This is a genomic window from Ruegeria sp. CH11 (assembly GCF_056537105.1).
This window is the reverse complement of record NZ_JBQFQX010000003.1, coordinates 164,273-219,464: the sequence shown is the minus strand read 5'-3', so window position 1 is coordinate 219,464 and position 55,192 is coordinate 164,273. Positions and strand designations below refer to the sequence as shown.

At 60.2% G+C, this 55,192-nt stretch carries 59 protein-coding genes (2 of these 59 cut by a window edge); 36 read left to right on the top strand and 23 right to left on the bottom strand.

Features of this window, described 5'->3' with window-relative positions:
* From ACR0LX_RS06960 to uvrC, 7 genes are all read left to right on the top strand, one after another.
* On the top strand, positions 1-450 hold the 3' end of the coding sequence (locus ACR0LX_RS06960; RefSeq protein ID WP_480783089.1) for an ABC transporter ATP-binding protein. 480 nt of this gene lie to the left of the window's left edge; the window shows 450 of its 930 coding nt (coding positions 481-930); its start codon lies off the left edge, out of view; the stop codon is at positions 448-450.
* Positions 447-1,208, top strand: coding sequence for an ABC transporter permease (locus ACR0LX_RS06955; protein ID WP_480783088.1), 762 nt, complete (start codon positions 447-449; stop codon positions 1,206-1,208). Before ACR0LX_RS06960 ends, ACR0LX_RS06955 begins: the two co-directional genes overlap by 4 nt.
* Before the next feature lie 104 nt (positions 1,209-1,312).
* Positions 1,313-2,110, top strand: coding sequence for a S49 family peptidase (locus ACR0LX_RS06950; RefSeq protein WP_480783087.1), 798 nt, complete (start codon positions 1,313-1,315; stop codon positions 2,108-2,110).
* Complete coding sequence (locus ACR0LX_RS06945; RefSeq protein WP_480574483.1) at positions 2,091-2,282, top strand: hypothetical protein; 192 nt, start codon at positions 2,091-2,093, stop codon at positions 2,280-2,282. The genes ACR0LX_RS06950 and ACR0LX_RS06945 overlap by 20 nt, the downstream gene beginning before the upstream one ends.
* Positions 2,279-3,241, top strand: a complete 963-nt coding sequence (locus ACR0LX_RS06940; RefSeq protein ID WP_480783086.1) for a calcium/sodium antiporter — start codon at positions 2,279-2,281, stop codon at positions 3,239-3,241. The genes ACR0LX_RS06945 and ACR0LX_RS06940 overlap by 4 nt, the downstream gene beginning before the upstream one ends.
* Before the next feature lie 20 nt (positions 3,242-3,261).
* The gene (locus ACR0LX_RS06935) at positions 3,262-4,041 is read left to right on the top strand and encodes an SDR family oxidoreductase (RefSeq protein ID WP_480783085.1); all 780 of its coding nucleotides are present in this window, start codon (positions 3,262-3,264) and stop codon (positions 4,039-4,041) included.
* A 290-nt stretch (positions 4,042-4,331) separates the two neighbouring features.
* The gene (uvrC, locus tag ACR0LX_RS06930; RefSeq protein ID WP_480783084.1) at positions 4,332-6,206 is read left to right on the top strand and encodes an excinuclease ABC subunit UvrC; all 1,875 of its coding nucleotides are present in this window, start codon (positions 4,332-4,334) and stop codon (positions 6,204-6,206) included.
* Here uvrC and ACR0LX_RS06925 read toward each other — a convergent pair.
* On the bottom strand, positions 6,203-7,087 hold the full coding sequence (locus ACR0LX_RS06925; RefSeq protein ID WP_480783083.1) for a DMT family transporter: 885 nt from the start codon (positions 7,085-7,087) through the stop codon (positions 6,203-6,205). The genes uvrC and ACR0LX_RS06925 overlap by 4 nt on opposite strands.
* A 174-nt stretch (positions 7,088-7,261) precedes the next feature.
* Between ACR0LX_RS06925 and pgsA the strand changes: the two genes are divergently transcribed.
* From pgsA to ACR0LX_RS06910, 3 genes are read left to right on the top strand one after another with little or no spacing between them, the layout of a single operon-like run.
* Positions 7,262-7,930: a CDP-diacylglycerol--glycerol-3-phosphate 3-phosphatidyltransferase gene (pgsA, locus tag ACR0LX_RS06920; protein ID WP_480574498.1), complete on the top strand. Its 669-nt coding sequence runs from the start codon at positions 7,262-7,264 to the stop codon at positions 7,928-7,930.
* Between the two features lie 4 nt (positions 7,931-7,934).
* Complete coding sequence (gene moaD, locus ACR0LX_RS06915) at positions 7,935-8,180, top strand: molybdopterin converting factor subunit 1 (protein WP_039522855.1); 246 nt, start codon at positions 7,935-7,937, stop codon at positions 8,178-8,180.
* Positions 8,181-8,184: 4 nt separating this feature from the next.
* Positions 8,185-8,628 carry a molybdenum cofactor biosynthesis protein MoaE gene (locus ACR0LX_RS06910; protein WP_480783082.1) on the top strand — a complete coding sequence of 148 codons (444 nt, stop codon included), beginning with the start codon at positions 8,185-8,187 and terminating at the stop codon, positions 8,626-8,628.
* A gap of 5 nt (positions 8,629-8,633) precedes the next feature.
* Here the strand turns inward: ACR0LX_RS06910 and ACR0LX_RS06905 are convergent, their stop codons facing one another.
* The 3 genes from ACR0LX_RS06905 to ubiA form a co-directional block, all read right to left on the bottom strand.
* A complete protein-coding gene (locus tag ACR0LX_RS06905) occupies positions 8,634-8,954 on the bottom strand; it encodes a hypothetical protein (RefSeq protein WP_480574504.1) in 321 nt (106 codons plus the stop codon).
* Position 8,955: 1 nt separating this feature from the next.
* Positions 8,956-10,875, bottom strand: a complete 1,920-nt coding sequence (locus ACR0LX_RS06900) for an OmpA family protein (protein WP_480783081.1) — start codon at positions 10,873-10,875, stop codon at positions 8,956-8,958.
* 67 nt (positions 10,876-10,942) lie between these two features.
* A complete protein-coding gene (ubiA, locus tag ACR0LX_RS06895) occupies positions 10,943-11,905 on the bottom strand; it encodes a 4-hydroxybenzoate octaprenyltransferase (RefSeq protein WP_480783080.1) in 963 nt (320 codons plus the stop codon).
* A 12-nt stretch (positions 11,906-11,917) separates the two neighbouring features.
* Here ubiA and ACR0LX_RS06890 point away from each other — a divergent pair, with 12 nt between their 5' ends.
* The 9 genes from ACR0LX_RS06890 (at position 11,918) to ACR0LX_RS06850 (ending at position 21,070) form a co-directional block, all read left to right on the top strand.
* The gene (locus tag ACR0LX_RS06890) at positions 11,918-12,643 is read left to right on the top strand and encodes a 16S rRNA (uracil(1498)-N(3))-methyltransferase (RefSeq protein ID WP_480783079.1); all 726 of its coding nucleotides are present in this window, start codon (positions 11,918-11,920) and stop codon (positions 12,641-12,643) included.
* Positions 12,640-13,488, top strand: a complete 849-nt coding sequence (locus ACR0LX_RS06885) for a GNAT family N-acetyltransferase (protein ID WP_480783078.1) — start codon at positions 12,640-12,642, stop codon at positions 13,486-13,488. Before ACR0LX_RS06890 ends, ACR0LX_RS06885 begins: the two co-directional genes overlap by 4 nt.
* A complete protein-coding gene (locus ACR0LX_RS06880; protein WP_480783077.1) occupies positions 13,485-14,012 on the top strand; it encodes a hypothetical protein in 528 nt (175 codons plus the stop codon). Before ACR0LX_RS06885 ends, ACR0LX_RS06880 begins: the two co-directional genes overlap by 4 nt.
* Positions 14,013-14,079: 67 nt before the next feature.
* The gene (locus ACR0LX_RS06875) at positions 14,080-15,450 is read left to right on the top strand and encodes a glutamate--cysteine ligase (RefSeq protein WP_480783076.1); all 1,371 of its coding nucleotides are present in this window, start codon (positions 14,080-14,082) and stop codon (positions 15,448-15,450) included.
* Between the two features lie 70 nt (positions 15,451-15,520).
* Complete coding sequence (pheS, locus tag ACR0LX_RS06870) at positions 15,521-16,594, top strand: phenylalanine--tRNA ligase subunit alpha (RefSeq protein WP_480783075.1); 1,074 nt, start codon at positions 15,521-15,523, stop codon at positions 16,592-16,594.
* On the top strand, positions 16,591-17,058 hold the full coding sequence (locus ACR0LX_RS06865; protein ID WP_480574529.1) for a hypothetical protein: 468 nt from the start codon (positions 16,591-16,593) through the stop codon (positions 17,056-17,058). Before pheS ends, ACR0LX_RS06865 begins: the two co-directional genes overlap by 4 nt.
* A gap of 213 nt (positions 17,059-17,271) precedes the next feature.
* Complete coding sequence (locus tag ACR0LX_RS06860) at positions 17,272-18,066, top strand: CE1 family esterase (RefSeq protein ID WP_480783074.1); 795 nt, start codon at positions 17,272-17,274, stop codon at positions 18,064-18,066.
* A gap of 78 nt (positions 18,067-18,144) precedes the next feature.
* A complete protein-coding gene (gene pheT, locus ACR0LX_RS06855) occupies positions 18,145-20,541 on the top strand; it encodes a phenylalanine--tRNA ligase subunit beta (protein WP_480783073.1) in 2,397 nt (798 codons plus the stop codon).
* A gap of 82 nt (positions 20,542-20,623) precedes the next feature.
* Positions 20,624-21,070, top strand: coding sequence for a YtoQ family protein (locus ACR0LX_RS06850; protein WP_480783072.1), 447 nt, complete (start codon positions 20,624-20,626; stop codon positions 21,068-21,070).
* 38 nt (positions 21,071-21,108) lie between these two features.
* On the opposite strand, the gene ACR0LX_RS06845 is transcribed toward ACR0LX_RS06850, so the two are convergent.
* Positions 21,109-21,807: a glutathione S-transferase family protein gene (locus ACR0LX_RS06845; protein ID WP_480783071.1), complete on the bottom strand. Its 699-nt coding sequence runs from the start codon at positions 21,805-21,807 to the stop codon at positions 21,109-21,111.
* A 224-nt stretch (positions 21,808-22,031) separates the two neighbouring features.
* On the opposite strand from ACR0LX_RS06845, the gene ACR0LX_RS06840 reads away from it, so the two are divergent.
* Positions 22,032-22,838, top strand: a complete 807-nt coding sequence (locus ACR0LX_RS06840) for a mechanosensitive ion channel family protein (protein ID WP_480574545.1) — start codon at positions 22,032-22,034, stop codon at positions 22,836-22,838.
* Between the two features lie 140 nt (positions 22,839-22,978).
* Here the strand turns inward: ACR0LX_RS06840 and ald are convergent, their stop codons facing one another.
* Positions 22,979-24,097 (bottom strand): alanine dehydrogenase, encoded by a 1,119-nt coding sequence (gene ald / locus ACR0LX_RS06835; RefSeq protein ID WP_480783070.1) that lies wholly within the window; start codon positions 24,095-24,097, stop codon positions 22,979-22,981.
* 136 nt (positions 24,098-24,233) lie between these two features.
* On the opposite strand from ald, the gene ACR0LX_RS06830 reads away from it, so the two are divergent.
* Together ACR0LX_RS06830 and ppk2 are read left to right on the top strand one after the other, a co-directional pair.
* Complete coding sequence (locus tag ACR0LX_RS06830) at positions 24,234-24,692, top strand: Lrp/AsnC family transcriptional regulator (RefSeq protein ID WP_480574551.1); 459 nt, start codon at positions 24,234-24,236, stop codon at positions 24,690-24,692.
* Between the two features lie 212 nt (positions 24,693-24,904).
* Positions 24,905-25,822 carry a polyphosphate kinase 2 gene (gene ppk2, locus ACR0LX_RS06825; RefSeq protein WP_480574554.1) on the top strand — a complete coding sequence of 306 codons (918 nt, stop codon included), beginning with the start codon at positions 24,905-24,907 and terminating at the stop codon, positions 25,820-25,822.
* A gap of 56 nt (positions 25,823-25,878) precedes the next feature.
* Here the strand turns inward: ppk2 and ACR0LX_RS06820 are convergent, their stop codons facing one another.
* The 3 genes from ACR0LX_RS06820 to rpsU form a co-directional block, all read right to left on the bottom strand.
* Positions 25,879-27,126, bottom strand: a complete 1,248-nt coding sequence (locus tag ACR0LX_RS06820) for a CAP domain-containing protein (protein WP_480783069.1) — start codon at positions 27,124-27,126, stop codon at positions 25,879-25,881.
* A 282-nt stretch (positions 27,127-27,408) separates the two neighbouring features.
* Positions 27,409-28,566: a CAP domain-containing protein gene (locus ACR0LX_RS06815; protein ID WP_480783068.1), complete on the bottom strand. Its 1,158-nt coding sequence runs from the start codon at positions 28,564-28,566 to the stop codon at positions 27,409-27,411.
* Between the two features lie 295 nt (positions 28,567-28,861).
* Positions 28,862-29,068: a 30S ribosomal protein S21 gene (gene rpsU, locus ACR0LX_RS06810; protein ID WP_005614280.1), complete on the bottom strand. Its 207-nt coding sequence runs from the start codon at positions 29,066-29,068 to the stop codon at positions 28,862-28,864.
* A gap of 111 nt (positions 29,069-29,179) precedes the next feature.
* Between rpsU and ACR0LX_RS06805 the strand changes: the two genes are divergently transcribed.
* Together ACR0LX_RS06805 and ACR0LX_RS06800 are read left to right on the top strand one after the other, a co-directional pair.
* Positions 29,180-29,872, top strand: a complete 693-nt coding sequence (locus tag ACR0LX_RS06805; RefSeq protein WP_480783067.1) for a COQ9 family protein — start codon at positions 29,180-29,182, stop codon at positions 29,870-29,872.
* Positions 29,873-29,935: 63 nt separating this feature from the next.
* Entirely contained in the window at positions 29,936-30,922 is a 987-nt protein-coding gene (locus ACR0LX_RS06800) for an NAD(P)H-quinone oxidoreductase (RefSeq protein ID WP_480783066.1), read from the top strand.
* 8 nt (positions 30,923-30,930) lie between these two features.
* On the opposite strand, the gene ACR0LX_RS06795 is transcribed toward ACR0LX_RS06800, so the two are convergent.
* Positions 30,931-31,788, bottom strand: coding sequence for a DUF2189 domain-containing protein (locus ACR0LX_RS06795; RefSeq protein WP_480783065.1), 858 nt, complete (start codon positions 31,786-31,788; stop codon positions 30,931-30,933).
* A gap of 196 nt (positions 31,789-31,984) precedes the next feature.
* On the opposite strand from ACR0LX_RS06795, the gene ACR0LX_RS06790 reads away from it, so the two are divergent.
* On the top strand, positions 31,985-32,968 hold the full coding sequence (locus ACR0LX_RS06790; protein WP_480783064.1) for a quinone oxidoreductase family protein: 984 nt from the start codon (positions 31,985-31,987) through the stop codon (positions 32,966-32,968).
* Positions 32,969-33,009: 41 nt separating this feature from the next.
* On the opposite strand, the gene ACR0LX_RS06785 is transcribed toward ACR0LX_RS06790, so the two are convergent.
* The 10 genes from ACR0LX_RS06785 to ACR0LX_RS06740 all read right to left on the bottom strand — a co-directional run bounded on the left by ACR0LX_RS06785 (position 33,010) and on the right by ACR0LX_RS06740 (position 40,450).
* The gene (locus ACR0LX_RS06785; protein WP_480783063.1) at positions 33,010-33,543 is read right to left on the bottom strand and encodes an outer membrane protein; all 534 of its coding nucleotides are present in this window, start codon (positions 33,541-33,543) and stop codon (positions 33,010-33,012) included.
* A 267-nt stretch (positions 33,544-33,810) separates the two neighbouring features.
* The gene (locus tag ACR0LX_RS06780) at positions 33,811-34,287 is read right to left on the bottom strand and encodes a YHS domain-containing (seleno)protein (RefSeq protein WP_480574574.1); all 477 of its coding nucleotides are present in this window, start codon (positions 34,285-34,287) and stop codon (positions 33,811-33,813) included.
* A gap of 211 nt (positions 34,288-34,498) precedes the next feature.
* Entirely contained in the window at positions 34,499-35,335 is an 837-nt protein-coding gene (locus ACR0LX_RS06775; RefSeq protein ID WP_480783062.1) for a fatty acid desaturase, read from the bottom strand.
* Between the two features lie 70 nt (positions 35,336-35,405).
* Positions 35,406-35,948 (bottom strand): GbsR/MarR family transcriptional regulator, encoded by a 543-nt coding sequence (locus tag ACR0LX_RS06770; RefSeq protein ID WP_480783061.1) that lies wholly within the window; start codon positions 35,946-35,948, stop codon positions 35,406-35,408.
* 82 nt (positions 35,949-36,030) lie between these two features.
* Positions 36,031-36,639 carry a glycerol-3-phosphate 1-O-acyltransferase PlsY gene (plsY, locus tag ACR0LX_RS06765; protein ID WP_480783060.1) on the bottom strand — a complete coding sequence of 203 codons (609 nt, stop codon included), beginning with the start codon at positions 36,637-36,639 and terminating at the stop codon, positions 36,031-36,033.
* Positions 36,639-37,919, bottom strand: coding sequence for a dihydroorotase (pyrC, locus tag ACR0LX_RS06760; protein WP_480783059.1), 1,281 nt, complete (start codon positions 37,917-37,919; stop codon positions 36,639-36,641). Before pyrC ends, plsY begins: the two co-directional genes overlap by 1 nt.
* Entirely contained in the window at positions 37,916-38,302 is a 387-nt protein-coding gene (locus ACR0LX_RS06755; RefSeq protein ID WP_480783058.1) for a hypothetical protein, read from the bottom strand. The genes pyrC and ACR0LX_RS06755 overlap by 4 nt, the downstream gene beginning before the upstream one ends.
* Positions 38,287-38,805: a hypothetical protein gene (locus ACR0LX_RS06750; RefSeq protein ID WP_480783057.1), complete on the bottom strand. Its 519-nt coding sequence runs from the start codon at positions 38,803-38,805 to the stop codon at positions 38,287-38,289. Before ACR0LX_RS06750 ends, ACR0LX_RS06755 begins: the two co-directional genes overlap by 16 nt.
* Positions 38,802-39,737 carry an aspartate carbamoyltransferase catalytic subunit gene (locus tag ACR0LX_RS06745; protein WP_480574594.1) on the bottom strand — a complete coding sequence of 312 codons (936 nt, stop codon included), beginning with the start codon at positions 39,735-39,737 and terminating at the stop codon, positions 38,802-38,804. The genes ACR0LX_RS06750 and ACR0LX_RS06745 overlap by 4 nt, the downstream gene beginning before the upstream one ends.
* 59 nt (positions 39,738-39,796) lie before the next feature.
* A complete protein-coding gene (locus ACR0LX_RS06740) occupies positions 39,797-40,450 on the bottom strand; it encodes a scavenger receptor class F, member 2 (protein WP_480783056.1) in 654 nt (217 codons plus the stop codon).
* Between the two features lie 45 nt (positions 40,451-40,495).
* Here ACR0LX_RS06740 and ACR0LX_RS06735 point away from each other — a divergent pair, with 45 nt between their 5' ends.
* From ACR0LX_RS06735 to ACR0LX_RS06710, 6 genes are all read left to right on the top strand, one after another.
* Complete coding sequence (locus ACR0LX_RS06735; RefSeq protein WP_480783055.1) at positions 40,496-41,263, top strand: uracil-DNA glycosylase; 768 nt, start codon at positions 40,496-40,498, stop codon at positions 41,261-41,263.
* Positions 41,260-41,859 (top strand): metallophosphoesterase family protein, encoded by a 600-nt coding sequence (locus tag ACR0LX_RS06730; protein ID WP_480783054.1) that lies wholly within the window; start codon positions 41,260-41,262, stop codon positions 41,857-41,859. The genes ACR0LX_RS06735 and ACR0LX_RS06730 overlap by 4 nt, the downstream gene beginning before the upstream one ends.
* Positions 41,856-42,476, top strand: coding sequence for a LysE family translocator (locus tag ACR0LX_RS06725; RefSeq protein WP_480783053.1), 621 nt, complete (start codon positions 41,856-41,858; stop codon positions 42,474-42,476). Before ACR0LX_RS06730 ends, ACR0LX_RS06725 begins: the two co-directional genes overlap by 4 nt.
* A gap of 6 nt (positions 42,477-42,482) precedes the next feature.
* The gene (gene moaB / locus ACR0LX_RS06720; protein WP_480574609.1) at positions 42,483-43,025 is read left to right on the top strand and encodes a molybdenum cofactor biosynthesis protein B; all 543 of its coding nucleotides are present in this window, start codon (positions 42,483-42,485) and stop codon (positions 43,023-43,025) included.
* A gap of 106 nt (positions 43,026-43,131) precedes the next feature.
* On the top strand, positions 43,132-44,586 hold the full coding sequence (locus ACR0LX_RS06715) for an efflux RND transporter periplasmic adaptor subunit (protein ID WP_480783052.1): 1,455 nt from the start codon (positions 43,132-43,134) through the stop codon (positions 44,584-44,586).
* 5 nt (positions 44,587-44,591) lie between these two features.
* Positions 44,592-47,993 carry an efflux RND transporter permease subunit gene (locus ACR0LX_RS06710; protein WP_480783051.1) on the top strand — a complete coding sequence of 1,134 codons (3,402 nt, stop codon included), beginning with the start codon at positions 44,592-44,594 and terminating at the stop codon, positions 47,991-47,993.
* Here the strand turns inward: ACR0LX_RS06710 and ACR0LX_RS06705 are convergent.
* Both ACR0LX_RS06705 and ACR0LX_RS06700 read right to left on the bottom strand, forming a co-directional pair.
* Positions 47,960-48,409, bottom strand: coding sequence for an NUDIX hydrolase (locus tag ACR0LX_RS06705; protein ID WP_480783050.1), 450 nt, complete (start codon positions 48,407-48,409; stop codon positions 47,960-47,962). The two genes, ACR0LX_RS06710 and ACR0LX_RS06705, sit on opposite strands and share 34 nt — an antisense overlap.
* Positions 48,410-48,413: 4 nt before the next feature.
* Positions 48,414-49,226: a protein-disulfide reductase DsbD domain-containing protein gene (locus ACR0LX_RS06700; RefSeq protein ID WP_480783049.1), complete on the bottom strand. Its 813-nt coding sequence runs from the start codon at positions 49,224-49,226 to the stop codon at positions 48,414-48,416.
* Between the two features lie 148 nt (positions 49,227-49,374).
* Here ACR0LX_RS06700 and ACR0LX_RS06695 point away from each other — a divergent pair, with 148 nt between their 5' ends.
* Entirely contained in the window at positions 49,375-49,929 is a 555-nt protein-coding gene (locus ACR0LX_RS06695; RefSeq protein WP_480574624.1) for a YqgE/AlgH family protein, read from the top strand.
* On the opposite strand, the gene ACR0LX_RS06690 is transcribed toward ACR0LX_RS06695, so the two are convergent.
* Positions 49,926-50,873: an L-threonylcarbamoyladenylate synthase gene (locus ACR0LX_RS06690; RefSeq protein ID WP_480783048.1), complete on the bottom strand. Its 948-nt coding sequence runs from the start codon at positions 50,871-50,873 to the stop codon at positions 49,926-49,928. The genes ACR0LX_RS06695 and ACR0LX_RS06690 overlap by 4 nt on opposite strands.
* A 135-nt stretch (positions 50,874-51,008) precedes the next feature.
* Here ACR0LX_RS06690 and ACR0LX_RS06685 point away from each other — a divergent pair, with 135 nt between their 5' ends.
* The 4 genes from ACR0LX_RS06685 to ACR0LX_RS06670 form a co-directional block, all read left to right on the top strand.
* Entirely contained in the window at positions 51,009-52,712 is a 1,704-nt protein-coding gene (locus ACR0LX_RS06685; RefSeq protein ID WP_480574630.1) for an acyl-CoA dehydrogenase, read from the top strand.
* On the top strand, positions 52,712-53,758 hold the full coding sequence (locus tag ACR0LX_RS06680; protein WP_480783047.1) for an MBL fold metallo-hydrolase: 1,047 nt from the start codon (positions 52,712-52,714) through the stop codon (positions 53,756-53,758). Before ACR0LX_RS06685 ends, ACR0LX_RS06680 begins: the two co-directional genes overlap by 1 nt.
* Before the next feature lie 5 nt (positions 53,759-53,763).
* Positions 53,764-54,216: a DUF6173 family protein gene (locus ACR0LX_RS06675; protein ID WP_480574636.1), complete on the top strand. Its 453-nt coding sequence runs from the start codon at positions 53,764-53,766 to the stop codon at positions 54,214-54,216.
* Positions 54,217-54,280: 64 nt separating this feature from the next.
* Positions 54,281-55,192, top strand: the 5' portion of a protein-coding gene (locus ACR0LX_RS06670) for a glycerophosphodiester phosphodiesterase family protein (protein ID WP_480783046.1). The gene runs 927 nt beyond the window's last position; the window shows 912 of its 1,839 coding nt (coding positions 1-912); its start codon is at positions 54,281-54,283; the stop codon falls past the right edge of the window.

The following is a 55,192-nucleotide window of genomic DNA, read 5'->3' as shown; positions in this document are numbered from 1 at the left end:
CCCACCGCGGGTGTGGACGTGGAACTGCGCAAGGACATGTGGCAGATCGTGGCCGAGTTGAAACAGGCCGGTGTGACCATCATCCTGACCACGCATTACATCGAAGAGGCCGAGGCCATAGCCGATCGCATTGGCGTCATCGACAAGGGCGAACTGTTGTTGGTGCAGGACAAAGACGCGCTGATGGCGCAAATGGGGAAAAAGCAGATCGAGGTCATGTTGACGGAACCGATCAGCGTCATTCCCGATGCTTTGTCGGAGCATGGCCTGACCCTGAACGGCGCCGGCGACGCGCTGATCTATACCTACGACATTCATGCCGAACGCACCGGTATCACCACCTTGCTGAACGATGTCGCACAGGCGGGACTGGTGCTGCGGGACGTGCAGACTCGGCAATCGAGTCTTGAGGAAATTTTCGTCAATCTGGTGTCGGGAGAGCCCGCATGAACTGGTCCGCCATCGCCGCCATCTACCGGTTCGAAATGGCCCGGTTCTTTCGCACGCTGGCGCAGAGCTTTCTGTCTCCGGTTCTGTCCACGTCGCTGTATTTCGTCGTGTTCGGAACCGCCATCGGCAGCCGGATCCAAGAGGTCGAGGGCGTGTCCTACGGTGCGTTCATCGTACCTGGCCTGATCATGCTGTCGGTCGTGATGCTTGCGATTTCAAACGCTTCGTTTGGCATCTATTTCCCCAAGTTTCTGGGAACGATCTATGAACTGCTTTCGGCCCCGGTCAATTTCATCGAGATCGTGATCGGTTACGTCGGCGCCGCCGCGACCAAGTCGTTGTTTGTCGGGCTCGTGATTTTGATCACGGCCACGTTCTTCGTTGAAATACGGATTGAACACCCGTTTGCCATGGCGGCGTTTCTGATTCTGACCTGCCTCAGCTTCTCGCTTCTGGGCTTCATCATCGGCATCTGGGCCAGCAATTTTGAACAGATGTCACTGGTGCCGCAGCTTGTGGTAACGCCACTGATCTTTCTGGGCGGGACCTTCTATTCGATCTCGATGCTGCCGCCCCTGTGGCAGACAATCACGCTGTTCAATCCGGTTGTCTACCTGATCTCGGGTTTCCGCTGGTCTTTCTATGGTCTGGCTGATGTGCCGATTGTTTTCAGCCTGTTGGCAATCCTTGCCTTTACCGGTGGCTGTCTGGCCATTATCGGCTGGATATTCAAAACCGGCTGGCGCATCCGCAGCTAGGGCGTTGCATTTTTGCCCGCAGGATGTGTTATTTTGGTTGTCGTTGCGTTTATGGCCGGAAGGTTCCCTTGTTTAACGGTTTGGCGCACTCTACATCGGCACCCATGAAACTCAGCCTGCCGTTTGTCAAAAAGCCGCCGCTGGTGGCAATTGTCCGTTTGTCCGGTGCCATCGGCATGGCCGGTCGCGCGTCGTTGAACGACACCTCGCTGGCCCCCGTTTTGGAAAAAGCATTCCGCAAGGGAAAGCCCGCCGCCGTCGCGCTTGAGGTCAACTCGCCCGGCGGTTCACCGGTGCAAAGCTCTTTGATCGGGGCGCGGATCAGACGTCTGGCGGAAGAACTGGATATTCCCGTTTATGCCTTTGTCGAAGACGTGGCGGCCTCGGGTGGCTACTGGCTGGCGGCGGCCGCGGATGAGATCTGGGCGGATGACAGTTCGGTGCTGGGCTCGATCGGTGTGATATCGTCGGGCTTTGGCGCGCATGTTCTGTTGGCCCGGCAGGGGGTCGAGCGTCGCGTGCATACCGCAGGACAGTCCAAATCAATGCTGGACCCGTTTGTGCCGGAAAAGAAAGAGGACGTGGCGCGACTCAAGGTTTTGTTGGATGACATTCACCAGAATTTCATCACCCATGTGAAGACCCGCCGCAGCGGCAAGCTGGACGACAACGCCGATCTGTTCAACGGCGAGGTCTGGTTGGCGCGCCGCGCGCAGCAGCTTGGGCTAATCGACGGGATCGCGCATCTCAAACCCAAGATGCAGGAGCGGTTTGGCGACAAGGTCAGGTTCCGCCGCTACGGGCTGCGCAAACCGATCTGGTCGCGTTTTGGGGCTGCATTGGCACAGGACGCCGTCGCCGGTCTGGAGGAGCGCGCAGCCTATGCGCGTTTCGGTTTGTGACGTGATCATCAAAGCGGTCACTCTGTTTCTGATCGGTATGGTGGTGCTGGCCATGTTCGGTAAGCTGCGCTTTCCCGGTCAAACCCGGCTGAGCTCTGCCAAATGTCCGCGCTGTGGACGGTTTCGGATCGGCAAAGGCCCCTGTGCCTGTGAAAAAGGAGGCCGCGGATGACGGCGTGGCTGCTTTCCGGCCTTGGGTTGGTGATCCTTTTGCTGGCAGGGGATGCGCTGGTACGGGGTGCGGTGAACCTCAGCCTGCGACTGGGTGTGCCGGCGCTGATTGTCAGCCTGACGATTGTCGCCTTTGGTACCTCGGCACCCGAATTGCTGATTGCGATCAGCGCGGTCAAGGAAAACGCGCCGGGCATCGCGCTGGGCAACGTGGTCGGGTCGAACACTGCCAACATCCTGTTGGTTCTTGGCCTGCCCGCGCTGTTGGCCACGCTGCACACAAGCGAGTGTGACAGCCGCAAAAACTATGTCTTCATGCTGATTGCTTCGGTGTTGTTCATGGGCCTCGCCTTCTGTGGGGTCTTCAACCTGTTCAGCGGCGCAATTCTGCTGGCGGCGTTGGCGCTGATCCTGATGAATGCCTTTCGCGAGGCAAAGGCCCATCGCAAGGCCTGCGGCGACGCATGTGCCGATGATGATGAGTTGGAGGGTCTCGAGGAAGTCGACCCGGACATGCCGTATTGGAAGCTTTCGGTCTACCTGATCCTGGGATTGATCGGATTGCCTATGGGTGCGCATCTGCTGGTCGAAAACGCAACGGTCATCGCACAGGAATATGGCGTCAGCGAAACGGTGATCGGTTTGACCCTGGTCGCCGTTGGAACCTCGCTGCCGGAACTGGCCACGACGGTGATGGCGGCCCTGCGCAGGCAGGCGGATGTGGCGCTGGGCAATGTGATCGGGTCGAACATGTTCAACCTGCTGGCCATCGTCGGGATTGCCACCCTGTTCGGCCGCATTCCGGTCGATCCCGAGTTTTTGCGCTTTGACCTGTGGGTCATGCTGGGCGCGTCGCTGCTGTTGGTGCCGTTTGTTTTCTTCAAACGCGACATCACACGCATCTGGGGCGTGATTTTGACCCTGCTCTATGTGGCTTATATCGCCGTCTTGCTGGCGTGATCTGATCGACGGAGGCCCCAATGACCCGAGCTTTGGTAACCGGTGCCGGACAGCGATTGGGGCGGGCCATGGCGCTGTATCTGGCGCAGCGCGGATATGATGTTGCCATCCACTATGTTTCGTCGCGCGCAGGGGCAGACGAAACCGTCCGTGAGATCCAGGCGCTGGGCAGAAACGCGGTCGCGTTGCATGCGGATCTGCTGGATGAAGATCAGGTCAACGCCCTGCTGCCGCGCGCTGCCGATGCCTTGGGCGGGGCGATCACCTGCCTCGTCAACAACGCCTCGATTTTTGAATATGACAATATCCATACGGCAACCCGGCAAAGCTGGGACCGTCATATGGACAGCAACCTCAGGGCACCGTTTGTGCTGACGCAGGCCATGTCCGAACAGGGGCTGGAACCGGTAACGGACGACGCGGGCGAGCCTGTCGCCACAGGCCTGATCGTCAATATGGTGGACATGCGGGTGCGAAAACTGACGCCCGAGTTCATGACCTACACGATTGCCAAGATGGGCCTGTGGGCATTGACGCGGACTGCGGCTCAGGCGCTGACCCCGGCGATCCGGGTAAATGCAATCGGCCCGGGCCCAACATTGCGCGGCCATCGTCAGAGCCAGGGGCACTTCGACGCGCAACGCCGGAACACGGTGCTGGAACGCGGTGCGAACCCATCGGACATCACTGCTGCCTTGGGGTATTTTCTGAACGCCCGCGCGGTCACCGGGCAGCTATTATGCGTCGATGGCGGCCAGCATCTGGTCTGGCAAACTGCAGATGTTCTGGGCGTTGAATAGGTAAAACTCGTACAAGTTTTGCACCGCTCTCGATCCTGTTACAGGTCCGTTACAAAATTGTCTTGTTTTTCATACACTTGTTTCATATCGAAAAAAATATCGTTGGAAAGCAATGGGTTAAGTATCTGCCTATTTTTTAGGCAGATCAGGGAAAGGGCAATGATTCAAGGGAAAATCCAAGGTGTGAAAAACTTATCTGCACAGTTATCCACAGAAACCGTGGATTTGTTTCCTCTTGATCTGAGTGGCGCAAGATTGCAGCCATCGCCAGAGAATCATATTTCAAGGTTATGACAGCACAGGGCGATTCAGATTCGGACACTCAGCAGACCGGCTATGCCTGTATCCAGCGCTATGTGAAGACGCTGGACAGCTCGCCTGGGGTCTATCGGATGCTGGATGGGGACAGCCGGGTTCTCTACGTGGGCAAGGCCCGCAATCTTCGCGCGCGGGTGTCGAACTATGCACGGCCGGGTCACTCGGGGCGGATCGAACGGATGATCGCCGCGACTTCGTCGATGATGTTTCTGACAACCCGCACGGAAACCGAGGCGCTGCTGCTGGAACAGAACCTGATCAAGCAGCTAAAACCCAAATACAACGTTCTGCTGCGGGACGACAAAAGCTTTCCCAACATCCTGGTGGCCAAGGATCACGCCTTTCCGCAGATCAAGAAACATCGCGGGGCCAAAAAGGAAAAGGGGGCTTATTTCGGGCCCTTTGCCAGCGCCGGTGCGGTGAACCGGACGCTGAACCAGCTGCAAAAGGCTTTCCTTCTGCGCAATTGCTCGGATTCGATGTTTGAAAGCCGCACGCGTCCCTGTTTGCTCTATCAGATCAAGCGCTGCTCGGGGCCATGCGTTGATCTGATTTCCGAGGGCGACTACCGCGAAAGCGTACGGGATGCCGAGCGGTTTCTGTCAGGGCGGTCCACAAAGGTGCAAGAGGAACTGGCCGAGCAGATGATGGCCGCCTCTGAGGCGATGGAGTTCGAACGCGCGGCCGGCCTGCGCGACCGTATCCGGGCGCTGACACAGGTGCAGACCTCTCAGGGTATCAACCCGCGCGGTGTGGCCGAGGCGGATGTGATTGGCCTGTATATGGACAGCGGTCAGGCCTGCGTTCAGGTGTTTTTCATCCGCGCAAATCAGAACTGGGGCAACAAGGACTTTTACCCTCGGGTCGGCCCGGACGTGTCGGCGGCCGAGGTGATGGAGGCATTCCTCGGCCAGTTCTACGACAACAAGGAACCGCCCCGACAACTGATCTTGTCGGACGGGATCGAAAACGCTGATCTGATGCAGCAGGCGCTGTCAGAAAAGGCTGGTCGGAAGGTCGAGATTCTGGTGCCGCAGCGGGGCGAGAAACAGGAACTGGTGGCGGGTGCGCTGCGCAACGCGCGCGAGTCTCTGGCCCGGCGCATGTCAGAAAGCGCGACTCACGCCAAGCTGCTGCGCGGCGTGGCCGAGGCGTTTGATCTGGATGGTCCGCCGACCCGGATCGAGGTCTATGACAACAGCCATATTCAAGGCACCAACGCGGTGGGCGGGATGATTGTGGCCGGGCCCGAAGGGTTCATGAAAAACGCCTATCGCAAGTTCAACATCCGCGGTGATGACCTGACGCCCGGCGACGATTTCGGCATGATGAAAGAGGTCCTGACCCGTCGCTTTACCCGCTTGCAAAAGGAAGATCCTGACCGCGACAAGGGGATGTGGCCCGACCTGCTGCTGATTGACGGCGGCGCCGGGCAGGTGAGCGCGGTACACGAGATCATGGTTGAGCATGGTGTCGAAGACATCCCGATGGTCGGCGTAGCCAAAGGTGTCGACCGCGATCACGGCAAGGAAGAGTTCCACCGCGCCGGCCAGCGCCCCTTTGCCCTGAAACGCAATGACCCGGTTCTGTACTTCATACAGCGCTTGCGGGACGAGGCGCATCGCTTTGCCATTGGCACCCATCGGGCCAAACGGGCCAAAGCGGTGGGCGCGACCCCGCTGGACGAAATCACCGGCGTAGGTGCTGCGCGCAAACGGGCTTTGCTGGCACATTTTGGCAGTGCAAAAGCGGTCAGCCGGGCCAATCTGGCCGATCTGAAGGCGGTTGAGGGGATATCAGCGGGGCTGGCGCAAAAGGTCTATGACTTCTTTCACGACAAGGGCTAGGCCCGCCGACCGCGCCACAGAATATAGAGGCCCGATGCCACGATCAGTGCGCTGCCGATCCACATGGTCCGGGTCAGCTGCTCTCCGAACAGAGCGACACCCAGCCCGATCCCGAACAGCAGGCGCGAATAGCGAAACGGCGTGACCGCAGAAACCTCGCCCGTCCGCATCGCCTTCATCAGCGCGCTGTAGGCAACCACACCCAGGGCAACTGCGCCGGTCAGATACAGGCTTGTACCAAACGATGCCGGTTGTGCCGGTGTACCCTCGATCGGCCAATAGGCAAGGCCCGCTACAATGATGCAAAGAAACCCGTAGAACCCCAGAACCTCGGTGCCCAAGGTGGCTGGGGCGGCGCGGCTTGCCAGATCGCGCCCGGCAAAGCCGAACATTCCAAGGACCGCAAGCAGCGATAGTGCAGAAAAGCTCTGACCGGTGGGTTGGATTACGATCACCACACCGATCATACCGATCAGGATCGCGCTCCAGCGTCGCCACCCGACGGTTTCGCCAAAAAACAACGCTGCCCCGGCGACGACAACCAGCGGGGTGGCCTGCAATATCACTGTTGCCGAGGACAAAGGCGTCAGTGCGATGGCCAGCACATAGAGCAGCCGACCCAAAATTTCAAAGACGACGCGTATCAACATCGGCCGCGACAAAACATCCGGGTGCAGCAGCGACGTGCCACGAACACGGGCCACAAATCCGAAGATCAGCGTCCCGCCCAGCCCAAACAGAACCAGGATCTGCCAGATCGGCAAATGCGCCGATGCACCCTTCAGCAACGCATCTTCAGCGGCAAAACACGCCATCGCGGCGATCATCCAGCCGCTGCCGATCAGGTTCGACCGGGGGTCGGTTTGAATATGCGTTGTCATAAGGAGAGCGCTCTTGGCCAGTTACCGGCGCAATCTGGCGGGAAACCAGCGCCGAGCCAAGCGATAACCGGTTGATGCGACGAACTGTGGCGTTTTGGCCAAGCGTCTGGCAACGGAGCAGATTTTTACCGCCCCGTCTTTTATGTCCGTGACCAGCATTGTAGGGTCCGTTGCATGAAGTGGAACTTGCCGAATATCCTGACCGTCCTGCGCCTTTTGGCCGCCCCCGGTCTGGCCATCATGTTTCTGTATTTCACCCGACCCTATGCAGACTGGTTCGCCCTGATCCTGTTCCTCTCGGCGGCGATCACCGACTGGTTCGACGGGTATCTGGCACGCGCCTGGAAGCAGGAAACCAAGATCGGGGCGATGCTTGATCCGATTGCCGACAAGGCGATGGTGGTCATCGCGCTGATGATCCTTGTGGGATATTCCGCCGAACACTGGACGCCCTGGCTGGTGCTGCCCGCAACCGTGATCCTGTTTCGCGAGGTGTTCGTCTCGGGCCTGCGCGAGTATCTGGGGGATGTGGCCGGAACGCTGAAAGTGACGAAGCTGGCGAAATGGAAAACCACCGCGCAGATGGTTGCGATTGCCGTCCTGTTTTCACAGGGGATATTCGAGCACCATTTTGTCATGGGCTCATTCGGGATGGACGCTGCGACGTTGGATCAGGTGCTGAATGGTGAAATTGAGGATGTGAACGGGTTGCGCAGGCATCTGGAAGGGATGTTCTGGTCGGGACGGATCGGGTTGTGGCTGCTGTGGATCGCGGCGACGCTGACATTGATCACGGGCTATGACTACCTACGTAAAGCCATGCCTCATCTGAAGGAGAGCTGAACGGATGGATGTGCTGTATTTTGCCTGGGTGCGAGAGCGTATCGGCATCCCCAAGGAGCGGGTCGAGACCAGCGCGGCCACCGTGTCCGACCTTGTGGCTGAACTCAGCGCCCGCGAAGACCGCTATGCCGCAGCGTTCGCGGATATCTCGGCCCTGCGGGTGGCACTGGATCAGGAACTGTCTGATTTCGATGCCCCCCTGTCCGGTGTGCGCGAGGTGGCATTCTTTCCGCCGATGACGGGCGGCTGAACCTATGCGTATCGCGGTTCAGGAACACCCGTTCGATCTGGGGGCCGAAGCTAACGCCTTTGCCGAAGGCAGCGCCGCAAACGGGGCAATTGTGACATTTACCGGCGTGGTGCGCGATCTGGCCAGCGGCGATCTGGATGTGATGGAGATCGAGCATTATCCCGGCATGACCGAGCGCGCCCTGACCAAGATCGCGCAAGAGGCGCAAGCGCGGTGGTCGCTGGGCGATGTGCTGGTGATCCACCGACATGGTCGGTTGGCACCCGGTGACCGGATCATGATGGTCGCCACAGCTGCTCCGCACCGTAAGGACGCATTTGAGGCGGCCGAGTATCTGATGGATTATCTGAAATCCCGGGCACCGTTCTGGAAAAAGGAAATTACCAGATCCGGCGCGGAATGGGTGGACGCCAAGGACGAAGACGAAGACGCGCTGACCCGCTGGTAGCTGGGTCAGTCCGCGTTGTTGATGCGCCCGCGCAGTTCTTCAGCCTCTTGCCGAGCGGCACGCAGCCCGTCCATTGCCGCAGACAGTTCAGCTTCGGTTTGCGTCAGTTGGTTGGTCAGTTCAGCCTCACGCTGTTGCAGATAGGTGATCGCCTGATCGCGGGTTTCCTCGGCCTCGTGCAATTCCTGGCTCATGCGGTCCAGATCGGCCACGTCGCTTTGGCGGACGCGCGACAGGCGGTGGGCAAGCCAGTTGGCGAACCAGCCCATGCAGAAGGCTGCGAACAGGATGACGGCGGTGGCGATGACAAACTCGATTCTGTTCAACTTACTGTTCCCCTGCATCCGTTTCGGCTGCGTCCGCGTCCGATGTTTCGGCTTCTGTTTCTTCTGATCCAGATTCCAGCGCTTCAAGCCCGGTTTCCGTTTGTTCGGTTGGCTCGGGTCGGATCAGTACAAACTCGATCCGCCGGTTTTCCTCGCGGCCTTCCTCGGAATCGTTGTCGGCGATAGGCTGCGTTTCCCCATAGCCAACGGCGGAATAGCTGGAGGTCGGTATCCGCCGCCCACGCAATTCATTCAGGATGGACTGCGCCCGGGCCTGGCTGAGCTGCTGGTTCATCTCTTCGCGGCCTTGGCTGTCGGTGTGGCCTTGAATCTCCAGCCGGATCGGGCCGCATTCGCGCAAGATGTCGGCAATTCGGTTCACAGTCTCGCGAGAGTCAGCAGCAATCGTGGCTGAGCCCGGCTCGAACGCGATTTTACTACCGGTCTGGATCTCGGCGATCTGGGCTTCGCACTGTTCAGGATCAGGTGGCGCATCTTCGGGTTCCGGAGGGGTCACATAGGTGATCGCCAGGTTGAAATCCTGCGCGTCGCCCAATTGCTCAGACAGTTGACCCGCAATGCGTGCCTTTGCGTCCGGGTCATGGCTGATACCGGCAAGCTCAACCAGATCGGGGGTGACTGTCAGGGCTCCATTATGCAGCTGCGACAGCGCATCCAGCCCCGCCAGAACGCGCACGGACCAGTCTGCGGGCAGGTCGGGGACAACACGCGTGGCCAAATAGACCTGTTCAGAACCAAAAGCGGCCTGGGCGAAACTGTCGACCATGTCCCGAAGCGTTTCGTCGCCAAGGCGACCGCGCAGTTGAACCAGACCTTCCGGGCTGCGAGTTGCGGTAAACTCAACCGGGCCGGTTTGGTCTTCTATTTCCGGTTCGGGCAGTACCGCGTGCAGCACAAATACTTCGGGCAGGGCCGTTTCCAGTTCACCGACGACGCGGTCAAAAAGGGCCGGACTGACCCCTTGCGCTGCAACCAGCGTGATGTCTGCATCAGACAGGGTCACCGATCCCTGACCAAGCTCGGAAAGTGCCCGGATACTCAGTTGAGCGGCACTGGCCCATTTCGGCGACGGAACCCCAAGACCGATGGTGCAGGAATAGGGACCGGACAGACCGGCCTTTTGCGCCGCTTCGACGATCTGGTCGCGGGCGTCCTCGTCCTGAGCCGAACAGGCGTCGAACTGACCGCCTTCTTCGTTGATCAGGTACCGCAACGTGAACGGCGTGATCACCGGACGTGGGGCCGAGATCGACAGGCCGATGCGCAGGCTGGGCGGCGCTGCGCGGGTCAGGTTCTGTTCCAGCCGTTCCTTTTCCTGCTGGCTGTCGGCAATTGCCGTGATCCGAACCAGACCGGGGCTTGCGGATATCTTGGCGCGCGGCAGATCGGACAGCGCTTTGATCGCGTAGTCCAGCGCAACATCCCAACCCTGCGGAGCGGGGTGGTTTGCTGTCTCTAGCAGGTCCGAAACCGATCCGCCCGATTCCAGGCGTTCGAGACGCGCCATCAAGGCGGCGCGGTCTTCGCTGGACGGGATCAGGCCGATGAGGGAAATGCCACTGTCATTGCGCAGTATTTCAGCCGAGAATTTGGGCGGGGCAAGATTGGCGGTTGGCGCCACTTGCATTTCGTCAATCACGCGCGAGGTGTCCACTTCGGTTCCCGCTGCGGTCAGGGCATTGAACCGGATCGCCTCGCTTGGGGCGGTTCCGGTTAGAACAACACGCAGGCCATCCGACTCGACCTCGGCCCAGTCATGCCCCTGAAGGTCCAGCGCGCGGCGCACGGCCAGTTCCGAAGCGTCCTCGATCCGGGTGACAGCCAGCCCTGCGCCGACAAGGCAAAGCACTGCGGACACGGCAAATATCAGGGCGACGGCGATTGCATAGGGCAGGCGCATTGGGTGGATCGAGACTCCTCGGGTCGTCTGGTCCCGGACTCATACCGAGCCCGGGCGCGAGGTGCAATCAGAGCAAAAGTGCGACGCAGAGGAAGATAAGCGGAATAAGGCCGGTGTCGCGGTTCGAACGGAACAATTGCAGCAGCTTGGCATTGTCTTCGGTATCCAGCCCGCGCAATTGCCATGCCATATGCCACCCCATCGCCCAGGGCCCGGCCAGCGCCACGGCAAGCGCAAGAATCGAAGCCTGCGGCAAGGCGGCGTCGATAATGGCCAACCCCATCAGCCCGACAGTCAGCACCAGAAAGTACTTGAGCCATGTCGCCGTATCCGAACCGAACAGACGGGCGGTGGATTTGACCCCGATCAGTTCGTCATCTTCGGCATCCTGATGGGCGTAAATCGTGTCGTAAAACAGCGTCCAGGCGATGCCGGACAGGTATAGTGTGATGGCTGGCCAGCCGAGAGTCCCGCTGTGCGCTGTCCAAGCCAGCAAGGCGCCCCAATTGAAGGCCAATCCCAAAAAGGCCTGCGGCCACCAGGTGAATCGCTTGGCAAAGGGATAGATCGTGACCGGTAACAGTGCCAGCACCCCCATGGCGATGGCGGCGCGGTTGAAGGTCAGCAGAATCACCAGTGCCAGCAGAGACTGCAACCCCATCCAAATTACCGCCTGCTGTACACTGACTTGACCCGAAGGGATCGGGCGCGAGCGTGTCCGTTCAACCCGCCCGTCAATGTCGCGGTCGGTGATGTCGTTCCAGGTACATCCCGCCCCGCGCATCAGGAAGGCCCCGATGGCACAGCCGATGGCGATCCACAAATCCTCCCACCGCGGATTGCCATCGCTGAGAATTGCCAATGCCAGCCCCCACCAGCAGGGGATCAGCAGCAGCCATGTTCCGATCGGTCGGTCAGCGCGGCTCAGGCGCAAGTAAGGGCGGGCAAATGCGGGCGCATACGTATCGACCCAGTTGCCGGATACGGCGTCAGCAACCTGACCGTCTGGTGTTGGGGCATTGCCTTGCATATGTAAGGTCTCATGAGTGCAAAGATCAGACTGTATGTAGAGCACGCTCTGGGTCCGGGGCAATCGGTAGAATTGACGCGCGAACAGGCTCATTACCTGTTCGGTGTCATGCGTCTGGCTGTTGGCGGGCAGGTGGCGCTGTTCAACGGCAAGGATGGCGAATGGCTGGCCGAGGTCGCCGAGGCAGGCAAACGTGGTGGAGTTCTGACCTGCATCGAGCAGACAAAGCCGCTGCAACTGCCGCCCGATCTGTGGTTCCTGTTCGCGCCGATCAAAAAGGCGCGCACGGATTTCATCGTTGAAAAGGCGGCGGAAATGGGCGCGGCGCGTATCCTGCCTGTGCAGACCGAGTTCACCAATTCCGAACGTATCCGTCAGGACCGCTTGCAGGCGCATGCCGTCGAGGCCGCTGAACAATGTGGCGGCACTTTTGTTCCCGAAGTTGCTGATCTTCAACGCCTGGACCGTGTTCTCGACACCTGGCCCGAAAAGCGCCATTTGATGTTCTGCAACGAGGCCGAGGTCGGCTCGGCCCTGCGATTGGCGACCAATGAAGAAGGTCAGCCCTGGGCGATTCTGATCGGACCCGAGGGCGGATTTTCCGACCGTGAACGGGCGCGCTTGACCAGCTTGCCGTATGCCCATGTGGTCAGCCTAGGCCCACGCATCCTGCGCGCGGATACGGCGGCAGTGGCGGCGCTGACGATGTGGCAACAGGCATTGGGAGACTGGTCGTGACATGGCGGCTGGCGCAGGACGCCGACCTGCCTGCGATTGACGCGTTCCTGTCCCGCCGCATCCAGACGTCGATGTTTCCTCTTGCAAACCTGCGCGACTTTGGGCTGCGAGGCGCAGACCCGCGTTCGGTAAATGTCTGGCTGCTGGGCGATGGTCCCCGCGCGATCTTTGCAATCACCAACGAGGGGATGGTTATGCCGCAATGCCCCGACTGTTCGGACGATGAATTGGAGGCGGCTATTGCCCTGATCCGGGGGCGCAGTCTGTTTGGCATCGCCGCCGAGGCCGGTCAGGCCCGGCGCATCATGCGCCTTGCAGGGTGGGAGGAGCGAGCAGCGACCCTGAACAGTGACGAGCCGGGATTTCGCCTGAATTTGAGCGCGCTTTCGGTTCCGGATATCAAAGGGGCCAAATTGGTGCCACTGGGCGACGTTGATCCGAAAGTGACGCAGGGTTGGCGACAAAGCTATCTGATCGAGGCGATGGATTTCGACTTGCAGCGCGCCACGCATCAGGCTGCCATTGACATCGCCGCTTACATCGAACGGAATTCGCATCGTGCTCTGCTGATAGATGGTCAGCCGGTGGCAATGACCGGATTCAACGCCCGTCTGCCCGAAACCGTCCAGATTGGCGGCGTCTATACACCTCCGGAATTGCGGGGGCGCGGCTATGCAAGGCTTGCGGTCGCACTGCATCTGGTCGAGGCGCGCGATGCTGGCGCAAGCCGCGCAGTTCTGTTTGCGGCTTCCGATTCCGCCGCGCGTGCTTATATGGCAATAGGATTCGAACGCGCAGGGCAGTATTCGCTGATCCTGTTCAGAAACCCGAAGGACCCGGCATGAGCTTTATCCGACCCGAAGCCAAACTGACCCTGTGGCGCTGGCGCGAGGTTCTGGTGGCCGCAGTTATTCTGCTTGTTGGCCTCAGTTGGTACAGCGGCCCCGGCGGGTTGCTGGGCTGGTTGGGTCTGGTGCTGGTGGCGGTGGCGTTTGCACTGGCGGTTGTTGGCGTTCAGCGGGCACGGTTCCGCACCGGCGCGGGCGGCCCCGGTGTTGTGACCGTTGACGAAGGTCAGATCACCTATCTGGGCCCATTGGACGGCGGTATCGTCGCGGCGTGCGAGATTGAGCGTCTGGCGCTCGACCCGACCTCAAGCCCCGCGCATTGGGTGTTGGAACAGCCCGGTCAGCCATTGCTTCACATTCCGGTGAACGCAGAAGGGGCCGAAGCGTTATTCGACGTATTCTCCAGCCTCCCCGGCCTGAAAACCGAGCAGATGTTGTCGGAATTGAAAGGCTCTGCCGCGCATCCGGTGGTGATCTGGGAACGCACGCCTTCGCGGCCAGCACATCTCAGGCTGCATTGACACTTGCGCGGTTTGCGCTCAGGACTGACCGCCAAGATAGACACATCAGGATCGGAGCACGGGTCACATGTCCATCCCCCAGTCCGGCGGCGGACCGATCGAACGCCACGAGCAACTTGCCGAATATCTGGAATCGGGCTGCAAGCCCAAGGAAGATTGGCGCATTGGCACCGAGCATGAGAAGTTCGGCTATTGCAAGGATACGCTGAAACCACTGCCCTTTGAGGGCAAACGCTCGATCGTGGCGGTTCTCGAAGGTTTGCGCGACCGCCACGGTTGGACCGAGGTGCGCGAGGCCGGCCATCTGATCGGTCTGGAAAAGGACGGGGCCAATGTCAGCCTGGAACCCGGTGGCGCGCTCGAGTTGTCGGGGGCACCGCTGGAAACCATCCACGAGACCTGCGACGAGGTGAACACCCATCTGCGCGAAGTGAAGGATATCGCCGACGAGATCGGCGTGGGCTTCATCGGTCTGGGCACCGCCCCGATCTGGACCCATGACGAGATGCCGCTGATGCCCAAGGGCCGCTATCGGCTGATGAACGACTATATGGAAAAAGTCGGCACCATGGGCCGCGCCATGATGCGGCGCACCTGCACGGTTCAGGTCAATATCGACTTTGGGTCCGAGGCCGACATGGTGCAGAAACTGCGCGTGGCGCTGGCCTTGCAGCCGGTGGCAACGGCGTTGTTTGCGAACTCGCCCTTCTTTGAGGGCAAGGTGAACGGCCAGAAAAGCTGGCGCAGCTATATCTGGCGACATCTAGACGATGCGCGCACCGGCATGCTGCCCTTCGTGTTCGAGGAAGGGTTCGGGTTCGAGCGCTATGTGCAATACGCGCTCGATGTTCCGATGTATTTTGTTTATCGCGACGGCCAGTATATCAACGCGCTTGGCATGTCCTTCCGCGACTTCCTGAAGGGCAAGCTGCCTGCCCTACCTGGAGAAACGCCTACCCTGTCTGACTGGGCCGACCACCTGACCACTGCCTTCCCCGAAGCGCGGATCAAGAAATTCATGGAAATGCGCGGGGCCGATGGTGGACCGTGGCGGCGTCTGTGCGCTCTGCCTGCGTTCTGGGTGGGTCTGACCTATGATCAGGGCGCTTTGGACGCGGCCTGGGATCTGGTCAAGGGCTGGGACGCCGAAACCCGCGAGGCTCTGCGCGTTGGTGCCGCCGCCGAAGGGTTGCAGGCCCAGGTGGGCAATATCAACATGCATGATCTGGCGCGCGAGGTTGTTGCAATCTCTGAGGCCGGTCTGAAATCCCGTGCCCGTCCCGGTGCCGGTGGTCTGGTTCCGGATGAGACGCATTTCCTGAACGCGCTCAAAGACAGTATCGAATCCGGCAAGGTCCCGGCAGATGAGTTGCTGGAACACTACAATGGCGACTGGAACGGCGATCTGACCCGGATTTTCCCCGAATACAGCTATTGATCCACCCGGTCCCGCTTGCATTCGCAGGGCGGGGCCGATAGCAGGTTGGCGACCAAATTCAGAGGGCGTCATGGACGATCTTAAGGCAAAATATCTGGGCCAAATCTCCGAAGCGGGCGACGAAAATGCGCTTGAGGCGATCCGCGTCGCGGCTGTTGGCAAAAAAGGCGAGGTCGCGCTGAAGATGCGCGAGCTGGGCAAGATGACCCCAGAAGAGCGTCAGGTCGCAGGCCCCGCGCTGAACGCCCTGAAGGATGAGATCAATTCGGCGCTCTCTGCCAAAAAATCCGCGCTGGCCGATGCTGCGCTGGATGAGCGTCTGCGCACCGAATGGCTGGACGTCACCCTGCCGACCCGCCCGCGTCGTCAGGGCTCGATCCATCCGGTCAGCCAGGCGACCGAAGAGCTGACCGCAATCTTTGCTGAACTGGGTTTTTCGGTGGCCGAAGGGCCGCGCATTGAGGACGATTGGTACAACTTCGACGCCCTGAACATTCCCGGCCATCACCCCGCGCGGGCCGAGATGGACACGTTCTACATGCACCGCGCCGAGGGCGACAACCGCCCGCCGCATGTGCTGCGCACCCATACCTCGCCGGTGCAGATCCGCTCGATGGAGAAACAGGGCGCACCGATCCGAGTGATCTGTCCGGGCGGTGTCTACCGCGCCGACTATGACCAGACCCACACGCCGATGTTTCATCAGGTCGAGGGGCTGGCCATCGACAAGGACATCTCGATGGCGAACCTGAAATGGGTTCTGGAAGAGTTCGTGAAGGCGTTCTTTGAGGTCGACGACGTCGAACTGCGCTTCCGCGCCTCGCACTTCCCCTTCACCGAACCGTCGGCTGAGGTCGATATCCGCTGTTCCTGGGATAACGGTCAGCTGAAGATCGGCGAAGGCGACGACTGGATGGAGATTCTGGGTTCCGGCATGGTCCACCCCAAGGTGATCGCCGCCGGTGGGATTGATCCTGAAGTCTATCAGGGCTTTGCCTTTGGCATCGGCATCGACCGTCTGGCGATGCTGAAATACGGCATCCCGGATTTGCGGGCGTTCTTTGATAGCGACCTGCGCTGGTTGCGGCACTATGGGTTCGCGGCGCTGGATATGCCGAACCTGCATGGTGGTTTGTCGCGGTGAGTTGGGAGACTGCACTCATTGGCCTAGGTGGTGTTATTCTGAGTGCGGTCAGTTTTTTGTTCGGGAGAGTATTCTCGCAATCCGAAAAAATCTTGGATCGTAAGCGAGAGGCTTATCGAGATTTCCTGAAATCCTGTCCAAGCCCAAATGAAGCGCATTTATTGGACGCCGATTTGCCGGTGGAGATGCAACGCGAAACGGGAATTCTGACGCTATATGCCTCTCACGACGCGTTAAAGTTTGCGGGAGAGTACTTCCAAGTATTTGCAGATTCTCAGCTAGAGTTATCCGAAGTTCAGACACCGGGCCACCCGACCTATTTGAAAGTGCTGACGGCGTACAATCGAATGGTCTGGGCAATGAGGGTAGACGTGATGACTTGGTCTGTCTTTGCACCCAAGCGAAGCGCTCGCCAATTTAGACCAGACGGTAGCACTGAATTAGCCAATCGCACGACTGATTGAATTCTCCACCAGCGCAACGTTTGAATCACACACGGAATTGGCCAGCATAAATTGCCCAATACAAGCCGAGGGTCGCCATCCCGCGGTCTGGCGATGGCGCGGCTTGGTGTTTTGGTTGGATACCGGGTGGGTGCCGGGCTGAAGCCCGGCCTACGTCCACCCTACACCGATATGTTATGTGACAGCGCGGAAAGTCCCGCTAGGGTCGGGCGCATGATCTATCGACTGATTTGCCTTTTTCTGCTGGTCGCAACACAAGCCCTCGCCGTGGATACTTGCCATGGCGAGACCGCCTGTAACCTTGGCGAGCGCTCATACCATGTGCTGGAACCGGACGGGTGGGACGGCGAAACGCCGCTGCCTGTGCTGCTGCACTTTCACGGCTGGGCGCGGCAGGGGGATGTTGTGGTCAATCATCAACGGATCGCGGGCGCGACCAAGCTGCGCGGCGTTTTGTTGGTGGCTCCGAACGGGTTGGGAAAAAGCTGGGACTTCTGGTCGGCGGATACCCGTGACGTGCCCTTTGCGGACCGGGTTCTGGAGGATGTCGCCAGGCGCTATCCGATTGACCGCAAGCGCATTTACGTCTCGGGCTATTCCTTTGGTGGCGCGATGGCGTGGCGCTATGTCTGCCAGTCGGGCAATGATGTTGCCGCGCTTTTGGCGGTGGCGGGCAGCATTCGCCAGACCGAGGAATGCCCGCAGGCTCCGCGCGAGGCGCGCCATGTGCACGGGACCGACGACAAGGTGATGGATTTCCCCTTTGGTCCCGGTGGCGACACGACCTATCTGGTGGCCTTGTGGCGGGCCAAATATGACTGCAACGGTGCCACCCCGCGCGGCGACTGGAGCGTCGAGCCGTTCCTGACGCTCACCCGCGTGGAATGGACCGATTGCACGACAGGACAAGTGGTGCTGGACATCCATCCCGGTGGGCATTTCATCCCCCATGGCTGGATCGGGCGGCAGTTGGACGAGCTTTTGGGCCGCACCCCCACCTATCCCTGACGCGCAGCGCTTGCACCTTGGCGCAATCTTTGCCATTGCCTGTGCCGAACGGATGTTTGCCCAAAAAGGCTCGTAGCAATGAAATTCACTCTGTCCTGGCTGAAAGACCACCTCGACACGGATGCCTCGGTTGATGAGATCACTGAGGCGCTGACCGATCTTGGGCTTGAGGTCGAAGAGATCGTCAACCCGGCCGACCGGCTGTCGGGCTTTACGCTGGGCCATGTGAAACATGCCGAGAAGCACCCCGATGCCGACAAGCTGCGCGTTTGTACGGTTGAAACCGACGAGGGTGATCTGCAAATCATCTGCGGCGCACCAAACGCGCGCGAGGGGATCACCGTCGTCGTTTGCAAACCGGGCATGTACATTCCCGGTCTGGACCTGACCATTAGCGTCGGCAAAATCCGGGGTGTTGAAAGCTTTGGCATGATGGCGTCCGAGCGCGAGTTGGAGCTGTCGGATGAACATGACGGCATCATCGAATTGCCCTCGGGGCAGGTCGGGGACCGGTTCGTCGACTGGCTGGCCGAGAACGAGCCGTCCAAGGTCGACCCGATGATCGAGATCGCGATCACCCCGAACCGTCCGGATGCGCTGGGCGTGGCCGGGATCGCGCGTGATTTGGCAGCCCGTGGGTTGGGCAAGCTGAAGGAGCGCGACTATGTGCCGGTTCCGGGGGATTTCGAGAGCCCGATCAAGGTGACGATTGACGAAGACACTCTGGACGGCGCTCCGCATTTCACCGGGCGTCTGATCAAGGGCGTCAAGAACGGTCCCAGCCCGCAATGGTTGCAGGATCAATTGAAGGCAATCGGTCTGCGTCCGATTTCGGCGCTGGTTGATATCACCAACTACATGACCTTCGACCAGAACCGCCCGCTGCACGTGTTCGACGCGGACAAGGTGCAGGGCAACCTGCGGGTGCACCGCGCCAAAGGCGGTGAGAAACTGGTCGCGTTGGACGAGAAGGAATACACCCTTCAGCCTGGCATGATGGTGATTTCCGACGACAAAGGCGCGGAATCGATTGCCGGGATCATGGGCGGTGAAGAAACCGGTTGTACCGAGGACACCGTGAACGTGTTTCTGGAAAGTGCGTTCTGGGATCATGTGCAGATCGCCCTGACGGGGCGGGCGCTCAAGATCAACTCGGACGCACGGTACCGGTTCGAACGTGGCGTCGATCCGGAATATACGCGGGAAGGGCTGGAACAGGCGACACAGATGATCCTCGACATTTGCGGTGGCGAGGCGTCGAATGTTGTCGAGGCAGGCAAGGCCCCGGTTCACTCGCGTGCTTACCGGCTGGATGCGGCGCGGGTGCAATCGCTGGTCGGGATGGATATTCCCGAAAGCGAGCAGCGTCAGACGCTGACCCGTCTTGGGTTCCGTCTAGATGGTGAGATGGCCTATGTGCCAAGCTGGCGCCCTGATGTCATGGGCGAAGCTGATCTGGTTGAAGAGGTTGCCCGGATTGCCTCGCTGACCAAATTGCAGGGCAAACCGCTGCCGCGCGTGACTGAGGGCATTCCCAAGCCGGTCATGACACCTGCGCAGCGCCGCCAGTCGATGGCTCGGCGGACCTGTGCGGCGTTGGGATACAATGAATGTGTGTCCTACACCTTTATCGATCAGGCATCGGCGGCGCTGTTTGGCGGTGGTGACGAGGTCACGCAGCTGGAAAACCCGATCTCTTCCGAGATGAGCCATATGCGACCGGACCTGTTGCCGGGCTTGCTGCAAGCCGCTGCCCGCAATCAGGCACGCGGATATGCGGACCTCGCGTTGTTCGAGGTTGGCCCAGTGTTCCACGATGGCGAGCCGGGCGAGCAGCAGACGCAGATTGCAGGATTGCTGGTTGGGGTCAGTGGCCCCAAAGACGTACATGGTGCCGCGCGTGCGGTCGATGTGTTCGACGCCAAGGCGGATGCCGAGGCTGTGCTGGCGGCCATCGGCGCACCTGCAAAGGTTCAAATTCTGCGCGGTGGCGATGCCTGGTGGCATCCGGGCCGTCATGGCAAGATCTGTCTGGGTCCGAAAAAAGTGCTGGGCGTGTTTGGCGAATTGCACCCGCGGGTGTTGCAGGCGTTGGACATCAAGGGCGCCGCCGTGGCCTTTACCATCTGGCCGGATCAGGTTCCGTTGCCACGCAAGTCGGGAGCGACACGCTCGGCGCTGGAATTGCGCGATTTGCAGGCGGTCGAGCGCGATTTTGCCTTTGTCGTCGACGCGGATGTCGAGGCTCTGACGCTGGTCAACGCAGCAGCGGGCGCGGACAAGGCGCTGATCGAAGAGGTGCGCGTGTTCGACGAGTTTATCGGTGGCAGTCTCGGCGACGGCAAAAAATCCCTCGCCATCACTGTGCGCATGCAGCCGTCCGAGGCCACGCTGAAGGAGAAGGACATCGAGGCCGTCAGCGCAAAGATTGTCGAGAAGGTCGCCAAGGCGACCGGCGGCACTCTGCGCGGCTGAGGTCGGATCGCCTCCGGCGGGAGTATTTTTGAAAAGATGAAGGGGCGGTTGCGCCCTTTCTTTGTCTGCGGAGGAGAAAGAAATGCTGAAGGTTTACCTGTCCGGAGAAATCCATACGGATTGGCGTGAGCAGATCGTTGATGGCGCTGAGGGTCTGGATGTGTCTTTCAGCAGCCCGGTCACCGATCATGACGCCAGCGATGACTGCGGCGTTGCCATTCTGGGCGCTGAATCGAATAAGTACTGGCATGACCACAAGGGTGCGATGGTCAATGCAATCCGTACGCGCAAGGGTATTTCGGACGCGGATGTGGTCGTCGTGCGCTTTGGTGACAAGTACAAGCAGTGGAATGCAGCCTTTGACGCTGGCTATGCGGCGGCGCTGGGCAAATCGATCATCGTCCTGCACGGTTCCGATCATCAGCATGCGTTGAAAGAGGTGGACGCCGCGGCACTGGCCGTCGCAGAAGAGCCTGCGCAGGTCGTCGAGATCCTGCGCTATGTGCTAACGGGGCGACTGCCCGGCTGACCTCTGCCCCAGTTCCGGGTCCGAGGTCGAACGGAGCATCACTCTCTTGGCGGCGTGACCAGACCCTTTTGGACCGCAGGCCGTTCCAGAAAGCGGTCGAGATAGGCCACAAGGTTCGCGTGGTCATGCCACCCGACGACCTCATGCGCGCCATAGAAATCTAGTCCGCGCAGCCAGGGGGCGATGGCGATATCGGCGACGGAGTATTCTCCGGCGATCCAATCCTGACCCTCAAGCTGTTGGTTGAGGACGTTCAGCAGCCGCTTGGCCTCGGTGACATAGCGCTCACGCGGTCGCGGGTCCTCGATCTCACTGCCTGCAAATTTGTGAAAGTAGCCAAGCTGGCCCAGCATTGGGCCCAGGCCGCCCATCTGGAACATCAGCCATTGCGTCACGCGGTGCTTGTCGGCGTCTGACTGACCGATCAGCTTGCCGGTTTTTTCAGCCAGATACAGCAGGATCGCGCCACTTTCGAATAGCGCCAAGGGTTGCCCGTCCGGCCCGTTCGGGTCGATGATTGCGGGGATCTTGTTGTTGGGGTTGAGCGACAGAAACTCGGGGCTTTTGACATCGGCATCGGCCAGCGTAACCCGGTGCGCCTCATAGGGAAGGCCAGTTTCTTCCAGCATGATCGATATCTTGACGCCGTTGGGGGTCGGAAAGGAATACAGCTGAAGCCGGTCGGGGTGTTGCGGGGGCCATTTGGCCATAATCGGAAAGTGGGTCGTGTCCAGCATCTGAAGCTCCTGTCATGCGGGCGGGTCCAGTGCAGTCTGGCAATTTCCGGCTGCCTTGTCAGGTCCCGGTCTGTGCGTCACCGGTCATCCGCTGTTTGCTCAGGAACAGATGGGGGAAAATCCGTCGCATACGCCCCCTAGACCCGAAAGGCGATTTGGCCCAGACTTTCGCCCGACACCGGCGCGGTCTGCGCGGGTTTTCTTGTGCTGTAAAGGAGATACGCGTGGAAGATGTCGTAACACAGGTGGGCGCTTTCGGTCCGCTGATCATGAGCGCAGTCAAAGCACTGATCGTACTGGTTCTGGGCTGGATCGTTGCCGGGTCGATCAGCGGCCTTGTTCGTCGCCGCATCAACTCAACACCGCATATTGACCCGACGCTGGGGAATTTCGTAGCCAGCCTTGTCAAATGGGTGCTGTTGGCGATCGTTTTTGTCGCCGTTCTGGGCATCTTTGGGATCGAGGCCACAAGTATCGTTGCGATTTTGGGTGCGGCATCACTGGCCATTGGTCTTGCGCTGCAAGGAACCCTCAGCGATCTGGCGGCGGGAGTGATGCTGGTGGTGTTCCGCCCCTACAAGTTGGGCCAATACGTGGATATCGGCGGCACGGCCGGTACAGTTATGGACCTGAACCTGTTCACCACCGAGCTGGTGACGCCCGACAATGTGCAGATCATCGTACCGAATGGTCAGGCCTGGGGATCGGTGATCACCAACTACTCGGCGCATGACACGCGCCGCGTCGATCTGGTTTTTGGCATCGACTACGGCGACAGCGCGGATGACGCGATGAAGATCATTCTGGATGTGGCGAAGGCAGACGACCGCATTCTTGGTGATCCTGAACCCTGGGTGCGGGTGACCAATCTGGGTGACAGCTCGGTCGATCTGACGGCGCGTTTGTGGTGTGCTGCGGCGGACTACTGGGATGCGAAATTCGACCTGACCAAAGCAGTCAAAGAAGCCTTCGACGCCAAGGGGATCTCGATTCCCTATCCGCATTCGGTGGAAATCCACAAGGAGGGGTGAGTACTCCCGCCCGTCACGCGGCGCCTGTCGTTTTGCATCCGGTTGAAGGTCTGGCGAGACCGCGCCGCGCAAAGCGCGGCGCTATGCCCAACGCTGTACGCCGTCCTTTGAAAAAGGACGGCTTCAGGGGCGGGAGCGCCCTATGACTTGACCGCTACGTTTGGCGAAACGACATCAATTCCCAGTGCCTTGCCGACCGCATAGTAGGTCAGCTGTCCGGCGTGGACGTTCAGACCTGCTAGCAAATGCGGATCGTCCTGACAGGCCTGTTTCCAGCCTTTGTCCGCAAGCGACAGCAGGAACGGCAATGTCGCGTTGCCCAGTGCGATTGTCGAGGTTCGGGCAACCGCGCCTGGCATGTTAGCCACGCAATAGTGCATGATCCCGTCGACCTCATAGATCGGGTCGGCATGGGTCGTTGCCTTGGACGTCTCAAAGCACCCGCCCTGATCAATTGCGACGTCGACCAGCACCGCACCTGGCTTCATTGTGGAAAGCTGCGCGCGCGTGACCAGCTTGGGGGCCGCAGCGCCCGGGATCAGAACCGCACCGATGACCATATCGGCCTCTTGCACCAGCTCAGCCGTGGCACCTGCGGTCGAGTACTGGTTCTTGAAGCGACCGCCAAAAACATCATCGAGATAGCGCAGGCGCGGCAGGGATCGATCCAGCACGGTTACGTCCGCGCCCATTCCTGCAGCGACCTGTGCGGCATGTGTACCGACAACGCCGCCGCCGATCACGACGACCTTGGCTGGGCCAACACCGGGCACGCCACCCATCAAGACACCGCGTCCGCCATTGGCTTTCTGCAAGGTCCACGACCCGACCTGCGGGGCCAGACGACCGGCAACTTCGGACATGGGCGCCAGCAGAGGCAGGCCGCCATTGGCGTCGGTTACTGTCTCATAGGCGATGGCGGTGCAGCCCGAGGCCAGCAGGTCGTGGGTCTGATCAGGATCCGGTGCCAGATGCAGATAGGTGAACAGCAATTGGCCTTCACGCAGCATTTTGCGCTCGACAGCCTGCGGTTCTTTGACCTTGACGATCATGTCGGCGGTGGCAAAGACCTCTTCCGCTGTGTCGACGATGCGCGCACCGGCAGCGATGTAGGCGTCATTGTCAAAGCCGGACCCCATGCCGGCATTGGTTTCGATGATCACCTCATGACCGCGCGCCACCGCTTCGCCAGCGGCGTTCGGAGTCATACCGACGCGGAATTCCTGAGGTTTGATTTCCTTTGGGCAACCGATTTTCATTGGGAGTCTCCGTTCACAAACTGCCTAAATTATGTGCAGAATCCAGCGCAATTTTTGTGAAACCCCGCTTGCAAAGGGCAGGTTCTCTGGAAGATTATTCGAACAAAGCGAAGTTTCACGCATTGGATGTGCGCAAATGAGTTTAGATACAACAGATCGCAAGATTCTGGCGGCGCTTCAGCGCAAAGGCCGGATGTCGAATTCCGAACTGTCCGATCAGGCAAACCTGTCACCCTCGGCCTGCCACCGCCGGGTGCAGCGGCTCGAGGCCGAAGGGTATATCAAGGATTACGTCGCTTTGCTGGACGCGCGAAAAATGCGGGTCCCGACAACCGTGTTTGTCGAGATCACTTTGCAGGGCCAGGCCGAGGAGGTTCTGGAAGCCTTCGAGAAAGCCGTCGCACGAATTCCGGATGTGCTGGAATGTCATCTGATGGCCGGGACTGCGGATTACATTCTGAAGGTTGTCGCTGAGAACACCGAGGATTTCGCCCGCATTCACCGGCAATACCTGTCGCGACTGCCGGGCGTCGCGCAGATGCAAAGCTCATTTGCGTTGCGTACCGTGTTCAAGACCACCGCGCTGCCCGTCTGACACAATTGCGCTGAATTCACAGCTTTGAACCAGTGCGCGCTGCGGCAATTCTGAGGCTTGTATCCCAGCGCGCCAAGGGTCACATTATGGCTTTGGCGCATGTGTTTGATTTGAAAGGGCCGAGTCCGCTGGACTGGCTCGTGCCTCGGTGACATCAGGCTATTACACATCGCGGATTCGGTTCGAACCCGAAGAATAATAAGGAGCCGACCTTGGCACACGACATTAACGACGCTGCACAGGAGTGGTTGGAAGCGGAACTGGAAGACACGCTGGACGAAGATTTCGAGATCGAATTCAACGAGCCGATGCTCTCGATGGAGATCCGCAAGGTCTATAAGGCGCAGCACCCCGATATGCTGGACCGCAAAGTCTATTTTCGCAACCTGCTGCGCCTTCAGGCCGAACTCATCAAGGTTCAGGATTGGGTGCAGCATACCGGAGCCAAGGTCTGCATTCTGTTCGAAGGTCGCGACAGCGCCGGAAAGGGGGGCGTGATCAAGCGGATCACCCAGCGCCTGAACCCGCGCGTGGCCCGGGTCGTGGCGCTGCCAGCGCCCAGCCGCCGGGAACAGAGCCAGTGGTATTTTCAACGCTACGTTCCGCATTTGCCTGCAGCCGGGGAAATCGTGCTGTTCGACAGGTCCTGGTACAACCGTGCCGGTGTCGAACGGGTGATGGGTTTCGCCTCCGAGGATCAGGTGGAACAGTTCTTTCAGGACGTTCCAGAATTTGAACGAATGCTGGTCCGGTCGGGGATCATCCTGCTGAAATACTGGTTCTCGATCACGGACGAAGAGCAGCAGTTGCGATTCCTGATGCGGATTCACGACCCGATGAAGCAATGGAAACTGTCGCCGATGGATCTGGAATCCCGCATCCGCTGGGAATCCTACACCAAGGCCAAGGAAGACATGTTGTTCCGCACCAACATTCCCGAAGCGCCGTGGTATATCGTCGAAGGCAACGACAAAAAACGCGAGCGCCTGAACTGTATCGAGCACTTGCTGACCCGCATCCCCTACGAGGATGTGCCGCAAGAAAAGGTCAACCTGCCCGATCGCCGATACAACCCTGAATACGAGCGCCGCATTCTGCCCGACGAGCTGTACGTACCCAAGGTTTACTAAAACAAAACGGCACCTCGGATAGAGGTGCCGCTTTTGATCCAGGCAGCAAGTTCGGCTCAAAGGAAGAAGTCACCGCGATCCAGTTCTGCGATCAACGTGTCTTCGACAATCATCGAGTTTCCCAGCCCGTCTTCGATTACTACGTCGCCATCTGACTGTGACATGTGATTGTTTCTAAGGTCACTGTAGCTGGTTATTGTGCTGACTTTGCGAAGGTCGATCGTATCTGCGCTGCTGAAGTCGACGACACGATCAATGCCTGTGCTGAAAATGAACAGATCCTCGTTGCTTCCGCCTGACAAAATGTCGTTGCCCGAGCCTCCGGACAGTTTGTCCTTGCCGCCGCCGCCTTTCAGATTGTCGTCTCCGCCCTGACCCCACAGTCTGTCGTTCCCGGAGCTGCCGATCAGGATATCGGAATCGTGGCCTCCTTGTAGCTTGTCGGCATCTTTACCACCATGCAGCCAATCGCTTCCGGTGCCACCAATCAGCTTGTCTTTTCCCTTGCCACCATAGAGCTTGTCGTTACCGCCGTCGCCATCGACCAGATCATTTCCGGAACCTCCGGACGCCTTGTCATTACCGCTTCCAGAATGCAGCTTGTCATTGCCAGAGCCGCCTTTGAGCGTATCGTTCCCTGCTGACCCGTACAGTTTGTCGGCCTTCGATGCGCCTATCAGGATGTCGTCACCGTCCCGGCCAACCAGTTTTCCATCTGCTCCCTTTTTCAGAACAAGCCAATCGTCGCCATTCGTCCCGTTTTTGTCGCCGGAAACCGTCTTTTTGACAGGGGCGGCATAGCTTGTCGGAGTGCTTCCGCCACTGGTATTCTCGCCGGATCCGCCATGATCCAATTGCAGCGCAGCGGATGTCCGGGCAAAGTTCTGGGTCACCATAATGGCATCCCATCCATCGAAATTTCCGGTTTCAATGCCAATGCCGATCACGGTTACGTTTTCGTTCAAGATATTCGCGCGATGACCCGGGCTGTTCATCAGCGCTGTGTGCAAGTCACGGACGTCGTCCTCCAGACCTGGTGCGCCTCGGATGCTTTGCCAAGCTATGTTTTCCGCCAAGGTCCAGCTACCACTGAACTGAAACCCGGCGTCCCGCATCCTGTCACCTGCGCTGGATCCGCCAGCGCCAGTATGGCTGAATACGTCTGCGCGCAACATCCAGTCGCTGTGGTCTTCGGCTGAGGCATTTAGTCTCAATTCCAGCTGTACAGGGTTCAGCCCGCGCGAGGTTCGTTCGGCGTTGATAAGCGCAAGCATCTGGCGTTCTAGCGCACTTGCAGTCGACATGATTCTGCCTCCAATTGGTCGTATTATTTTGGCGCGACATTAGTGGCGAGAATTGGGCGGCAGAAAGTCACAATTTTGCCCTTGGTTTTGGTTGGCGAAATACCACCATAAGCGGGCAATGCATGTGCAGAAAGTTGCGCATGGAACCCGGTATCAACCGATTGACTTGCACCTCGTAGGCACGTTAATGGCCTTGTGCAAAAAAAGTGGTCCCTGTTTCGGGACCACTAATCAGCATTTGCTAAGACATGCAGATGGTCGCTGCCTTATGAGAAATGCCATTCACACAAAATCTATGCCGCAGGTCGGTTCAAAGACCGGGATACAGCAGTCGTAATCAGTTGTGTCCTCAAACACGTCGGTTTCGACAACGTTCTCATCATCAGAGAAATCGAAGCTGAAGGTGAACTCGAACGTGTTGGTGTCGGTCGCAGGGTCACTCTGTTGTGGCACGTTCCAGTCGAATTGGTCGAACCGCGCTTGCAGGGCCGTGACAAAGGCCTCGATCTCGGCGAGGAAGCCTTGTACGTCAAACTCCGCAATTTCGGGGCTGTCGGGTTCATCGGTGTCTTCGACTGGTTCGGCGACGTCTTCCTCGACGGGGTCTTCGGTGTCTTCGACCGGTTCGGCGACATCTTCTTCGACGGGCTCGTCGTTGTCTTCAACCGGTTCGGCGACGTCTTCGTCGACAGGCACATCGGTGTCTTCGACCGGTTCGGCGACGTCTTCCTCGACGGGGTCTTCGGTGTCTTCGACCGGTTCAGCTACGTCTTCCTCGACGGGGTCTTCAGTGTCTTCGACCGGTTCAGCAACGTCTTCTTCGACGGGCTCTTCGGTATCCTCGACCGGTTCGGCTACGTCTTCATCGACAGGGTCATCGGTGTCTTCGACTGGTTCGACGACGTCTTCTTCGATGGGTTCATCCACGTCCTCGACTGGCTCGGCCACGTCTTCGTCGACCGGTGGCGTCACCTCTTCGCCCGTATCCAGCATCACTTCGGCGCTGGTTGCAGCAAAGTTCTGCGTGACCATGACAGCGTCATAACCTTGCATGTCACCCTCTTCGATCCCGATCCCAATATACTTGAAATCAGGATTCAGGATGTTTGCGCGGTGACCCGGGCTGTTCATCAGGTTTTCGTGCAATTGCGCAACATCATCGCTGATGCCGGGCGCGCCGCGTTCGGACTGCCAGGCGATATTTTCGCCTGTGCGCCAGCTGCCTTCCAGATCAAATCCGGCCGCTTGCATCCGTTGCGTCGCCGATGATCCACCTGCGCCGGTATGGCTGAACCGATCTGTGTCCAGCATCCAGGCACTGTGGTCTTCCGACGAGTCGTTCAGTTGTGTCTCCAGTTGTAGGGGGTCCAGTCCGCGAGATGTGCGTTCCTGATTGATCAGGGCCAGCATTTCCCGTTCGACTGTGCTTGCTGTCGACATGTTTGCCTCCGTTTGGTTGTCGTCTGTTTCAGACAGCGGTCAGTTACAGGGGCGATGCCAAGGGCGAAAAGAGGCGGTGTTCAATCAGGGCGGGTATTGGCGGGCGAGTGCTGTCACGTGCGATTCGCTGCGCTGCAAAATGCCGGTCCAAACGGGTCGGACGGGGTTCGGCAGATTACCGCATAGAGGGACAGGTACTTTCGGCAGAAACCATCAGGACCCAGAAACGACAAACCCCCGGGCGGGGCCTCGGGGGTCGTCAAATAGTGCCATCCAAAGCTGGACGAGCGAGGTTTTAGAGCAAACCTTCGCGCTGTGCTTTCTTACGTGCCAGTTTACGGGCACGGCGGATCGCTTCAGCTTTCTCGCGCGCTTTTTTCTCGGACGGTTTCTCGAAATGTTGCTTCAGCTTCATTTCACGGAACACGCCTTCGCGCTGCAGCTTTTTCTTCAGGGCACGAAGCGCCTGATCGACGTTATTGTCGCGAACACTAACCTGCATGTGGTTGTCACCACCTTTCTAGATAGAGTTGCAAGGAAATTGCAGGAATTGGCCGTATAGCAAAGCCGGTCTAACTTGTCTAGTACTGGGGCCGAGCATCGGAGAACCGCCATGACCGCGACTTACGAAGACACAAAAGAGCAACTTTTGAACGCCATGCTGGATCATGTGCCGTTTGACGGATGGTCCGAGACCAGCTTTCGCGCGGCGATTGAAGAATGCGGTGTCGATGACGGGTTGGCCCGCGCCATTTGTCCGCGCGGGGCAGTAGATCTGGCGCTGGCGTTTCACGCGCGCGGCGATGCCGAGATGCTGGACCGACTCAAATCCGCAGACCTGAGCGGCCTTAAGTTCCGCGAAAAAGTGGCTGCCGCGATTCGGTTTCGGTTGCAGGCGGTTCCGGACAAAGAGGTCGTGCGCCGGGGCATGACCCTGTTTGCCCTGCCGACCCATGCCGCCGATGGTGCCAAGGCGATCTGGGGGACCTGCGATCTGATCTGGGATGCGTTGGGCGATACCTCGGACGATGTAAACTGGTACACCAAGCGCGCAACGCTTTCGGGTGTGTATTCCTCGACGCTTCTCTATTGGCTGGGTGACGACAGCCCCGATCATCAGAAGACTTGGGAGTTTCTGGACCGCCGCATCGAGGGTGTGATGCAGTTCGAAAAGCTCAAGGCGCAGGTCAACGATAATCCGCTGTTCAGGCCGTTCCTGACGCTGCCCAACTGGGTGGCCGGTCAGATCAAAGCTCCGACGCGAATGCGTGCAGACCTTCCCGGGCTGCTGAACCCCCGCAAGTAAGCGCAGTTGCATCTGGGCCTTTTGACTGTCGCCTGCTAGGTCATGGGCAAAGGAGACTTGCCGATGACCCAGATGATGCGCGCCGTAGAGATTTCGACACCGGGTGGCCCGAACGTTTTGCAACTGACCGAGCGTCCGATCCCTGAACCGGGCCACGGTCAGGTTGTGATCAAGGTTGCCTATGCCGGTGTCAATCGCCCGGATGCGTTGCAGCGCGCCGGCGCCTATGACCCGCCTCCGGGGGCAAGTGATTTGCCGGGGCTTGAGGCATCAGGCGAGGTCGTGGCCATTGGCCCCGGTGTTGAAGGGCTGGCCGAGGGGGATCAGGTCTGTGCGCTGCTGCCCGGCGGAGGTTATGCGGAATACGTCGCCACGCCTGCTGCGCACTGCCTGCCGGTGCCCTCGGGCATGGATCTGAAACAGGCGGCCTGCCTGCCCGAAACATTCTTTACCGTCTGGTCCAATGTGTTCACACGCGGCGGCTTGAAAGCGGGCGAGCGGTTTCTGGTGCATGGCGGCTCGAGCGGCATCGGGACAACAGCTATTCAACTTGCGCACGCCTTTGGCGCGCGTGTCTTTGCAACCGCTGGGTCGGATGACAAGTGTGCGGCCTGCGTTGAGCTGGGGGCCGAAAAGGCCATCAACTACAAGCAAGAGGATTTTGTCGCGGCGCTGCGTGCAGAAGGTGGGGCAAACCTGATCCTCGACATGGTCGGTGGCGACTATATTCCGCGCAATATCAAGGCTCTGGCCGAGGATGGGCGGCTGGTCCAGATCGCGTTTCTGCAAGGGCCGTTGGTCGAGGTTAATTTCGCGCTGATGATGGTGAAACGCCTGACACTGACTGGCAGCACGCTGCGCCCGCAAAGCGATCTGGCCAAGGCCCGCATTGCGCAGGATTTGCTGGAGGCTGCGTGGCCGCTGCTTGAAGCTGGGAAAATCGCGCCCGTCATGGACAGCGAGTTTGATCTGGCCGACGCGGCAGCCGCCCATGCGCGGATGGAAAGCTCGGGCCACATCGGCAAGATCGTCCTGAAGGTGGCTGACTGAGCCCGGCTTCAGGCGACAGCGCGGCGATACAGGTGCCAGGTGGCGTGGCCCAGAATTGGCATGACCACGATCAGGCCCAGCAGCATCGGTATCGCCCCCAGAACCAGCATGGCGGCGACGATAAAGCCCCAGGTCAGAACGACACCGGGGTTATGCCGCAGCACACGAACCGAGGTCACCACGGCGACCGGTAGCCCGACCTTTCGATCCAGCAGCAGCGGAAAGCTGACGACGCTGATGGCCAGTGCGATTACCGCAAAAAGAAACCCGATCGTCGTACCGATCAGGATCATGGCCCAGCCTGCTCCGGTGGTGAAAACGTCGGTCATGAAGCTGCCGAACGACGCTGGTGGTTCGGGTCCCAGTGTTTGTGCGTAAAGGCTCTGCGCGACCATCAGCCAGATCAACAGCAGCATGACCATATAGAACCCAAGCGCCAGAATGGCGCCGAAGGACGGTGATCGGAACACGCCAAAGGCGTCCAGCCAGTGAACCCCGCCGCCCTGTTCCCGCTTGCGGCTGATTTCATAAAGCCCAACGGCGGCGACAGGTCCGATCAGAGCGAACCCGGCGACCAGCGGGGCCAGCAGCGGCACCATGTCCATGTTCATCCCGATCCCGAACATCAAAAGCCCTGCGATCGGGTAGATCAGAACGATAAAGACCGCATCGGCGCGGGTTTCCAGAAAGTCGTGATAGCCCGCCTGCAAACAGGCGCGCAGATCCGACAGTGTCAGGGTCTGCACCAAAGGCATCTCGTTCGTGTCCGAGCTGCCGACGGTGGATACGCTTTCTGCTATGTGTTCGCTGGTTGCCCCAAGGTTCCGGGCGGCCCAGCTGATGGGATTACCGATCGTTTTGTCCATGTTCGTCCCCTCCCTGGCTTGACTGCGCCACGGGGTGCATCCGGTGATCGGTTTGTCCGCGCCCGGATGATCCGGCAACGCCTGGTTGCAGTATAGCACAGATTTGCGCGCGAGTCCGCCTGGCTATGCCAGATCGAATGGATTGCCCTGTGTGGCAGGCATGTTAGCTTGGCCAAAAGCCTTCAGGGAGAGCACCATGCAGCAGACCGCACGCACCGTTGTGATTCATGAAACCGGCGGCCCCGAGGTTCTTCGGATCGAAGACCGCCCGGTCGGTGATCCGGGGCCGGGCGAGATTCGCATACGACATCAAGCCTGCGGGCTGAATTTCATCGACGTTTACCAGCGCAGCGGCTTGTATCCGCTGGACCTGCCGCATGCGCTGGGCATGGAGGCGGCCGGTATCGTCGAGGCCGTCGGCGAAGGTGTCACGCATCTCAGCCCCGGCCAGCGCGCGGCTTATGCTGCGGCGCCTCCGGGTGCCTATGCGCAGGCGCGTGTGATGCCGGCGGCACAAGTTTGCCCACTGCCCGAGAGCATTTCATTCCGAACTGCGGCGGCGATGATGTTGAAGGGCCTAACGGTCGAATATCTGTTCCATCGGACGACGCCGCTCAGGCGGGGGGATACGGTCTTGTTCCACGCCGCAGCCGGAGGTGTGGGCCTGATCGCCTGCCAATGGGCCAAATCCGAAGGCATCACCCTGATAGGAACCGCAGGGACGGATGAAAAATGCAGCCTTGCCCAGTTCAACGGGGCCGCCCATTGCATCAATTACCGGACCGAGAATTTTGCCGAGCGTGTTGCCGAAATCACCGGCGGCAAGGGTGCCGACGCCGTAATGGATTCCGTCGGCGCAGATACGTTTCAGGGCTCATTGGACTGTCTCAAGCCGTTGGGTATGATGATCTCATTCGGCAACGCCTCGGGGCCGGTTCCGCCCGTGGACCTGAGCGTTTTGGCGCAGAAAGGGTCCCTAAAGCTGACACGACCAACGCTGTTCACGCATATTTCGGACCCGGGCGTTTGCCAGGCGATGGCGCGGCGGTTGTTCGGCAAGGTCGATGGGAAAGAGGTCAAGGTTCATGTCGACCAGCAATTCCCGCTGGAAGAGGTGGCCGACGCGCATCGCGCACTTGAGGCACGGCAAACCACCGGCAGCACAATCCTCGAGATCTGATCCCTTGGCCCCGGCGCAAAGCGCCGGAGCCTTGAGCATTGTCAGAACCGATAAGCCGCGCGGATCTGGAATGTGGTCGCATCCACATCCACGCCGCTGGAATTGAAATTGTCGAATTCGTGATAGAGAATCTCGCCCGCCACGCTGATATTGGGGGCGACGATCTGCTCGTACCCCGCCCCAATGAACCAGCCATTGTCGCTGCCAAGATTGTCTGTTCCGGCGTCAGCATAGCCACCGGTTCCATAAAGCAGCCCTTGCGGATTTACCTTGTATCCGGCCCGCGCCTTGATGCGCCAGACGTCTTCAAGCGTGGCTGCGCCAGACAGGTCGATGTCAGCCCAGTCATAGTCGAAGCCACCACCGACGACCCAGTCGCCCAGGTCATAGTCATAACCAAGAATCAGACCGCCGATTGCGCCATCGCCATCGATGCCGGACACGTTGGTGTCCACATCGGCATAACCGATCTGACCACCGGCGTAGAACCCGGTCCAATCGCCCGAGGACTGCGCCATTGCCGAGCCTGCCGCCAATGTAGCTACGGTGGCGACGAGAGCCAGTTTTCCTGTCATCTTTTGTTCCTTTCAAACGAATTGCGATAGTCCCGCCCTGAGCCCAGGACGCGCGATGCAAATATTTCCCCGGCCAAAGTGGCCGGAATTCCGATGGATTAAGTGTTCCGTACCGAACGTGTCGCCGCCTGCTCGAGCTGTCGGCGAATGGCCCATTATCGTTGGACGCGTGCTATGAGACAGGATTTAGGATCGCGAATGCAGCTTTCAAATAAAATCGGCGGCAAGGGTGAGCCTGCCGCCGACTGTTTCGCTGAGATCAGCGGATTATTGCTCTTGCAGTTCCGCGGGGGTTTTTTCTGCGATGGTTTCCCAATTGGTGCTGGCCTGTTCGATAAAGCCGGGGATGTCGCCTTCCCAACGCTTCTGAATGCCTTCGGACAGGTTCAGATACAGCTTGTTGTCGACGATCTTCCAATAGTTCGGGTCGCCGTCGAACTTAAAGCCCATGGCCGCGCCAAAGGCGCAGTAGCCACCATATGCGGGCAGGTAGGCCTCTGGGTTTGCTTCAAAGGCAGCTTTGTTTTCCTCGTTGGCAAAGCGGTACATCGCGTCGTTGTGCAAAGCGGTGATCTGCCAGTCGCCTTTGGTGGGCTCGCCCTCAGTGAAATAGGCAACCGGGTCATACCCTTGCAGCGCCAGACCGGTGGTCGTGGTGTTGAGTTCTACGCCGGCGGCCAGGGCCGAGCTTGCAATGGCGACCGACAGTGCGACGCCGCCGATGATGGATTTGATCTTGTTCATTGGTCTTCACCTTTCGTGAACAGAGCCGATTTCGAGCCTGGAATATGGCTCTCACAACCCGGATTTTTTGTCCGTGACGCCGGTAATTGGCCGTCACAGAACCCGAGTTGGGGAACGTCGTGATCACGTTCAAAGCAATCAATTGTGATTGTGCTTAGGCGAACGATGCCTGTGCAGACGCGCAGGTCCGCGCCTGAACAGGTGGCCGGTTTCAAATGCGGTACCGGCGCGGTTCCAGCCAGCCGATAACGGGTTTGCGGCGGGCGGCGTATCCGGTATCGGACCGGTCCAGCCGGTCCGCAAGCACGGGCAGGCGGCTGACCGGGACCTTGGGGAACAGATGGTGCTCGCGGTGATAGAACATCAGGTAAGCCAGCCGGGCAAGCAGGCCGCGTTGGCTGCGTGCGGCGACGCCGCTGTCATGGGTGCCCTGATGGGTGATCCAGACCGCGAACAGGGCTGCAAGGGACTGGGCGACAATCATAGCCAGCACGTGCAGACCAAGCGCTTGCGATCCGCTGAGCACGGCGACCGCGACAACAGAGGCCACCAGCCCCCAGTCGATCAGAATACGTCTGCGGGCTTTGGAGTTGGCGCCACGCCAGGCCGCCCGGTTGATATCGACCGGAAAGCGCGGCCCGTAGATCAGGACCTGAGGCAAAGTCATGTGCCCGCACCGCCCTTCGCAATCGCCCGGACCCATGGCGTGTTTGTGATGCAGCAGATGGCAGTGGCAAAACGCATGGTTGGACCCCATCATCAGAGCGCTCAGCCCATGCATGACCGCGTTGTCCCAGCGTCGGGACAGGCCCAGATTGCTGTGGATTGCCTCATGGTTCAGGCGCAGCCCACACAGAAAGAACATGAAACTGCCAAGGCTGCCCAGCGGCCAAAGGTAGGTGCCGTAAAGTGCAAGCGAAACCACCAGCCAGGGCAAAGGCAACAGCAGCTCTCTGACCCGATCCCAATGGCTGAGCGATACCAGATCGGTCCAGGCAACATTCATCGGCGCGCGTTCGGGTTGGCGTGGCGGGATTGGATCGGGCATGTCTTGTTCCTTTCGGTGTCTGAAATAGCAGTCACTTCTGTAATGACAGAAATTAATGGTCAAAATTTTTTTATTCTGGCTTGTCTCCTGTTCCTTTGGGTAGCAGCCGAGCTATCCGACCGCCGAGTTTGACGATTGCAAGCTGCACGCGACGGGGCAGGCGGTTTACGTCGACATACCAGTCGTCGAACATCTGCATTGTGTCCAACGTCTCTTCCAGCCGCGCGCGGATCTGCGCGGGTGTGCCGTCTGCGCGGGCCTCCTCGGATGCAGCGCGCATCGCCGCCAGGGTCGGGGCGAATTCGCGTTCGCGGCGACCTTCGGCAACGGCCTTTGCCAGATCGAACATGTCCCGGATCGAATGGAAATGGTCGCGCCGGTCGCCCAGCTTCCGGCTGGATTTGACGATCTTCCAGCTTTGAAGTTCTTTCAAACCGTTCGAGACGTTGGACCGCGCCAGCCCAAGCGTGTCGCAAATGTCATCAGCAGTCAGGGGGTCGGGTGAAATGTGCAAAAGCGCATGAATCTGGGCCACTGATCGGTTCACACCCCATTTCGAGCCCATGTCACCCCAGTGAAGAATGAAGTCCTGCATGGACTGTGTAAGGTGCATTGTTGGTTTCCAATTTTCTGTAATGACAGAAATTACAGGAATGCACGATTCGATCAAGCCCTTTCAGCATCTTCGCGCCGCGTCAGTTTTTCGCGCCGATCCGGGGTTCTGTTCCGGCCTTGATGCGCGCGATGTTCGCAGCGTGCCGCCAATAAACCAGCAAAGTCAGGGCGATGCCCAAGCCAAAGCCAGCTCCGTTGGTCAGGACCATGACCCATGTGGTCGAAAGAGCAGCGGCGGCCAGCGCGCCGACGGATGAGATGCGCCAGATTGCAGCTGCCACAAGCCAGGTCAGGCAGCAGGCAACCCCAACGCGCCAGTCCAGCGCCAGCCAGATGCCCAGAATCGTGGCAACACCTTTGCCGCCCTTGAACCCAAGCCAAACCGGAAAGCAATGGCCCAGAAACGCCATCAATGCGGCGATCTGCGCGGCGTCCTCGCCGACCATGGCACGGGCCAGCAGAACCGCCACAGCGCCTTTGCCGGCGTCAAACAGCAATGTCAGGGCCGCCGCGGCCTTGTTGCCGGTGCGCAGCACATTGGTTGCGCCGATATTGCCCGAACCAATCTGACGCAAATTCCCCAGCCCCATGACCTTGGCGATGATCATGCCAAAAGGGATCGAACCCATCAGGTACCCCAGCGCAGCCCAGAGGATGAGTTGCGTGATCGAACTGTCAAAGGGCGGCATCAGGTTCTCCGGTAGACTTCTTGGCCTGCGACGTAGGTTGCGCTGACCTTACCCTGCATGCGCTGGCCGTCAAACGGTGTGTTCTGAGATTTGGATTTCAACGTAAACCGGTCCAGCACGAACGGCGCATCCGGATCGAACAGCACCAGATCAGCGGGGGCGTTTTCGGACAGGCGGCCGCGATCCAGCCCCAGGCGTATTGCGGGGTTCAGGGCCATGGCGCGGAACAGGGTTGGCAGGTCCAGTTGCCCCGAATGATAGAGCCGCAACGCCGCTGGCAGCAGCGTTTCCAGCGCCACCGAGCCCGAGGCGGCCTCTTCAAATGGCAGGCGCTTGCTTTCTTCGTCCTGCGGGGTGTGCATGGAACTGATTGTGTCGATCAGGCCGGTTCGTACCGCCTCGATCACCGCTTGGCGATCGTCTTCCGATCGCAGCGGCGGCTTGACCTTAAAGAAGGTGCGATAGTCGGCCACGTCCAACTCGTTCAGTGTCAGGTGGTGGATCGAGGTTCCGGCAGTGATGTCCAACCCGTTGCGCTTGGCCCGTTCCAACGCGGGCAGGGCGCGACTCGTGGTGATCTGGTCGGCATGATAGGCCGCACCGGTCATTTCCAACAGCGCAATATCGCGATCCAGCCCCATCCGCTCGGCCATTGGTGAAACAGCGGGAAGGCCGCGCAGGGCGGCAAACTTGCCGCTGGTGGCAGCGGCCCCATGACTCAGCCCGGGCTCTTGCGGGTGTGCGATCACCAGTGCTCCGCAGGATTTGGCATAGGTGAGCGCCCGGGAGAAGACCTTGGTATTGGCGACGACATTGTCGCAATCGGTGAAGGCGACAGCGCCCGCGTCCTGCAGGAAACCGATCTCGGTCATCTCGCGGCCTTCGCGTCCTTTGGTGAGCGCAGCCATCGGCAGAACGTTCACAGGCGCATCAGCCTGCGCGCGGCGGGTGACGAATTCAAGCGTTTCCGGCGTGTCGATGGCGGGGCTGGTGTCAGGCCGGGTGATGATCGTGGTCACCCCACCGGCAGCGGCGGCAAGACCGGCGGATTTGTAGCTCTCCTTGTGGCGCTCGCCCGGTTCGCAAACCTTGACGCCGATATCTACGATGCCGGGCGCCAGACAATGGCCGCCGCAGTCGATGACCTGCGCATCCGCGTCAGGCGCGCTGTCTTCGCCGCGTGCTGCGATCCGGCCTTTGACGACTTGTAACCAGCCAATGCTGTCCGTACCGGTTTCCGGGTCGATCAGGCGGGCGTTGGTGAAGATCAGGTTGCTCATGCCATGGCCCTTTCGATTGCGGCTTTGGTGGCGGCGGGGTTCGCCTGGTATTTGATCAGATGCTTGTCGCCACCCTTGGTGACGACCTGGACAAAGCTGCCCATGATGTTGACGGCTTTGATCTGGTTCAGCGGCACTTTGCGCGGTCCTGGGCCAGACAGCGTCGTGTCGCTCATGTCCCAGCTATTCGTCAGCTCTTCCGAGGCCAGGTACCATGCGCGAAAGCCGATGGCAGCCAGCGCCGCCGGAGCACCGGCCCAGACATACGGGTTGCCGATCAACCACAACACCGCCATTGCGCCCGCCATCGCAAAGGCGGCCAGCCAGGCATTCGTCCGGACGTATGCGCCCTTGTCAGGCGGGAATGTCACAGGATCAGCCAAAGGGCGCCTCCGATGATCAGCAGAAGAACCAGCGCCAGAACGGCCGAGCCGACGCGACGGGGCTTGTCATCATCGGGAGAAGGCTGCGGCGCTGAAAACGGTTTAGCGCTTTCAGTCTCAATCGCACCGCCGGTCCAGTTTGTTGCCTCTTCCGTGTAAAGCCCGATCAGGTGCAGCCGAGGATCCGGCTGCAAAGTAACGGCTTTGCCGCCGAAGGCAGCGCTGCGAACGGCCATGACCCAACCCGCGACCGTCTCAAGCATCGCGCGATCCAGTTGATCGACGGTGACGCCGCACCCTTCGTGGAGATAGCCGTAAAGCCCAAGGTCTTCGAGATCGGAGACAGGGAAGATATCGATCTGACCCGCATCCAGCCCGTCGACGCCCAGAACCTGATCCACCGCGCCCGGTTCGCGCAGGAATTTTGCCTCTTGCGGGCGCATGTCCAGCGCGAACAGGCGGATCACTCCGTGTTCATTCGGGGCGACGGACAGATCGCTCATGCGGCGCCTTTCAGGTTGCGGGCCAGCAGCTCCATCGCGGCCATGCGGACGGCGACGCCCATTTCGACCTGCTCCTGAATGACCGAGCGGTTGATGTCATCAGCCAATGTGCCGTCGATTTCCACGCCGCGGTTCATCGGGCCGGGATGCATGACGATGGCATCCGGCTTGGCCTGCGCCAGCTTGGCGGCATCCAGCCCGTAGCGGTGGTAATATTCGCGTTCGGAAGGGATGAAACCGCCATCCATCCGCTCTTTCTGAAGGCGCAGCATCATGACGACGTCGACGTCCTTGAGACCTTCGTTCATGTCGTCATAGATTTCGGCCCCGAATTCGGCGAACTGGCCCGGAACCAGAGTGGGCGGGCCGATCAGCCGGATGCGGTTTTCCATCTTGCCCAACAGGATCAGGTTCGACCGGGCCACGCGCGAATGGGCGACGTCGCCGCAGATCGCAATGTTCAGCCGGTGCAGACGGCCCTTGGCGCGGCGGATGGTCAGCGCGTCCAGCAGGGCCTGAGTCGGGTGCTCGTGCCGCCCGTCTCCGGCGTTCAGCACCGCGCAGTTCACTTTCTGCGCCAATAGGTCGACCGCACCGGAATGCGGGTGTCGCACCACCAGCAGATCGGGGTGCATCGCATTCAGCGTCATCGCCGTGTCGATCAGCGTTTCACCCTTTTTGATCGAACTGGCCTGCATCGCCATGTTCATCACATCAGCGCCAAGACGTTTGCCAGCAATCTCGAAACTGGCCTGCGTGCGGGTCGAGTTTTCGAAGAACATGTTGATCTGCGTCAAGCCTGTCAGCACGTCGGAGCGCTTGGCTGACTGTCGGTTCAGATTGACGTATTTCTCGGCCAGATCGAGAATGGCGGTGATATCGGATTGCGACAGATGTTCGATGCCAAGAAGGTGACGATGGGCGAAACGCATTGGCGGGCTCCTGTCTGACAATCGGGCCGCTTATAGAAAGCCACGCGCGGCGAGGCAACCTAAGGATCGGTTCCTTCGGGCAGTTTCTCGCACCCACCTTCGGGCAGACACTGCTCGCCCGGTTTGCACCATTTGCCATAGCCGCAGTCGACGGCCTTGACCGGCACACATCCCTGATGGGCCGAGCATTTGAATCCGGGTCGGCATTGCGATCCGGTTTCCTCGCACAGAAACCAGCCGGGGCGCGAGCATCCGCCACCCGGCAGACAGGACGATCCGCGTGCGCAGGTCAACCCGTCGTCGCAGGTAACTGGCGGAGAGGGATCGAACTCGGGCGCGGTTTTCTGGCATTCGCCGCGCGCGTTGCAAAAACTGTCGCCGGGGCAATCCAGTCGCGAGGCGCATTTGTTAGCTCCGATCGGCGCGCAGCGGGTGCCGCCTGCGACACAGCGCTCGAACGGGCCGCAGGACCGGCCACCGCCGCAATAATTGCCGCCTGATTGGATGCAGTGGCCATCAAAGCTGCATCTTTGGCCAACGGAACAACAGCGGCTGCCGCAGGCAAACTGCCCGCCTTGGCACTGACCGGGCCGGTCAAACAACTGCGCAAAAGCTGGGCCGCTGACCACCGTCAGCATCAAACCGATCAGAAGGAATCGCAGGATCAACACCATGAATGGCACCATGGTCGATGCGCGCGCCGGGTCTGGCAAGGTCTATTCGCTTTCCCTCAGCCCTCAGGTGGTTAAATTGAGCTTATGGAATCGGGTCTGGACTATCATACGGCGCGCGCTCTGCTGGAATGGCAGATCGAACTTGGCGCGACTGAGGCGATCGGCGACGCGCCGGTGGACCGATACGCGCTGCCCGACACGACGCCAAAGCCGAAGAAACCCGAGGCTGCAAAAACCCCGCCAGAGGCACCTCAGAAAGTCGATCCGGCAGAGGTTGCGCGGCACGCTGCAAATGCCGCCAACTCGTTGGATGAACTGCGCGCTGCGATGGAGGCATTCGGCCTGTGCGATCTTAAACGCGGTGCGCGGCAGCTGGTGTTTGCTGATGGTACCCCCGGCGCGCGCGTGATGATCATCGGCGAAGCTCCGGGGCGGGATGAAGATCGAGAGGGCAAGCCCTTTGTCGGGCGCGCTGGGCAGTTGCTGGACCGGATGCTGGCGGCAATTGATCTGGATCGGACGGAAAACGTCTACATCACCAATGTGCTGCCTTGGCGGCCGCCGCAGAACCGCGATCCGAAACCCGAAGAGATCGGCATGATGAAGCCGTTTCTGGAACGTCACGTGGCGCTCGCAAAGCCCGAAGTTTTGGTAGTGATGGGCAATATCAGCTGTCAGGCCGTGCTGGGCAAACGCGGGATCACGCGGCTGCGCGGGAATTGGGATCAGGCGCTGGATCTGCCTGTGATTCCGATGTTCCACCCTGCCTACCTGCTGCGACAACCGCAGATGAAACGGCAAGCCTGGACGGATCTTTTGGAGCTGAAGGCGCGGTTGGAGGCGAGGTCATGAAGGTTCTTGCATTTTCGGACCTGCATCTGGCACGCAACCGGGCCGCTGAGATCGTTGCCGCCAGCGCCGAAGCCGATCTGGTGATCGGAGCCGGGGATTATTGCAACGGGCGGCAGGGGCTGGATGACGCGATGGCGATGCTTTCCGGTATATCGGCGCCGCTGGTGCTGGTGCCCGGCAACGCCGAAAGCGCCGAGGAATTGGCGGACGCGGTGCCAGACGGGGTACATGTGTTGCACGGAACGGGAATGACTTTGGACGGGCTGCACCTGTTCGGGTTGGGTTACGGCGTCCCGGTGACGCCCTTCGGCGACTGGTCCTGCGACCTGTCCGAAGCCGAAGCGACCGAGTTGCTGGATCGGTGCGAGGCCGCCGATATCCTGATCACCCATTCGCCGCCCAAGGGCCATGGGGACGCAACCTCGATGGGGCAGTCGGTCGGATCGACGGCTGTTCGGGATGCAGTGGAGCGGCTGCAACCATCGTTCGCCCTTTGCGGCCATATCCACGACAGTTGGGGCTATCGCGGTGCGATCGGGCGAACCCAGGTGGCTAACCTGGGCCCCAAACCCAATTGGTTCGAAGTGGCGCCATGATCGAGACTTTGACCCTGCTGACCTTTGTCCCGGCGGCCATTGCTCTGAACATGACGCCTGGGGCTGACATGATGTTCTGTTTCGGGCAGGGGCTGAAATCGGGCGCGAGGCCGGCGATTGCCGCAAGTGCGGGCATATCGGCCGGGTCGATGGTGCATGTTCTGCTGGCTGGATTGGGGCTGGGTGCTGCCGTCGCCGCTGTGCCGTGGTTGTTCGATGTCATCCGCTGGGTCGGGGTGGGGTATCTGTTGTCTCTGGCGTGGGGTGCGATCCGTGACGGAGCGGTTACTGCCGACGCGCCGAGCCGCCCAAGGCACCGGGCCTTTCGTGACGGGCTGCTGGTGAACCTGACGAACCCCAAGGTCATCTTGTTTGTTCTGGCGTTTATTCCGCAATTTGTTGATCCGGCGCAGGGATCGGTGCTGCTGCAATTTCTGATCTTTGGCGCGATCATCGCCGTTGGTGGGTTTTTCATCAACGCGGGGGTCGGGGTCTTTGCTGGCGGGGCCGGCAGGGTTCTTGTCGACAATCCCCGCAGCTCGCGCATTCTGGGCTGGATCACAGGCGGTATCTACACCGCGCTCGCGGTTCGGCTCGCCATTCTGGAAAGGGCCTGACGCCTCATGTCACGAATTGACGAAACCTTGGAGTTCATCCCGGTCCGCATCGCTGTCCTGACCGTCTCGGATACGCGGACGGTCGATGACGACCGCTCGGGTCAGACGTTGGTGGACCGCATCGAAAAGGCCGGGCACGTTCTGGCAGATCGCCAGATCATTCGGGACGAGCGCGGTGAAATCGCGGCGCAGTTGCGCCTGTGGGTGGCGGATCCGGCGATCGACGTGGTGATCTCGACCGGCGGCACGGGGCTGACAGGGCGGGATGTTACGGTCGAGGCGCATCGGGACGTGTATGAGAAGGAAATCGACGCCTTTGGCACCGTGTTCACCATCGTTTCGATGCAAAAGATAGGGACCTCGGCGGTGCAGTCCCGCGCCACCGGTGGGGTTGCGGGCGGGACCTACCTGTTTGCGCTGCCCGGCAGCCCCGGGGCCTGCAAGGATGCGTGGGACGCAATCCTTGAAAAGCAGTTCGATTACCGCCACCGTCCCTGCAATTTTGTGGAAATAATGCCCAGATTGGACGAACATCTGCGACGGAAGTAGACTACTGCTACGTTAAACACTTCGTAAACGCTTTGTGGCTTGGCAATTTTTGTCGCCCGGCTACCATTCGTGTCAGGCAGCATTTGCGACCGGAGTTGAGTGATAAATGCGATTTCTGAGGCAAAGCCTTGTGGGGGTTTTCCTGACGTTTCTGACGTTGGGCCTGTTGCTTGTGGCCGCACAGATGATTTCGGGCGCAGTACAGGACGTGCTGGACCGTGACTCTAAGCCGCCCGCCGCGCGCGAACGGGTGTTCGCCGTCAGCGTCCGTACAGCCGAGCCAGAAACGGTGACGCCGTATCTGGAGGCATTCGGGCAGGTCCAAAGCCGCCGACGCCTGGAGTTGCGTGCGGCACTTGGCGGGCGTGTCGTCTCACTATCCGAAGATTTCGAGGATGGCGGCACGGTTACAGCCGGGGAGTTGCTGGTTGAACTTGATCCGGCTGATGCACAATCCGCATTGGATCGCGCGAAATCCGACCTGTTGGATGCCCAATTCGAAGAGCGTGATGCCGAAAGATCGCTGTTGCTGGCGCAGGATGAATTGAAATCGGCCGAGGCGCAGGCAGAGTTGCGCGCGCGCGCCCTGCAACGTCAGAAAGACTTGCAGTCCAGGGGTGTCGGGGCCGCCGCCAGCGTGGAAGAGGCCGAACTGGCCGCCACATCGGCGCAACAGGCGGTGCTGTCCAGCCGGATCGGGCTGGCGCAGGCCGAGTCGCGGGTGGATCAGGCCACAACCCTGCTGTCGCGCGCCCGGATCGCGTTGGACGGGGCCGAGCGCGATCTGGACGACATGACGATCCACGCAAGGTTTGCGGGTACTCTGACCGGAGTGACTCTGGTCGAAGGCCGTCTTGTGTCGGCCAACGAGAAACTGGCCGAACTCGTCGACCCGAATGCACTGGAAGTGGCGTTCCGGGTGTCCACCGCCCAGTATGTTCGATTGCTGGATGACGATGGTGAGTTGATCTCTGCGCCGGTTACCGTGTCGCTGGAAGTGACAGGGACCGACCTGACCGCTGAGGGGCGCATCAGCCGCGACAGCGGCTCTGCGGGCGAGGGCCAGACCGGACGCCTGGTCTATGCCCGACTGGATGATGCATCGGGGTTCAAGCCCGGTGATTTCGTCACCGTGAATGTTGAAGAACAGCCGCTGGACAATGTTGTGCGGCTGCCGTCCTCGGTGCTCGATGCTACGGGCAACGTGCTGGTTTTGGGGGCCGATGACCGGTTAGAGCCGCTGCCTGTGCAGTTGGTGCGCCGTCAGGGGGACGAGGTGCTTTTGCGCGGCGACGGGCTGGCAGGCCGCGAGGTTGTCATTGGCCGGACGCCTCTGTTGGGCTCTGGTGTGCGCGTACGCCCGTTACGTATCGAGGCCAACGCCGACACCAGCCCGGAAATGGTTGAATTGACCGACGAACAGCGCGCGCGGCTTGTCGCGCAGGTCGAAGCCAGCGACCGGATGCCCCAGGCCGTCAAGGATCGGGTGCTGGGACAGCTGAGCGAAGCCAGCGTTCCTGCGGCGCTGGTCCAGCGCCTTGAAAGCCGGGCCGGAGGTTAGGGGCAATGATGCGCGACATCCCCGGCGCAGCGGGCGGCATCCTCAGCTACTTCACCCGCCATCGGACCGTGGCGAACCTGCTGCTTCTGGTGATGCTGGTGCTGGGTGCCGCAGCCATCCCGAATATGCGGGCGCAGTTTTTTCCGGATGTGATCCTCGAACGTGTCGATGTGAACGTCGATTGGGACGGGGCCGGGCCCGAGGATGTCGACAACGGCATCGTGCAACTGCTCGAACCTGCGTTGCTGGCGGTCGAGGGCGTGGCCAGCACCGAATCTACCTCGCGCGAGGGATCAGCCCGCATCCGGTTGGAGTTTGAGCCCAACTGGGACATGTCCCGCGCAGTCGAAGAGGTCAGAACCGCCGTCGACAGCGTCAACAACCTGCCCGAAGATTCCGATGAGCCCACGATCCAACGCGGCGCGTGGCGGGATCGGGTAACGGATGTGGTCATCACCGGACCGATCGAGGCGGAACAGCTGGCCAAGTTTACTGACGAATTGATCAGCCGCCTGTTTGCCGTTGGCGTAACGCGAACGACAATTCGCGGTCTGGCCGCGCCGCGCGTTGTTGTCGAGGTTCCGACGGTTCAACTGATCGCCAATGACATCACCATGTCCGACATTGCCTCGGCCATCGCGGCCGAGGTCACCGCCAGCCCCGCAGGGGACGTTACCGGCGCCAACGCGCGCATCCGAACCGGCGCCGAAAAGCGCAGCCCTGAAGAGATCGAAGGCATCGCGCTGCGCACCTTCGAGGACGGATCGAAGCTGATCGTGGGCGATGTGGCCGAAATCCGCGTCGAAGGCGTCACCCGCAATCGCAGCTACTATGTAGGTGATAACCCGGCCATGTCGGTGCGGGTGGATCGGTCGAATCTGGGCGATGCGATTGAAATTCAGCGCACCGTTGAAGATGTCGTTTTGGACATGCAGGCCAGCGTTCCCGAGGGTATCACGATCGAGCTGATCCGTACCCGTGCGCAAGCCATCACGGATCGTCTGGACATCCTGGTCGACAACGGCCTGGTCGGGCTTGGACTGGTGGTCTGCCTGCTGTTTCTGTTCCTCAACGCCCGCATCGCCTTTTGGGTCGCGGCGGGCATTCCTGTCGCCATGTCTGCCGCGATTGCGCTAATGTATCTGGGCGGGTTGTCGATCAACATGGTGTCCCTGTTCGGTCTGATCATCACGTTGGGGATCGTGGTGGATGACGCTATTGTCGTTGGCGAACATGCCGATTTCCGCGCGCGCCGGTTGGGAGAGGCCCCGATGGTGGCTGCCGAACGCGCCGCGCGTCGTATGGCTATGCCGGTCTTTGCCGCGACGATCACCACCGTCATCGCCTTTTTCGGCCTCACTCTGGTCGGTGGACGGTTTGGAGAGCTGATCCGCGATATTCCCTTTACCGTGATCGCAGTTCTGGCGGCGTCGCTGATCGAATGCTTCCTGATCCTGCCGAACCACATGGCCCACGCCATTGCCCATTCCAGCAAGGAACACTGGTACGATCTGCCCAATCGCGTGGTGAACCGGGGGTTCCGCTGGGTGCGCGACAACCTGTTCCGGCCTCTGGTCGCGTGGGTGGTATGGGCGCGCTACGTGGTTGTGGCCGTGATGGTCGTGATCCTGGCCAATCAGATCGCGCTGTTCATCCGGGGCGATGTGAACTGGCGGTTCTTCAACGCGCCCGAGCGGGGCTCGGTCACCGGCAACTTTATCATGGTTGAAGGCGCGACACGCGCCGACACCTTGGAAATGATGCGCATGGTTCAGCGCGCGACGGAAGAACTGGGTGAGATCTATGCCGAGCGTCACGGCAGCAACCCGATCGATTATGTTCTGGCCGAGGTTGGCGGCTCTGCCGGGTGGGGGCTTGCGGCTGCAGATGGCAAGGATGCCGATCTGTTAGGGGGTATCTCGATTGAGCTGATCGACGCTGACCTGCGCCCCTATTCCAGCTTTGAATTCGTCGGTGAGTTGCAGGATTTCGTCCCCCGCCATCCAAAAGTCGAATTGCTGTCCTTCCGGGGTTGGCGCTCTGGCCCCGGGGGCGATGCGATTGACGTGCAATTCTATGGTGCGGACGTGAACACGCTCAAATCCGCGTCAGAAGAGTTGCAGACGGAATTGTCGAAATACCCGGAAGTCTCAGCGCTCGAGGACAATCTGGCCTATGACAAGGAGGAGTTCATTCTGGACCTGACTGCGCAGGGTCAGGCGCTGGGCTTTCGCATCGAAACACTGGGGCGTGTGCTCAGGGATCGTCTGAACGGCATCGAGGCCGCGACCTTCCCTGACGGGCCGCGCAGCGCCGAGATCAGGGTCGAACTGCCCGAGGGCGAACTGACCGCAGACTTTCTTGAGCGTACTTTGATGCGCACACCGGACGGGGTCTATGTGCCGCTGGCCGATATCGTCTCGGTCGAGCGCAAGTCGGGTTTCTCGACCGTCAGGCGCGAGAATGGTTTGCGGGTGATCTCGGTGAATGGCGACATCTCCGAGGATGATCCGACGCGCGCCGCAGAAATCGAACGTGCCATGCGCGAGGAAATCCTGCCCAATATCGCCGCCACGAAACAGGTGGAATGGCGTATGGCGGGTCTGAGCGAGCAAGAAGACGAGTTTTTGTCCGAGGCTCGCACCGGCCTGATTCTGTGCCTGACCGGCATCTATCTGGTACTGGCTTGGGTCTTTGCCAGCTGGACCCGACCTTTGGTGGTGATGGCGATCATACCGTTTGGCCTAGTCGGCGCAATCTGGGGCCATTACATCTGGGAGGTGCCCCTGAGTATGTTCACCGTGGTCGGGTTGCTGGGGATGACGGGGATCATCATCAACGACTCGATTGTTCTGGTGACCACGATTGACGGATATCAGCAAGAGCGCGGGCTTGTGCCGTCGATTGTCGAAGGCACTGCTGATCGTTTGCGGCCGGTGATGTTGACCACGCTGACGACGGTGTTGGGGCTGACGCCATTGCTCTATGAAGGGTCCCAGCAGGCGCAATTCCTGAAACCTACAGTGATAACGTTGGTCTACGGGTTGGGCTTTGGCATGTTGCTGGTCCTGCTTCTGGTGCCTGCTCTCTTGGCCATTCTCAATGACGTTTCGCGCCCGATGACCGCGTTGCGACGTGCGCTGAAAGCACCGGACCGGGTTGTGAAAGGCGCGGTTGTTGCAACAAGCGCCGTGCTCGCAGTCTGGCTGGGCGTGTCCATGGTCTGGCCCGCCCTGACCGGTGCCCCGATCGGCCTGCTGGCCGGGCTTTATCCTTCGGAGGATGGTTTGAGCATTCTGCGGATGGGCTTTGGCCTGTTTGCTGGTGGTGCGGTGGCCATTCTGGTGCTGGGCGTGCTGGCTTCAGGCCTGCTTTATGGGCGGCTGTCCAGACGTGCAGGGGCCTGATCGACGCGCAGGGCGCGGGCCAGAAGGTCGGGCACGCGCGCGCTCATGGGCAAATCGCCGTCAAAGATTTGTTCCATCGGAAACCATCGCGCATCCAGCGCATCATCCGCGGCCACGGGTGTCCCGGACTGGTAACGGCACAGGACGCCGACCAGCAGGTAGTGCGATTGCACATGCCCGTCCTCGTCGCGCCGCACCAGATCCAAATTGTCGATATAGCCGTCGGGATGCGCCGTCACGCCGGTTTCTTCCAGCAGCTCCCGGACTGCGGCCTGAGAAACGGTTTCGCCCCATTCCACGTGACCGCCGGGAAAGCCCCAAAGTCCCATGTCGGGTTGTTTGCTACGCTGAACCAGCAGAACCTGATCCTGATGCATCACCACGGCCAATGCGCCGATCTTTGGGGAAGGGGTCATCCGGTCAGCCCGCGCTGCACCCAAGGATGTCCACCGCGTGATTGACCCCAAGCACGGTGATCCGAACTTCGGACCGATCCAGCGCCAAAGGTCCGCCCGAAGCACTGATCACCTCGGACCGGGCAATCAAGGTGTTTCCCTGCCGCCTGGTTTCCGCTTGCGAGGCCCAAAGCGTCGGGTTGCCGGGCTCGATCACCGCGAATTCTTCGCCACCCGCCGAGGGCATGGTGATGTGCGCCTCGATCTGCATTCCGTCCTTTGTGGGCTTCAGATGACAGGCCGCCGCTGCCACGCCGGCTTCGCGCGCTGAAAACGGGCGTTGCGCCAGCGCCGCAGCAATGGTCGGATTGCGCCCGGCTTCGGCATCCAGCACGTGATCGAAATCCAAACGTCCCGGGACGCAGACATCCTTACACACGCCCAGATCCATCTCGCCGCGCAGGCGCACGGGCTTTGTCGGGTTCTTCGGGGTGATTTCGACCGGCAACACCAGCTGCCCCTCGTATCCGACGGATTGCAGCCCATTCTGGTCAAACACGCTGGGCGCGGGCCAGGTGATTTTCACGTCGCCTACATTGCCCGAACCGCCCCAGTCGAACTGCGGCGGAATACCGGCATCGCCCGGAGCGCGCCAATAGGTCTTCCAGCCGTCTTTCAATGTCAGCCGCAAAGCACCCTGATAGGTGCCCTTGGCTGTGCGCCCACCGTCCAGAATATCCAGTTGCACAAGCTGATCCACGCCTTGCGCGATGGTAGGCGAGGTCAGGCACAAGCTGGCGATCAGGGCCGCGGCTGTCGACTTCCGGAAATTCGTCATGATCCATAAATGCGTCCTGCGAACCCGATTGCCAAGTCACGTTCCGGTCACTTCGATGAAATCTGCCCGAATCCCGGCTGACGCCTTGCCATTCCCCGCCTTCCGGGGCCATTGTTGCAGAGGAAGCCGAGACAAGAGACTCCTTCACATGGACCTGACCGGAAAACTGCTGATTGCGATGCCTGGCATGGGCGACCCGCGTTTCGAACACTCGGTCGTCTACATTTGCAGCCATGCTGAGGATGGCGCGATGGGGCTTATCGTAAACAAGCCGTCGGATCTGCGGATCAAGGCTCTGTTGGAACAGCTCAATATCCCGTGCCGCATCCCGGTGGTCGGCGAACGCCTGGTACATTTCGGCGGTCCGGTCGAGATGTCGCGCGGCTTTGTCCTGCATTCCTCGGATTACGAGGCGAACCTGCATTCGATGGAGATCAGCACCGATTTCAGTATGACGGCAACGCTGGACGTGCTGGAAGACCTTGCTTCGGGCACAGGACCGCTGAACGCGATGGTGGCGCTGGGCTATTCCGGCTGGGGACCGGATCAGCTTGAGGATGAGATTGCCATGAACGGCTGGCTGACTACTGACGCAAGCCCCAAGCTGGTATTCGATCTTCCCGATGACGAAAAATGGGAGGCTGCATTGGCAACCCTGGGTGTTGACCCGCTGACCCTGTCGGCCAGCGCGGGCCGCGCCTAGTCGCGGGGCGCTGCAGCGCGTCTGAGCCGGTCGTTGATCGCAGCGCCCAAGCCCGTGTCAGGAATCGGGGCGACGGCGATCGGGCGGCCGGATTTGTCCAACGCGTGCAGGGCCGCAAACAAGTTGGCCGCGGCTTCGTTCAGGTTTCCGCTTGCGGACAGGTTCACATCGCACTCGCCGGGGCCGAACCCAAGAAGCACTTCGTCACCTTGCCGCGACTGCGCGTTCAGGCGCACGGACGACTCGGGCGCATAATGCGACTGCAATTGCCCGGGGGCGGTCAGCAGATCGCCCGACTGGTGGATATGCAATTGGGTGTTCAAAACGGCCTCGATATCTTCCAACGCAACGCCTCCGGGCCGCAGAAGGGCGGGCTCGCCTGCCAATCCGACAATCGTGGATTCAAGGCCCACACCGCAGGGGCCGTCATCCAGCACCGCTGCAACGCGCCCGTCCAGCCCGGCGAGAACGTGTACGGCGGTGGTCGGGCTTATCCGGCCCGATGGGTTGGCCGATGGGGCCGCAACCGGTGCATCGACGGCTTTCAGCAACGCGCGCGCTGTCGGATGCGCCGGAACCCGAACCGCCAGTGTTTCCAACCCGGCAGTGACCAGCGACGACACGCCATGCCCATCGCGCAGGGGCAGCACCAAAGTCAGGGGACCGGGCCAGAACGCATTTGCCAACTGTTCCGCCTGATCGGACCATTCCACGTATCGCTGCGCGTCTGCGACCGAGGCGACATGGGCGATCAACGGGTTGAAACTGGGGCGCCCCTTGGCGGCGTAGATTGCCGCCACTGCCTGACCGTTGCGGGCGTCGCCGCCAAGCCCGTAGACCGTCTCGGTCGGGAAGGCGACCAGCAATCCCTGTCGCAGCAAGTCGGCGGCTTGTGCCAGCCCAGCGGGATCGGCGGACAAGACTTCGGTGCGATAAGGGATCATGGGTCGTGACGCCGCGTTTTGGTTGATTGCAACATAGGGACAGGTAGGTAATCGTGCCAACGCAGATGAATACCGGGGGGGCTTGAAGAATCCAAGCCCGCTCTTACAACCCGACAGACAAGCCCGAGAACAGCCATGCCATACCGCGCACCGACCTCTGACTATCAATTCCTTTTGGACAACGTCGTCGGATTCGATCAGATCGCCGCCACCGAGAAATTTTCTGAGGCCAGCGCCGATGTGGTCAGCGCCATCCTGTCAGAAGCCGGCAAGATGTGCGAAGAAGTTCTGGCCCCGCTGCAACGTCCCGGCGATCTGGAGCCTGCCCGGCTGGAAAACGGTGTGCTTCGCACTTCACCCGGATATGCAGACGGCTGGAATGCGATCAGCGAAGGTGGTTGGATCGGTATGAGCGGCGATCCGGACTATGGCGGAATGGGTCTGCCGATGACCGTCACGACCGCTGTCAACGAGATGATGTCAGCAGCTTGCCTGTCTCTGCAACTTGCCCCGCTTATGACCCAGGGCCAGATCGAGGCGCTTGAACATCACGCCAGCGACGCGCTCAAGGCGTTGTACCTGCCCAAGATGATGGCGGGTGAGTGGTCCGGCACTATGAACCTGACCGAGGCACAGGCCGGGTCGGATGTCGGTGCTTTGACCTCGCGCGCCGAACCCAATGGCGACGGAACCTATGCCGTGAGCGGGCAAAAGATCTTTATTTCTTGGGGCGACAATGATTTCTGCGAAAACATCTGTCATCTGGTTCTGGCCCGTCTGCCGGACGGTGTCCCGGGAACCAAGGGCATTTCGTTGTTTCTGGTGCCCAAATACATCCCTGACGAAAACGGCAATCCGGGCGTTGCCAACGATCTGAAGGTCGTCTCGCTGGAACATAAGATGGGTCTGCACGGCTCGCCCACCTGCGTCATGCAATATGATGGAGCCAAAGGCTGGCTTGTGGGTAAGGAACATGGCGGCATGGCTGCGATGTTCACCATGATGAACAACGCGCGCCTGGGTGTTGGCGGTCAGGGTGTCGGCGCTGCGGAAGGCGCCTATCAGCATGCGTTGGCTTATGCGCTTGAGCGCAAGCAGGGCAAAACAGCTTCGGGCACCATTATCGACCATGCGGATGTCCGTCGTATGCTGATGGAAATGCGGGCCGATGTTTTTGCGTCGCGCGCGATCCTGTTGGCCAACGCCGCTGCGATCGACATGTCACAGGCTACAGGTGATCCGGAATGGTCGGCGCGCGCCGCCTTCTTGACACCGATTTGCAAGGCATTCGGTACTCAGGCGGGCATGCGCGTGGCTGAGACTGGCGTTCAGGTGCATGGCGGTATGGGGTTCATCGAAGAAACCGGTGCCGCGCAGTACTACCGCGACGTCCGCGTCACCGCGATCTACGAAGGCACCAACGGCATTCAGGCCATGGACCTAGTCGGTCGCAAGATGATGGACGGGGGTGAAGCCGCTATGAGCCTGCTTGACGAGATCGAGGATCAGGCCGAACGCGCCCGGGCAACCCTTCCCGAACTGGCCGGGCCGGTTTGGGAGGCGACGGAAACCCTGCGTGAGGCAACCGAATGGATGGTTGCGCAGGGTGACATGAACAGCCGCTTTGGCGGCGCGGTGCCCTATCTTCACGCCTTTGCACGCGTGTTGGGTGGGCATTTCCACCTATCCGCTGCGCTGGCCGACCCGGACGGACCCCGGGCCAAATTGGCGCGCTTTTACATCAACGCGTTGCTGCCGGAACATGCGGGGCTTCTGGCGCAGGCGCAGACCGGTGCTGACGATCTTTACGCCCTCAGCGCCGAGGAGCTGGCACTCTGATGGACGGAGATACCCCGTTGTCGATTCACTATCCTTGCGCTGAACCACCGGCCCCCGGGGAGTGCATGGAAATCGCCGAGGGCATTATCTGGATTCGACTGCCGTTGCCGATGGTGCTGGATCACGTGAACGTTTATGCGTTGGACGATGGCGACGGATGGACGGTGATCGATACGGGCGTTTCAACGAACAAGTCTCGCGCGATCTGGGAAAAACTCATGGCAGGTCCATTGGCCGGCAAACCCGTCAACCGGGTTGTGGTGACCCATCACCACCCGGATCATGTGGGAAATGCGGGTTGGTTTCAGACCGAACATGGTGCGGAACTGGTCACCACGCGGACGGCCTGGCTGTTCTCACGCATGTTGACGCTGGACGTGCAGGAAACCTGGCCGCAGCAGACCCTGGACTATTACCGCAGCGCTGGAATGGCGCCCGAGATCCTGGCCAAGCGCATGGCGGAACGGCCTTTCAACTTCGCGGATGCGGTCTATCCGATGCCGCTGGGCTTTACCCGGATCAAGCAGGGTGATGTGATCCGCATGGGTGGGCGCGACTGGGACGTGCAGATCGGCAATGGCCATGCCCCGGAACACGCCACATTCTGGAGCCGCGATGACAATCTGGTTCTGAGCGGAGACCAGATCCTCAGTTCCATCAGTTCCAATCTGGGCGTCTACGCCACCGAACCCATGGCCGACCCCGTGGCCGACTGGATGGAATCCTGCGAGCGACTGGCTCAGCTGGCGCGGCCCGAACAGCTGGTACTAGGCGGGCACAAGCTGCCCTTTACCGGGCTGCCGGTCCGCATGCGCCAACTGATCGAGAACCACCACGGCGCGCTTGATCGTCTGGCGGCCGAACTGGATGCGCCAAAAACCGCGTCCGAGTGCTTTGCACCCCTGTTCAAGCGTCAGATCGGTGAAGGCGAGTACGGGCTTGCTTTGGTCGAAGCGGTTGCGCACCTCAATCATCTCTACCACATTGATGCTGTCACCCGGACGCGGCGCGCGGATGGGGCATGGGAGTATCAGCGCAAAGGGTAGATCAGATGCAGGATGAAATCGAAACCTCGGCCGAGGCTGCAGAAGCCGCAGCTTTGCCCAGGTGCTATGAGGTGCATGCCAATTCCGCTAGCGACTCCGGTTCAAAGGAACTGCCGAAGCCGCTGCAACAACCGGTCGAGACCAAAAGCCCGGCCCAATGGGCATATGAACGGTTGATTCTGTATATCCAGAACTTTGAAAAAACGCTGGACGGCGATCACGAGGTGGCCATGGGTTTTACCGGTGGCGACGCCGGAGTGATGCGGATCGAAGGCATGGGCTATTTCGACCCGGACGTGATCACTTTTTATGGCTCGGACGGGGGCGGGGCAAAAACCCAGCTGGTGCAGCATGTCAGCCAACTGAACGTGATGCTGCGGGCCCTGCCAAAGACGATCGAAGACAAGCCGGCCAACCGAATTGGGTTTCGCCTGGCGGCCGATCTGGAAGAAAGCTGACGGTCCAGCTTGCAATTCACGTCTGCGCAGCCTTGAATGAGTGCATCGTTCAGGAGGGCGCCGTGTGACCAATTTCTCAGCCGTTACAAATGCCTACACTAGCGCATGGGCGCGGCGGCGCGTATTCGTTCCGATTTACGTCGCGGTTCGGCTGCTGCTGATCGCATTGATTGCGCCCGGTATGGCCATGGCCGTCAATTTTGCCGTTTCGCTGTCCGACCAAACCGCGCTGACGGATCAGGATATCGCCATGTTCCTGCTGTCGCCAGCAGGGTTCTTGGCTGCAATCGTTGTGCTCAGCCTGTTTTTGCTGGCTGAGGTGCTTGTCTTTGCCGTTATGGCCGGATCTTTGCGGATGGGCGAAAGCGACCCGTGGCGTGCGGGCGGTTCTGCGATCAGGTTGATCCTGACGCGCTTGCCTGCGCTGTTCGGATTTGCGGTGCGTCTGATCCTGCGGGTACTGGTCCTGGCGCTGCCATTCGTGGCTGTCGCCGGGTTGATCGCCTCGTGGACGCTGACTGAATACGACATCAACTATTACCTGACATTCCACCCGCCCGCGTTCTGGGTGGCGGTGGTTCTGATCGGGTTGGTCGTGGCTGCTTTGGCCTGGATTCTGATCCGCCGGTTGTCGGCCTGGGCGCTGGGCCTGCATCTGGTGCTGTTCGAGAAAGTAGGGCCCAAAGCGGCCTTTGCCGAAAGTGCCCTGCGAATGCAGGGCAAGCAGGGGCGGCTGAAGATCGAACTGGTCATCTGGCTTGTTATCCGCATCGCAATCGCCGCAGCTATCGCCGCAGTGGCGGGAATGTTGTTCGCGCTGGTTCCATTGCAAGAGGGGACCAATCTGCGGGTTGCTCTGATACTCAGCCTGATCGTCGCGGCACTTTGGTCTCTGGCCGGGCTGGTGCTGGCGGCCACTGCGCTGGGCGCGCTATCTGTTGTGCTGGACGAGTTCTTCGAGCCCAAGGCGGGTACC

Excerpts from the sequence above, each read along its gene's own strand:
- ACR0LX_RS06955 (WP_480783088.1), top strand. The coding sequence starts at position 447 with ATGAACTGGTCCGCCATCGCCGCCATCTACCGGTTCGAAATGGCCCGG.
- ACR0LX_RS06950 (WP_480783087.1), top strand. The coding sequence starts at position 1,313 with ATGAAACTCAGCCTGCCGTTTGTCAAAAAGCCGCCGCTGGTGGCAATT.
- ACR0LX_RS06945 (WP_480574483.1), top strand. The coding sequence starts at position 2,091 with ATGCGCGTTTCGGTTTGTGACGTGATCATCAAAGCGGTCACTCTGTTT.
- ACR0LX_RS06940 (WP_480783086.1), top strand. The coding sequence starts at position 2,279 with ATGACGGCGTGGCTGCTTTCCGGCCTTGGGTTGGTGATCCTTTTGCTG.
- ACR0LX_RS06935 (WP_480783085.1), top strand. The coding sequence starts at position 3,262 with ATGACCCGAGCTTTGGTAACCGGTGCCGGACAGCGATTGGGGCGGGCC.
- uvrC (WP_480783084.1), top strand. The coding sequence starts at position 4,332 with ATGACAGCACAGGGCGATTCAGATTCGGACACTCAGCAGACCGGCTAT.
- ACR0LX_RS06925 (WP_480783083.1), bottom strand. The coding sequence starts at position 7,087 with ATGACAACGCATATTCAAACCGACCCCCGGTCGAACCTGATCGGCAGC.
- pgsA (WP_480574498.1), top strand. The coding sequence starts at position 7,262 with ATGAAGTGGAACTTGCCGAATATCCTGACCGTCCTGCGCCTTTTGGCC.
- moaD (WP_039522855.1), top strand. The coding sequence starts at position 7,935 with ATGGATGTGCTGTATTTTGCCTGGGTGCGAGAGCGTATCGGCATCCCC.
- ACR0LX_RS06910 (WP_480783082.1), top strand. The coding sequence starts at position 8,185 with ATGCGTATCGCGGTTCAGGAACACCCGTTCGATCTGGGGGCCGAAGCT.
- ACR0LX_RS06900 (WP_480783081.1), bottom strand. The coding sequence starts at position 10,875 with ATGCGCCTGCCCTATGCAATCGCCGTCGCCCTGATATTTGCCGTGTCC.
- ubiA (WP_480783080.1), bottom strand. The coding sequence starts at position 11,905 with ATGCAAGGCAATGCCCCAACACCAGACGGTCAGGTTGCTGACGCCGTA.
- ACR0LX_RS06890 (WP_480783079.1), top strand. The coding sequence starts at position 11,918 with ATGAGTGCAAAGATCAGACTGTATGTAGAGCACGCTCTGGGTCCGGGG.
- ACR0LX_RS06880 (WP_480783077.1), top strand. The coding sequence starts at position 13,485 with ATGAGCTTTATCCGACCCGAAGCCAAACTGACCCTGTGGCGCTGGCGC.
- ACR0LX_RS06875 (WP_480783076.1), top strand. The coding sequence starts at position 14,080 with ATGTCCATCCCCCAGTCCGGCGGCGGACCGATCGAACGCCACGAGCAA.
- pheS (WP_480783075.1), top strand. The coding sequence starts at position 15,521 with ATGGACGATCTTAAGGCAAAATATCTGGGCCAAATCTCCGAAGCGGGC.
- ACR0LX_RS06860 (WP_480783074.1), top strand. The coding sequence starts at position 17,272 with ATGATCTATCGACTGATTTGCCTTTTTCTGCTGGTCGCAACACAAGCC.
- pheT (WP_480783073.1), top strand. The coding sequence starts at position 18,145 with ATGAAATTCACTCTGTCCTGGCTGAAAGACCACCTCGACACGGATGCC.
- ACR0LX_RS06850 (WP_480783072.1), top strand. The coding sequence starts at position 20,624 with ATGCTGAAGGTTTACCTGTCCGGAGAAATCCATACGGATTGGCGTGAG.
- ACR0LX_RS06845 (WP_480783071.1), bottom strand. The coding sequence starts at position 21,807 with ATGCTGGACACGACCCACTTTCCGATTATGGCCAAATGGCCCCCGCAA.
- ald (WP_480783070.1), bottom strand. The coding sequence starts at position 24,097 with ATGAAAATCGGTTGCCCAAAGGAAATCAAACCTCAGGAATTCCGCGTC.
- ACR0LX_RS06830 (WP_480574551.1), top strand. The coding sequence starts at position 24,234 with ATGAGTTTAGATACAACAGATCGCAAGATTCTGGCGGCGCTTCAGCGC.
- ACR0LX_RS06820 (WP_480783069.1), bottom strand. The coding sequence starts at position 27,126 with ATGTCGACTGCAAGTGCGCTAGAACGCCAGATGCTTGCGCTTATCAAC.
- ACR0LX_RS06815 (WP_480783068.1), bottom strand. The coding sequence starts at position 28,566 with ATGTCGACAGCAAGCACAGTCGAACGGGAAATGCTGGCCCTGATCAAT.
- rpsU (WP_005614280.1), bottom strand. The coding sequence starts at position 29,068 with ATGCAGGTTAGTGTTCGCGACAATAACGTCGATCAGGCGCTTCGTGCC.
- ACR0LX_RS06805 (WP_480783067.1), top strand. The coding sequence starts at position 29,180 with ATGACCGCGACTTACGAAGACACAAAAGAGCAACTTTTGAACGCCATG.
- ACR0LX_RS06800 (WP_480783066.1), top strand. The coding sequence starts at position 29,936 with ATGACCCAGATGATGCGCGCCGTAGAGATTTCGACACCGGGTGGCCCG.
- ACR0LX_RS06795 (WP_480783065.1), bottom strand. The coding sequence starts at position 31,788 with ATGGACAAAACGATCGGTAATCCCATCAGCTGGGCCGCCCGGAACCTT.
- ACR0LX_RS06790 (WP_480783064.1), top strand. The coding sequence starts at position 31,985 with ATGCAGCAGACCGCACGCACCGTTGTGATTCATGAAACCGGCGGCCCC.
- ACR0LX_RS06785 (WP_480783063.1), bottom strand. The coding sequence starts at position 33,543 with ATGACAGGAAAACTGGCTCTCGTCGCCACCGTAGCTACATTGGCGGCA.
- ACR0LX_RS06780 (WP_480574574.1), bottom strand. The coding sequence starts at position 34,287 with ATGAACAAGATCAAATCCATCATCGGCGGCGTCGCACTGTCGGTCGCC.
- ACR0LX_RS06775 (WP_480783062.1), bottom strand. The coding sequence starts at position 35,335 with ATGCCCGATCCAATCCCGCCACGCCAACCCGAACGCGCGCCGATGAAT.
- ACR0LX_RS06770 (WP_480783061.1), bottom strand. The coding sequence starts at position 35,948 with ATGCACCTTACACAGTCCATGCAGGACTTCATTCTTCACTGGGGTGAC.
- plsY (WP_480783060.1), bottom strand. The coding sequence starts at position 36,639 with ATGCCGCCCTTTGACAGTTCGATCACGCAACTCATCCTCTGGGCTGCG.
- pyrC (WP_480783059.1), bottom strand. The coding sequence starts at position 37,919 with ATGAGCAACCTGATCTTCACCAACGCCCGCCTGATCGACCCGGAAACC.
- ACR0LX_RS06750 (WP_480783057.1), bottom strand. The coding sequence starts at position 38,805 with ATGAGCGATCTGTCCGTCGCCCCGAATGAACACGGAGTGATCCGCCTG.
- ACR0LX_RS06745 (WP_480574594.1), bottom strand. The coding sequence starts at position 39,737 with ATGCGTTTCGCCCATCGTCACCTTCTTGGCATCGAACATCTGTCGCAA.
- ACR0LX_RS06735 (WP_480783055.1), top strand. The coding sequence starts at position 40,496 with ATGGAATCGGGTCTGGACTATCATACGGCGCGCGCTCTGCTGGAATGG.
- ACR0LX_RS06730 (WP_480783054.1), top strand. The coding sequence starts at position 41,260 with ATGAAGGTTCTTGCATTTTCGGACCTGCATCTGGCACGCAACCGGGCC.
- ACR0LX_RS06725 (WP_480783053.1), top strand. The coding sequence starts at position 41,856 with ATGATCGAGACTTTGACCCTGCTGACCTTTGTCCCGGCGGCCATTGCT.
- moaB (WP_480574609.1), top strand. The coding sequence starts at position 42,483 with ATGTCACGAATTGACGAAACCTTGGAGTTCATCCCGGTCCGCATCGCT.
- ACR0LX_RS06715 (WP_480783052.1), top strand. The coding sequence starts at position 43,132 with ATGCGATTTCTGAGGCAAAGCCTTGTGGGGGTTTTCCTGACGTTTCTG.
- ACR0LX_RS06710 (WP_480783051.1), top strand. The coding sequence starts at position 44,592 with ATGATGCGCGACATCCCCGGCGCAGCGGGCGGCATCCTCAGCTACTTC.
- ACR0LX_RS06705 (WP_480783050.1), bottom strand. The coding sequence starts at position 48,409 with ATGACCCCTTCCCCAAAGATCGGCGCATTGGCCGTGGTGATGCATCAG.
- ACR0LX_RS06700 (WP_480783049.1), bottom strand. The coding sequence starts at position 49,226 with ATGACGAATTTCCGGAAGTCGACAGCCGCGGCCCTGATCGCCAGCTTG.
- ACR0LX_RS06695 (WP_480574624.1), top strand. The coding sequence starts at position 49,375 with ATGGACCTGACCGGAAAACTGCTGATTGCGATGCCTGGCATGGGCGAC.
- ACR0LX_RS06690 (WP_480783048.1), bottom strand. The coding sequence starts at position 50,873 with ATGATCCCTTATCGCACCGAAGTCTTGTCCGCCGATCCCGCTGGGCTG.
- ACR0LX_RS06685 (WP_480574630.1), top strand. The coding sequence starts at position 51,009 with ATGCCATACCGCGCACCGACCTCTGACTATCAATTCCTTTTGGACAAC.
- ACR0LX_RS06680 (WP_480783047.1), top strand. The coding sequence starts at position 52,712 with ATGGACGGAGATACCCCGTTGTCGATTCACTATCCTTGCGCTGAACCA.
- ACR0LX_RS06675 (WP_480574636.1), top strand. The coding sequence starts at position 53,764 with ATGCAGGATGAAATCGAAACCTCGGCCGAGGCTGCAGAAGCCGCAGCT.